General features: G+C 67.4%; 54 protein-coding genes and 1 other RNA gene (2 of these 55 only partly in view). 18 read left to right on the top strand and 37 right to left on the bottom strand.

The features are described 5' to 3' along the window. Together KF709_11920 and KF709_11915 are read left to right on the top strand one after the other, a co-directional pair. Positions 1-179, top strand: the 3' portion of a protein-coding gene (locus KF709_11920; protein ID MBX3175114.1) for a hypothetical protein. 2,089 nt of this gene lie to the left of the window's left edge; only the last 179 of its 2,268 coding nucleotides appear in the window; the start codon falls outside the window, past its left edge; the stop codon is at positions 177-179. 21 nt (positions 180-200) lie between these two features. Continuing rightward, positions 201-1,820: a bifunctional metallophosphatase/5'-nucleotidase gene (locus KF709_11915; protein MBX3175113.1), complete on the top strand. Its 1,620-nt coding sequence runs from the start codon at positions 201-203 to the stop codon at positions 1,818-1,820. Here the strand turns inward: KF709_11915 and KF709_11910 are convergent. The 6 genes from KF709_11910 to KF709_11885 all read right to left on the bottom strand — a co-directional run bounded on the left by KF709_11910 (position 1,812) and on the right by KF709_11885 (position 8,274). Beyond that, positions 1,812-2,888, bottom strand: a complete 1,077-nt coding sequence (locus tag KF709_11910; protein ID MBX3175112.1) for a Fic family protein — start codon at positions 2,886-2,888, stop codon at positions 1,812-1,814. The genes KF709_11915 and KF709_11910 overlap by 9 nt on opposite strands. Before the next feature lie 203 nt (positions 2,889-3,091). Further along, positions 3,092-3,442, bottom strand: a complete 351-nt coding sequence (locus KF709_11905; GenBank protein MBX3175111.1) for a cupin domain-containing protein — start codon at positions 3,440-3,442, stop codon at positions 3,092-3,094. A 30-nt stretch (positions 3,443-3,472) separates the two neighbouring features. Continuing rightward, on the bottom strand, positions 3,473-4,603 hold the full coding sequence (locus KF709_11900; protein ID MBX3175110.1) for a hypothetical protein: 1,131 nt from the start codon (positions 4,601-4,603) through the stop codon (positions 3,473-3,475). Further along, positions 4,600-5,775, bottom strand: a complete 1,176-nt coding sequence (locus tag KF709_11895) for a hypothetical protein (GenBank protein MBX3175109.1) — start codon at positions 5,773-5,775, stop codon at positions 4,600-4,602. Before KF709_11895 ends, KF709_11900 begins: the two co-directional genes overlap by 4 nt. A gap of 64 nt (positions 5,776-5,839) precedes the next feature. After that, positions 5,840-6,217 (bottom strand): biopolymer transporter ExbD, encoded by a 378-nt coding sequence (locus tag KF709_11890; GenBank protein ID MBX3175108.1) that lies wholly within the window; start codon positions 6,215-6,217, stop codon positions 5,840-5,842. A gap of 155 nt (positions 6,218-6,372) precedes the next feature. Further along, a complete protein-coding gene (locus KF709_11885; protein MBX3175107.1) occupies positions 6,373-8,274 on the bottom strand; it encodes a von Willebrand factor type A domain-containing protein in 1,902 nt (633 codons plus the stop codon). A 175-nt stretch (positions 8,275-8,449) separates the two neighbouring features. On the opposite strand from KF709_11885, the gene KF709_11880 reads away from it, so the two are divergent. Then, complete coding sequence (locus tag KF709_11880) at positions 8,450-10,294, top strand: serine/threonine protein kinase (protein ID MBX3175106.1); 1,845 nt, start codon at positions 8,450-8,452, stop codon at positions 10,292-10,294. A gap of 45 nt (positions 10,295-10,339) precedes the next feature. Here KF709_11880 and KF709_11875 read toward each other — a convergent pair whose 3' ends face one another. After that, complete coding sequence (locus KF709_11875; protein ID MBX3175105.1) at positions 10,340-12,178, bottom strand: DUF885 domain-containing protein; 1,839 nt, start codon at positions 12,176-12,178, stop codon at positions 10,340-10,342. Positions 12,179-12,275: 97 nt separating this feature from the next. Next, on the bottom strand, positions 12,276-12,635 hold the full coding sequence (locus KF709_11870) for a DUF1304 domain-containing protein (protein ID MBX3175104.1): 360 nt from the start codon (positions 12,633-12,635) through the stop codon (positions 12,276-12,278). Positions 12,636-12,735: 100 nt separating this feature from the next. Between KF709_11870 and KF709_11865 the strand changes: the two genes are divergently transcribed. Further along, the gene (locus KF709_11865; protein MBX3175103.1) at positions 12,736-15,030 is read left to right on the top strand and encodes a carbohydrate binding family 9 domain-containing protein; all 2,295 of its coding nucleotides are present in this window, start codon (positions 12,736-12,738) and stop codon (positions 15,028-15,030) included. A 302-nt stretch (positions 15,031-15,332) separates the two neighbouring features. On the opposite strand, the gene KF709_11860 is transcribed toward KF709_11865, so the two are convergent. The 4 genes from KF709_11860 to KF709_11845 form a co-directional block, all read right to left on the bottom strand. Then, positions 15,333-16,214 (bottom strand): restriction endonuclease, encoded by an 882-nt coding sequence (locus KF709_11860; GenBank protein ID MBX3175102.1) that lies wholly within the window; start codon positions 16,212-16,214, stop codon positions 15,333-15,335. Between the two features lie 75 nt (positions 16,215-16,289). Further along, positions 16,290-17,135 carry a hypothetical protein gene (locus KF709_11855; GenBank protein MBX3175101.1) on the bottom strand — a complete coding sequence of 282 codons (846 nt, stop codon included), beginning with the start codon at positions 17,133-17,135 and terminating at the stop codon, positions 16,290-16,292. 169 nt (positions 17,136-17,304) lie between these two features. Beyond that, positions 17,305-18,003 (bottom strand): hypothetical protein, encoded by a 699-nt coding sequence (locus KF709_11850; GenBank protein MBX3175100.1) that lies wholly within the window; start codon positions 18,001-18,003, stop codon positions 17,305-17,307. Positions 18,004-18,168: 165 nt separating this feature from the next. Continuing rightward, on the bottom strand, positions 18,169-19,578 hold the full coding sequence (locus KF709_11845; protein MBX3175099.1) for an SIR2 family protein: 1,410 nt from the start codon (positions 19,576-19,578) through the stop codon (positions 18,169-18,171). A 186-nt stretch (positions 19,579-19,764) separates the two neighbouring features. Between KF709_11845 and KF709_11840 the strand changes: the two genes are divergently transcribed. Beyond that, a complete protein-coding gene (locus tag KF709_11840; protein MBX3175098.1) occupies positions 19,765-21,615 on the top strand; it encodes a DUF2779 domain-containing protein in 1,851 nt (616 codons plus the stop codon). A 3-nt stretch (positions 21,616-21,618) separates the two neighbouring features. On the opposite strand, the gene KF709_11835 is transcribed toward KF709_11840, so the two are convergent. Together KF709_11835 and KF709_11830 are read right to left on the bottom strand one after the other, a co-directional pair. Further along, positions 21,619-22,200 (bottom strand): CDP-alcohol phosphatidyltransferase family protein, encoded by a 582-nt coding sequence (locus KF709_11835; GenBank protein ID MBX3175097.1) that lies wholly within the window; start codon positions 22,198-22,200, stop codon positions 21,619-21,621. Between the two features lie 9 nt (positions 22,201-22,209). Next, entirely contained in the window at positions 22,210-23,139 is a 930-nt protein-coding gene (locus KF709_11830) for an alpha/beta hydrolase (protein ID MBX3175096.1), read from the bottom strand. A 52-nt stretch (positions 23,140-23,191) separates the two neighbouring features. Between KF709_11830 and KF709_11825 the strand changes: the two genes are divergently transcribed. The 13 genes from KF709_11825 (at position 23,192) to KF709_11765 (ending at position 36,530) form a co-directional block, all read left to right on the top strand. Beyond that, positions 23,192-23,656 carry a YraN family protein gene (locus KF709_11825; GenBank protein ID MBX3175095.1) on the top strand — a complete coding sequence of 155 codons (465 nt, stop codon included), beginning with the start codon at positions 23,192-23,194 and terminating at the stop codon, positions 23,654-23,656. 44 nt (positions 23,657-23,700) lie between these two features. Continuing rightward, a complete protein-coding gene (locus KF709_11820) occupies positions 23,701-24,144 on the top strand; it encodes a hypothetical protein (protein ID MBX3175094.1) in 444 nt (147 codons plus the stop codon). Between the two features lie 66 nt (positions 24,145-24,210). Beyond that, positions 24,211-25,380, top strand: a complete 1,170-nt coding sequence (locus KF709_11815) for a cysteine desulfurase (GenBank protein MBX3175093.1) — start codon at positions 24,211-24,213, stop codon at positions 25,378-25,380. 96 nt (positions 25,381-25,476) lie between these two features. Next, positions 25,477-27,954, top strand: coding sequence for an ABC transporter permease (locus KF709_11810; protein MBX3175092.1), 2,478 nt, complete (start codon positions 25,477-25,479; stop codon positions 27,952-27,954). Between the two features lie 214 nt (positions 27,955-28,168). Next, positions 28,169-28,699 (top strand): hypothetical protein, encoded by a 531-nt coding sequence (locus tag KF709_11805; protein ID MBX3175091.1) that lies wholly within the window; start codon positions 28,169-28,171, stop codon positions 28,697-28,699. A 31-nt stretch (positions 28,700-28,730) separates the two neighbouring features. Then, a complete protein-coding gene (gene mnmA / locus KF709_11800; GenBank protein ID MBX3175090.1) occupies positions 28,731-29,843 on the top strand; it encodes a tRNA 2-thiouridine(34) synthase MnmA in 1,113 nt (370 codons plus the stop codon). 210 nt (positions 29,844-30,053) lie between these two features. Beyond that, complete coding sequence (locus tag KF709_11795; protein MBX3175089.1) at positions 30,054-30,386, top strand: PadR family transcriptional regulator; 333 nt, start codon at positions 30,054-30,056, stop codon at positions 30,384-30,386. Between the two features lie 3 nt (positions 30,387-30,389). Then, positions 30,390-33,017 (top strand): ABC transporter permease, encoded by a 2,628-nt coding sequence (locus KF709_11790; GenBank protein ID MBX3175088.1) that lies wholly within the window; start codon positions 30,390-30,392, stop codon positions 33,015-33,017. A gap of 194 nt (positions 33,018-33,211) precedes the next feature. Then, on the top strand, positions 33,212-33,646 hold the full coding sequence (locus tag KF709_11785) for a helix-turn-helix transcriptional regulator (GenBank protein MBX3175087.1): 435 nt from the start codon (positions 33,212-33,214) through the stop codon (positions 33,644-33,646). Next, a complete protein-coding gene (locus tag KF709_11780) occupies positions 33,579-34,109 on the top strand; it encodes an SRPBCC domain-containing protein (GenBank protein MBX3175086.1) in 531 nt (176 codons plus the stop codon). The genes KF709_11785 and KF709_11780 overlap by 68 nt, the downstream gene beginning before the upstream one ends. After that, entirely contained in the window at positions 34,102-34,665 is a 564-nt protein-coding gene (locus KF709_11775; protein MBX3175085.1) for a DUF4287 domain-containing protein, read from the top strand. The genes KF709_11780 and KF709_11775 overlap by 8 nt, the downstream gene beginning before the upstream one ends. A 145-nt stretch (positions 34,666-34,810) precedes the next feature. Beyond that, on the top strand, positions 34,811-35,281 hold the full coding sequence (locus KF709_11770) for a hypothetical protein (GenBank protein MBX3175084.1): 471 nt from the start codon (positions 34,811-34,813) through the stop codon (positions 35,279-35,281). Between the two features lie 151 nt (positions 35,282-35,432). Next, a complete protein-coding gene (locus KF709_11765; protein MBX3175083.1) occupies positions 35,433-36,530 on the top strand; it encodes a hypothetical protein in 1,098 nt (365 codons plus the stop codon). Positions 36,531-36,581: 51 nt separating this feature from the next. Here KF709_11765 and feoB read toward each other — a convergent pair whose 3' ends face one another. The 23 genes from feoB to pyk form a co-directional block, all read right to left on the bottom strand. Then, entirely contained in the window at positions 36,582-38,720 is a 2,139-nt protein-coding gene (gene feoB, locus KF709_11760; protein MBX3175082.1) for a ferrous iron transport protein B, read from the bottom strand. Further along, positions 38,717-39,751 (bottom strand): metal-dependent transcriptional regulator, encoded by a 1,035-nt coding sequence (locus tag KF709_11755; GenBank protein MBX3175081.1) that lies wholly within the window; start codon positions 39,749-39,751, stop codon positions 38,717-38,719. The genes feoB and KF709_11755 overlap by 4 nt, the downstream gene beginning before the upstream one ends. 189 nt (positions 39,752-39,940) lie before the next feature. After that, complete coding sequence (gene dnaJ, locus KF709_11750; GenBank protein MBX3175080.1) at positions 39,941-41,068, bottom strand: molecular chaperone DnaJ; 1,128 nt, start codon at positions 41,066-41,068, stop codon at positions 39,941-39,943. Then, entirely contained in the window at positions 41,068-41,694 is a 627-nt protein-coding gene (locus KF709_11745) for a nucleotide exchange factor GrpE (GenBank protein ID MBX3175079.1), read from the bottom strand. Before KF709_11745 ends, dnaJ begins: the two co-directional genes overlap by 1 nt. 175 nt (positions 41,695-41,869) lie before the next feature. Beyond that, on the bottom strand, positions 41,870-42,430 hold the full coding sequence (locus KF709_11740) for a Uma2 family endonuclease (protein MBX3175078.1): 561 nt from the start codon (positions 42,428-42,430) through the stop codon (positions 41,870-41,872). A 195-nt stretch (positions 42,431-42,625) separates the two neighbouring features. Continuing rightward, the gene (locus KF709_11735) at positions 42,626-43,882 is read right to left on the bottom strand and encodes a competence/damage-inducible protein A (protein MBX3175077.1); all 1,257 of its coding nucleotides are present in this window, start codon (positions 43,880-43,882) and stop codon (positions 42,626-42,628) included. Positions 43,883-43,889: 7 nt separating this feature from the next. Beyond that, on the bottom strand, positions 43,890-44,579 hold the full coding sequence (locus KF709_11730; protein MBX3175076.1) for a CDP-alcohol phosphatidyltransferase family protein: 690 nt from the start codon (positions 44,577-44,579) through the stop codon (positions 43,890-43,892). Between the two features lie 24 nt (positions 44,580-44,603). Next, positions 44,604-45,281, bottom strand: coding sequence for a GTPase domain-containing protein (locus KF709_11725; GenBank protein MBX3175075.1), 678 nt, complete (start codon positions 45,279-45,281; stop codon positions 44,604-44,606). A gap of 12 nt (positions 45,282-45,293) precedes the next feature. Next, positions 45,294-45,779 (bottom strand): roadblock/LC7 domain-containing protein, encoded by a 486-nt coding sequence (locus KF709_11720; protein MBX3175074.1) that lies wholly within the window; start codon positions 45,777-45,779, stop codon positions 45,294-45,296. A gap of 11 nt (positions 45,780-45,790) precedes the next feature. Next, positions 45,791-46,063: a hypothetical protein gene (locus tag KF709_11715; GenBank protein ID MBX3175073.1), complete on the bottom strand. Its 273-nt coding sequence runs from the start codon at positions 46,061-46,063 to the stop codon at positions 45,791-45,793. Further along, positions 46,060-46,647, bottom strand: coding sequence for a recombination mediator RecR (recR, locus tag KF709_11710; GenBank protein ID MBX3175072.1), 588 nt, complete (start codon positions 46,645-46,647; stop codon positions 46,060-46,062). The genes KF709_11715 and recR overlap by 4 nt, the downstream gene beginning before the upstream one ends. A gap of 4 nt (positions 46,648-46,651) precedes the next feature. Continuing rightward, the gene (locus KF709_11705; protein ID MBX3175071.1) at positions 46,652-46,978 is read right to left on the bottom strand and encodes a YbaB/EbfC family nucleoid-associated protein; all 327 of its coding nucleotides are present in this window, start codon (positions 46,976-46,978) and stop codon (positions 46,652-46,654) included. A 7-nt stretch (positions 46,979-46,985) separates the two neighbouring features. Then, positions 46,986-48,776, bottom strand: a complete 1,791-nt coding sequence (dnaX, locus tag KF709_11700) for a DNA polymerase III subunit gamma/tau (GenBank protein MBX3175070.1) — start codon at positions 48,774-48,776, stop codon at positions 46,986-46,988. A 288-nt stretch (positions 48,777-49,064) separates the two neighbouring features. Then, positions 49,065-49,160, bottom strand: an RNA gene (gene ffs, locus KF709_11695) — signal recognition particle sRNA small type. A 20-nt stretch (positions 49,161-49,180) separates the two neighbouring features. Then, positions 49,181-49,573 (bottom strand): hypothetical protein, encoded by a 393-nt coding sequence (locus tag KF709_11690; GenBank protein MBX3175069.1) that lies wholly within the window; start codon positions 49,571-49,573, stop codon positions 49,181-49,183. Further along, positions 49,570-50,592, bottom strand: coding sequence for an aminotransferase class I/II-fold pyridoxal phosphate-dependent enzyme (locus KF709_11685; protein ID MBX3175068.1), 1,023 nt, complete (start codon positions 50,590-50,592; stop codon positions 49,570-49,572). The genes KF709_11690 and KF709_11685 overlap by 4 nt, the downstream gene beginning before the upstream one ends. Positions 50,593-50,595: 3 nt before the next feature. After that, a complete protein-coding gene (locus KF709_11680) occupies positions 50,596-51,399 on the bottom strand; it encodes a YihY/virulence factor BrkB family protein (GenBank protein ID MBX3175067.1) in 804 nt (267 codons plus the stop codon). Between the two features lie 59 nt (positions 51,400-51,458). Further along, positions 51,459-51,884, bottom strand: coding sequence for a YtxH domain-containing protein (locus tag KF709_11675; GenBank protein MBX3175066.1), 426 nt, complete (start codon positions 51,882-51,884; stop codon positions 51,459-51,461). Positions 51,885-51,896: 12 nt separating this feature from the next. Further along, positions 51,897-52,775, bottom strand: a complete 879-nt coding sequence (locus KF709_11670; protein ID MBX3175065.1) for a hypothetical protein — start codon at positions 52,773-52,775, stop codon at positions 51,897-51,899. Positions 52,776-52,824: 49 nt separating this feature from the next. Then, positions 52,825-54,243: a class II fructose-bisphosphate aldolase gene (locus KF709_11665; GenBank protein MBX3175064.1), complete on the bottom strand. Its 1,419-nt coding sequence runs from the start codon at positions 54,241-54,243 to the stop codon at positions 52,825-52,827. A gap of 39 nt (positions 54,244-54,282) precedes the next feature. Beyond that, entirely contained in the window at positions 54,283-55,665 is a 1,383-nt protein-coding gene (locus tag KF709_11660; protein ID MBX3175063.1) for a hypothetical protein, read from the bottom strand. Position 55,666: 1 nt separating this feature from the next. Next, positions 55,667-56,443: an MBL fold metallo-hydrolase gene (locus KF709_11655; GenBank protein MBX3175062.1), complete on the bottom strand. Its 777-nt coding sequence runs from the start codon at positions 56,441-56,443 to the stop codon at positions 55,667-55,669. Positions 56,444-56,468: 25 nt separating this feature from the next. Next, a protein-coding gene (gene pyk / locus KF709_11650; protein MBX3175061.1) for a pyruvate kinase crosses the window boundary here: on the bottom strand, positions 56,469-57,671 show its 3' portion. 201 nt of this gene lie beyond the right edge of the window; only the last 1,203 of its 1,404 coding nucleotides appear in the window; its start codon lies off the right edge, out of view; it ends in the stop codon at positions 56,469-56,471.

The raw sequence follows: 57,671 nt of genomic DNA, 5'->3' as shown, positions 1-57,671 counted from the left end.
CGCTGTTTGCCGACGTCGGCTGGGCGGGTGATCGCGACCGTTTCCCTCGACCGGACGCTCGCCTGTGGTCGGCGGGAATCGGCGCGGCGATTCTCGATGGCTTGCTGCGGATGGACCTTTCGAAGGCGCTGACCGGGCGCCGCGGCTGGGGCGTGGACGTCTTCATCGAGCTGCGCTGACGAATCGCGCTACATTAGCGCATGGCCCCTAGCGACCGATCGCAGCTCTCGCGCCGCGAATTCGCGGCCCTGCTGGGCGCAGCACCGTTTGTCCTGCCCCAGACGCTTGGCGCCGACGACGCGCCACGTACAGTCAGCCGCAGGAGCGACCGCTGGCGCGCCCCGCACGGCGCGCGCCAGGTCACGCTGATCTACACCAACGATTTCCACAGCGCCTTCGAGCCCGTGCCCGCCTTCTGGCTGCCGGGCTCCCCACGACTCGGCGGCGCCGCGCATATGGCCACGTTGATCGAGCGCGAGCGAAACGCCGCCGACACCGCCTTCCTGCTCGACTCCGGCGACATGTTCACCGGCACGCTGTCCAAGCTCACTGAGGGTGAGGCGCTGCTCGAGCTGATGCTGCTCCTGCGCTACGACGCGATGGGCGTCGGCAACCACGAGTTCGACTACGGTTGGCAAGCCTTCGAGCGCGGCATCACGCGCGTGCCCTTCCCCATCCTCTGCTGCAACGTGCGGCATCGCGGCTCCGGTGTACGCTTCGCGCGGCCGCACACCATCCTCGAGCGCGATGGCATCCGGCTCGGGGTCATCGGCGTGATGGGCATGCGCGCCGCCACGCAGACGATTATGCCGAGCAAGGTCGCGGAGTTGGAGTTCACGGATCCAGTGGCCGAAGCGAAGGCTTCCGTGCGTGCGCTACGTGGTTCCGTGGACGCCATCGTGGTGCTCGGGCATCAGGGCCTGCCGGGTCCAATGCAGTCGGACGCCGAGAACGATCCGGCGGTGCAGCGATCGTTGGATGAAGACATCGCCTTCTGTGGCGCGGTGCCGGGCATCGACGTGTACATTGCCGCGCACTCGCACCACGGGCTCGAGGCGCCGATCGTGCATCCCGACACCGGCACGGTGATCACGCAGACCTACGGCTACGGCACGCGCGTCGGGCGTGTGCGATTGGCAATCGATGGCGGCCGTGTCGTGGGCCACGACGTTGCGCTGCTGCGCGTGGACAGCGATGACATCCCGGCGCATCCCAGCGTGACGGCGCGAGTGGCGCGGTATCGAGAGAAGATCGCGCCGGAGATCGGGCCGCCGTTGGGCCGTGCGGCGCGTCGCTTCACGCGGCGTTATCACCACGAGTCAACGCTTGGCGCCTTCTGCGCGGACGTGATGCGGGCGCAGGCGCGCAGCGAGGTGGGCATCACGAATGCTGGTGGGCTGCGCGCGGACATCCCCGAGGGTGTGATCGACAAGGGGCACGTGTTGGATGCGTTCCCGTTCCTGAACGACTCCGTGACCGTGGATCTTCCGGGCGGCGCGTTGTGGGAGGTGCTGGAGCACGGCTGCTCGCTGCACGCGGGGATGTGTCAGGTCAGCGGGGTGTCACTGCGCTATGACCCTAAGCGGCCGGTTGGCGCGCGTGTGCTCTCGGTCTCGGTCGGCGGCGCGCCGTTGGAGCGGGAGCGGCGCTATACGGTGACGACCAACTCATTCCTGGCCGAGGGCGGCGATGGGTATCGCGGGTTCCTTGACGGGCGCGTTGTGCGGCGCGACGTGGTGCTGTCGGAGCTCATCACGGAGCACGTGAAGCGCACAGGGAGCGTGGACCTGCCGGCGATGGGGCGGATCGTCTCATCCTGATGCACTGCCGCCGCTCTCGGTGAGGATCGCGAGAAGGCTCACGTTGACATAGTAGGTCGCACGGCCGCGTTTGATCTTGCGGACGATGCCGGCTCCCGCGAGCAGATCGAGATACTTGGCCGCCGTGACCCGCGAGACGCCGAGTTCGCGCACCAGGAAGGTCGACTTCGTGTACGGGTTCGCGAAGAGGTTGTTGATCAGATCCTGCGAATAGAGCTTGGGGAACTCGGCGCGCACGCGATGCTTCACGGCGAGCATCGCATCGCGAATCTTCGAGACCTGGGCCATGCCTTCGCGGGCACTCTCCCGCACTGCGTCGAGCACGTAGAGAATCCAGGATTCCCAAGCGCCGCGCGCACGCACTTCCTGTAGCAGCTCGTAGTAGCGCGGCTTGCTCCGCACGATCGGACCGCTCAGGAACAGCACTGGTAGGTCGAGCAGCCCTTCCTTGAGTAGGAAGAGCACGTTGAGGATCCGACCCGTCCGACCATTGCCATCGTAGAAAGGGTGGATGCTCTCGAAGCAGTGATGGAGGACGGCCATCCGAATGAGCGGGTCTGGTCCGGCATCGGGCGGGGCGTTGAGCTCCGCCTCAAGATCTTCCATCAGCTGCCGAATCAGCCGAGCGTCCTGCGGAGGCGTGTACACGACCCTGCCGTCGGAGTCTTTGAGCGTCGTGCCTGGCGCCTTTCGGAATCCCGGTTTGCTCGATTCCAGCGCGGCCTGAATCTCCAGGACATCGTTGTTCGTGATCAGGCCGCGCTTGGCGACGCGGTCCCAGCCGACGTTCAACGCTTCGCGATAGCGCAGCACCTCTTTCGCCGTCGGGTTCTCCGGACCATCGGGGCCGGACAGGTGCCGGAATAATTCGTCGTGCGTCGTGACGATGTTCTCGATTGCGGAGGAGTCCTTTGCCTCCTGCAACGCCAGCGTGTTGATCAGGATCTGCTGGTTCGGAATGGTGGCAACGCCGCCCTTGAACTCAGCGAGCGCCCGCGCGGCTTCCGTGACGCGTCGAAGGACCTGCGGGGAGTCGAAAATCTCTCGAGGAACGTCCGAGAAGCGCATCTGCGAGGGTTCTGGTGTTCTGGACCGGCGCAGGAATATATGTATAGATATCGTTGATTTCTATACATATTATTGCCATTCGTATAGAATCTTTGCGCAGTCTGAACTCAAGGGAGCGCTGCCGGGCCCGCGCCAAAAGGTTCGATGTTTAGCTAAAGCACTACGCAGCAATCGTTTAGGATTCCAGCGGCTGGCTTGGGCGGCTAGATCATCACACGTGGTGCAGCGGTCGCCGGATCCCCCGTATTCGGCGTCCCCGAGCGCTCAATTAACAGCACGTGAGCCTCCTCCTCCGCCATCGGGCAGTGCTCCACGCCCTGCGGCACCACGTACATCTCGCCTGGGCCCAGCGTCACGTTGCCGTCGCGCAACTGGATGGTGACGCGCCCGCTGAGCACGAGAAAGAAGTCGTCCGTGTCGTCGTGCTTGTGCCAGACGAACTCGCCCTTGAGCTTCACCACGCGGATGTCGTGTCCGTTGAACTCGGCGATGGTGCGCGGCTGCCAGTGGTCGGTGAAGGAGGCCAGCTTCTGGGGAATGTTGATTGCCGTCACGTCTCCGCCAGTTCGAGGGATTTGAGCCCGCTATTGCCGATACAACTCGAGATAGACCAGGTGGTCGCCCGGGTCAGTGCGCGCGACGTAGATGACACCGTCGCCGAAGCCGACCACCGTGCGATCGCGCCCGAGCGTGGCGACCGCGACAAGTCGACCGTCCGTCGAGAACACATCGTAGCGCCTTGTCGCGCTGTTGTGCGCGTAGCTCCGCCCGATCCAAAGCTCACCAGCGGGCGAGGCAAGCAGCGACGCCGCGACAAAGGCTGGCATCGCCTCGGGAAACTCTGCGTCGCCGGTCGGCGGACGTCGCATTGATGGCCCGCCGCCTGCGACTCCCGCGGCCGCCATTCTCGCGCCTTCCTCGCGCGCGCGATAGGCGTTCCGTTCAGCCGGGGTGATGGCCACTGGCGGGAACGAGAGGTCAGCAGACTCGACGGTGCGCGACCCCACGGCATCACGCAACACAATGCGGTGAGGCTGCTGCTGCACGATGGCCACCCGTGCATCCGCCAGTACCACCCAAGCATCGACCGCCGGGAACGGCGTGATGGAGCGCGCCAGGCTGGCGACCTCGCCGTTGCGTTGGACACGCACACGGCCCCCGGACCACACGCGGCCGAGCAGGTCGACACGATCCGAAGCGGGATCCCATCGCACGACTGCCACTGAGTCGGCAAATCGCCCCGTCTCGGCGTTGAAGCTGCTGCCTTCGAAGTACACACGCCCCTCGCTGTCCGAACCGACCGCGCGTCCTACGCCGCCCGGCACCGTAACACTTGGCAGCGGCGCTGATGGCTCGAAGCGGCCGTCTGGCTCGAGGCGCAGCAACCGACGCAGCACTGCATCGTAAATGAGCGTGCGGCCGTCAGGGGCGGCCATCGGGCGAGTCGGGAAACGATACTCAGCGGGACCGCCGCCCTCGCGCCCGATCTGCCGATACGTGTTGTTGGACAGATCTACGAGCAGCACTCGACGCTCCATCTGATCCACGACGATTGCGCGATTGCCGGGAAGCGCACGAATCCCCGCGATCTGCGTGAACGGCTCGCTGAGCGAGAGCGCTGGTTCGCCCGTGAGATCAATGCGCCACTGCGCGAGCGCCTCCGAGGCGAGGACAGTGCTCACAACTGCGATGAGCAGGGCGCGAGTCATCATCATCGCGACCCGAAGCGCACCACCGTGTGCGCACCCGTCTCCGCATCGATGCTGATGCCCACGATCTCCCGAAGCCCGAGCACCGGCGCCGGCTGTACGGCAAGATTGCGCGACAGCTCCACCACGCGCACGAACCGCCCGTCCGCCTCGAACACGTCGAACACCGTGCGCCGATCACCGCGAGAGACCCAACGCCGCACCCACACACGCCCATCCTCGGCGGCGTAGGCCGCGATGTACGCCGGGTAGTGCTCGGGCAGCTGTTTGGCGCGCACCTCGGGCGGCACGCCGACCACCTGACTCCAGGGCACCGTGATGGAGTCGAGGCGCGCGCTAAGGGCAGCGAGACTGTCGCGTCGCTCGGCGGCCGGGATGCGCTCGGGCGCAACGCTGCGGCGGAACTCCCTGAGCACGCGGCCAGAGGCGTCCGTCTCGGTGAGCAGGTACGATGTGCCGTCGCCAATCAGCAGCGTACCACGCGGCGTGACGTCCCAGGTGGGCCACGGTGCGAAGGGAACGCGGTTCAGGCCGCTCAGCATTCGCCCGCCACGCGCGTCAAGGCGCACGTAGGCAGTGTGCACCGATGCGGTGGGGAACGACGAAACTCGCAGCGAGTCGCGTAGTTCGCCCGCAGTTGTGTACTGGTAGTACCACCCGGACGGCCCGTCCTTTGTCATGACCGCGAACTGCGGATAGAACAGGTGTCCAGCCCGATCGAACCGCGTTGTCCTCTGCGATGTCCAGTCGGACATCAGGGGGCCGCGGAAGCGTGTCTCATAGCGCGCGAGTCGTTTGGTCTCTGGATCGACGCTGAAGAGGCTCACGTGCTCGAGGTCGCGCACGTACAGCTTGCCGTCGGGGCCAATGGCGATGCCGGTCGGCGCCTCGAACTCGCCCGGCCCCTTGCCCTTGCGCCCAATGGCGCGCAGCGAACGCCCGTCCGGCCCGAAGACCCAGATGCGCGCATCCGAGAAATCCGACACGTAGACGTTCCCCGCGCTGTCGAGCGCAACGCCGGAGAGCTTGCCGAGCGAGTCGGCGGTCGGATGCAGGCCCTCGGCGACCTCCCAGCGAAGCGGGAGGCGGAGGGTGTCGGACGCCTGTCCCCGTGCAGTAGCGATTGCGACGAGCGTGGCAAGAAGTGCGGCGGCGAGCGGAACTCGATGCTGCGGCATCAGGCGTCTCCGGGAATCAGCCAGGGGCGAACCGCTTGAATGTACCTCGCGTTCGACACCTGCCCTACGGTCTGGGTTTCTCCGACACGAGCCCCACGACCTTGACCCCGTTCTCGCGGGCCACATCGAGCGCATCGCGCACGATCGCGTACGGCAGCTCCTTGTGCGCCTTCACAAAGAGAACCCGGTCCAGGCGCGTGTCCGGATAAAGCGCGCGGATCGCCGGGCCGAGGGCAGTTGCCACGACCGGCTTCCGATCGAGGAAGAACGCCCCACTGAAGTCGATCGCCAGCGTGTGGTCCGATTCCTTCGTCGGCCGGTTGAGCAGGTTCTCGGCAACCGGCAGCTCCGCGATGACCCCGGACTCCAGCGCCGGCGTGACGATCATGAAGATGATCAACAGCACCAGCATCACGTCCACCAGCGGGGTGACATTTGGCACGGCAACGACAGGAGACCGGGTATTCGGCTGCACGGGTCGCTCCAGGATGAAGGGTGCGTGCAACGTGCCACGCCGACCTGAAGCGCCCGTGAGCCTTCCATTACAGATCGATGACGGCCGAATGAGGTCTCGCCATCGCCGCATCCGTACTCCGTCTACCTCCGCGGCAGCCGGCCATACGCCGACACCAACTCGACGAAGTCCTCGCGGTACCCTCGCGAGTCCCGCCCCACCGCGCCATTGGCCAGTTCCAACGCCATCTCCGGAGTCGCGCTGCCTTTGTGCTCCGACTGACGCAGCACCATCCCGAACGCCGCCACCGCCTGCGCAAACCGGAAGTCCTCATCTGCCTCGGCCACCCGATTCGGCACCGCGTGCTCCATCGGCACGCTCACGGAGTCCGTCGGCTGCTTGTAGCGCACCTTCACATACATTAGCTCGCCCGTGCTGCGAGGCTCCGGCCGCGCCACAAGCACATACCGCAGCGAGTCCGGCAGCTTCACCTGTGCCGCATCCCGCGACCCGACCGGAATGATCTCGTACAGCGCCGTGACGGAGTGCCCTGCCCCCATATCGCCCGCATCCTTCTTGTCGTCCTTGAAGTCCTCGTCGTTGAGCAGGCGATTCTCGTAGCCAAGCAGACGGTAGCCCGCGACCAAGGCCGGATTGAACTCGACCTGCAGCTTCACGTCCTTCGCAACGGTCACCAGCGTGCCGCCAAGCTCGTGCACCAGCACCTTCCGCGCCTCGAGCCGCGAGTCGATGTAGGCGTAGTTCCCGTTGCCGATGCGCGCGAGCATCTCCATCCGGTCGTCCTGGATGTTTCCTGCACCGAAGCCGAGTACGGTCAGCGCCGTGCCTTCCTCGCGGCGCTGCGTGATCATCCGCTCCAGCTCCGCATTGTCGGTCACGCCGACGTTGAAGTCGCCATCAGTGGCGAGAATCACACGGTTGTTGCCGTCGGGGATGAAGTTCTTCCGCGCCACCTTGTACGCGAGCTGCAACCCCTCCGCACCCGCGGTGGAGCCGCCGGGGTGCAGTCTGTCGATGGCGGCAAGGATCCTCATCTTCTCGGCGCCAGACGTCGCGGGCAGCACCAGGCCCGACGCACCGGCGTACACGACGATGGCGACGCGGTCCTGCTCACGCAGTTGCTCGACCAACATTGCCAATGCCTGCTGCAACAGCGGCAGCTTGTCGGCGCTCGACATCGAGCCCGAGACGTCGATCAGGAAGACCAGGTTGTTCGCCGGGGCCTCCGTGAGGTCGATGGCGCGCGTCTGCAGTCCCACGCGCACCAACAGATGGTCGGGCGCCCACGGCGCGGCGGCGACGTCCGTGCGGATGGCGATGGGATGCTCACCGCGCGGCTCCGCGTAGGCGTAGGGGAAGTAGTTGATCAACTCCTCGATGCGCACGGCGTCCACGGGCGGCCGCTGGTGATCGGCCTTGATGATGCGGCGCACGTTGCTGTACGAGGCCCGGTCGACATCCACGCCGAAGGTCGAGCGCGGGGCCACGCGCGGCGAGCGGAAGCTGTTCTCGGTGATCCGCGCGTAGGACTCGCCGCCAAGATCGCGCGAGTGCTCATAGAGCGGGGCGCCCGTGGAGAAGCCCTGAGGTCCATTGTAGAGGCTGGCCGCCGCGGCTCCCTTCCCGTTGGTGACGACAACCTGGCTCAGGCGATTCACGTCCTGCCGGAGCTGGAAATCGATGACGATGGTGTCGCTGTCGAGCTTGACCGACCGCACCTGGGGCGCATACCCGAAGATCCGCGCGCGCAGGATCAGCGTCTTGCCGCGATGGCGCGCTGGCACGGTCATCGTGTAGACGCCACTCTCGTTGACCCCGACCTGCAGGGCGATTGCTTCGATGCCAACTCCCGCACCGAATAGGGCGCGGCCGCGTACATCGACCACCCGACCAGTGATGACGACATCATTCGCCGAGGTCGCGTGTCCCATCGGCGGCGCGCCGAGGAGGAGCCCCGCCACGATCGCGAGACTCGCAGTCGTGCGTCGTGTGAAGGGTGAGAGCGCGAGCGAGGACGTAAGCATGGCGGGGACTCCTCGGTTGATGTGTACGCTGCGGTGTGAACGGCGGCCGTTTTCCCCCTGTACCTCGCGCGCCATCGCCGTTGTCACCACACTTCGTCCTGCTTGAGTGCCTGCGCTATCCTATTCTTGATGAGCGCGCCTGAAGCTTTTCCCCGGCCCCATCCGTAGAGACACCGTGCCCGCTTCACTGACGACCTCGCCTTCGCCATCGCCCGAGTTCCTCGCGCTGCAGGACGCCGTGGCCGGCCGGTTCTCGCTCGTGCGTGAGCTGGGCCGTGGCGGGATGGGCATCGTCTTCCTCGCGCGCGACATCGCACTCGATCGCCTGGTCGCCATCAAGCTGCTGCCGCCGCAGGTCGCGGCATCTGACGACTCGCGCGAACGCTTCCTGCGAGAGGCACGCACCGCCGCCGGCCTCTCACACCCGAACATCGTACCGATCCACGGCGTCGAGTCCAACGGCGCGCTGACCTGGTTCGTGATGACCTACGTCGAGGGCGAGACGCTCGGCGAACGCCTGCGCCGCGACGGGCCGTTGACGGCCGCTGAGTCCATGCGGGTAGTGCAGGAGATCGCCTGGGCGCTGGCCCACGCCCACGCGCGAGGCGTGGTGCACCGCGACATCAAGCCCGACAACGTGCTCCTCGAGGAGTCGACCGGGCGGGCGCTCGTCACGGACTTCGGCATTGCGCTCGCGCTTGGCACGGCCACGCCCGCCGAGGGCGTGCTGCGGGGCACGCCGCAGTACATCAGTCCAGAGGTCGCACAGGGTGAGACGGCGACTGCGCACAGCGATCTCTACTCACTCGGCGTGACCGCGTGGATGGCTGCGGCTGGTCGCCTTCCCTTCGAATCGACATCTCCGGCAGCGCTGCTGCTGGCGCACGTGCAGACTCCTGCCCCACCACTCGCCGCAACCGTCGCGGGGATTCCGGCGCGCTTTGCCGCCGCCATCGATCGCTGCCTTGCCAAGCGACCGGCGGAGCGCTGGGAGTCGGCGGAACGGCTCGTCGCCGAGCTCGACGCCGCGCGGTCGCGCACTGCGCTGGTGCCGGCGCCGCAGCGGTCCTTCCTTCGCGACTGGGAACGACTCGGCGGCGAGATCGCGACTGCTGGCGCTGCCGCCACGGTCGCCGCAAGCAACGCCCTCGGCCTCACGATCGCGGATCTCATTGCAGGGTCGCCGGATCGCCACAGCATCCTCGCCTGGATCTTCGTGTTGATCGCGGTGCTGCCCGCGGGACTCGCAAAGGCGCGGATGTGGCAGCTGCTGCGACACGCGAGGGCGCTGCGCAGCCGCGGCGTGGACCAGCGACGGATCGTCGCCGCACTCGCGCAGGAGACCGCCACCCGCGAGGAGGAACGCGCCGCAACCGCGCAGGCCACGGCAATGAACCGGCGGCAGGAACGCTGGCTGCTCGCGGGGACCGTCGTCGGAAGCGTTGCCAGCTTTGCGATGGCGCTCGCCAACGAGCCGGCGATTCTCAACATCTTCGGCATCGCGGGAGCCGTCGTGCTGCCGACGCTGGCGGTCCTCACGGGGCTGCGTCTCATCGCGCCCGATGGCCGCGAGCGCTGGTGGGACCGACTGCTGCAGGGTCGGCTCGGCCGCTGGATGTTTAAGTCACGACGTGGCGACCGCGCGCCGATGGAGGGCGCTGCGCTCGAGGGACCCGAACCCACCGCCATCGCCCTCGGCTCCGCCGCGCGCGCACTGTACGAGGCCCTGCCGCAAGAAGCAATCGCGATGCTCGGCCCCGGCGTGCCCTCGCTGATCGACGCATTGGAGCGGAAGGCGCGACTGGCCGCGGAGGCCGTAGAGCGCGGCGCGCCCGCGGACCCCACCGCGGTCACGGCGCTCGAGAGCCTGCGCCTCGACCTGCTTCGCCTCTCGGTCGGCGCCATCCCGGCGGAGCGACTGACGGCCGAGCTCGAGCGCGTCCGAAACGTCGGCGACGAGATCGACCGTCGGCTGCGCGCGGAAGGTGAAGTGGACGCGTTGCTCGCGCGCGAGGACTGATTCGCTCAGCGGGCGTGGCTAAGGCGCTCGCGCGCCCGCCCGCGTTCAGCCCCGCCGTACGTACTCGTCCACGTTCTTGGCGAGCACATCGAGCGGCACATTGCCGCCCAGCACCAACGCATCGTTGAACTTCTTGAGATCAAACCGCGAGCCAAGCGCCTCCTGCGCCCGCTCCCGCTGCCGCACGATCTCACTGTGCCCAACCTTGTACCCACACGCCTGCCCCGGCCACGAGCAATACCGATCCACCTCGCTCGCAACCTCCAGCGGGTTCGACCCATTCACCTCGACGAAGTATCTGACACCTTGCTCGCGAGTCCACTGCTTGGCGTGCAGCCCCGTATCCACCACCAAGCGGCAGGCGCGGAAAGCGAGTGACTGCAGGTACCCGAGCCGCCCGACCTTGTCGCTGTCGTAGGCACCAAGCTCGTCAGCAAGCTGCTCGGCGTACAGCGCCCAGCCCTCGGAGTACGCGTTGAACGCCAGCGTCTGCCGCAGCGTGGGCATCGCGTGCGTGTACTCCCCCTGCCAGATGTGGCCGGGAATCGCCTCGTGGAAGCTGAGGTCGGCGAGGCTGTACTTGCTGTGCAGGTCGGTGGTGCGGAGGTTGATCCAGAAGCGGCCGGGAATCGAACCGTCGATGGCCCCCGCGCCGCCGTAGGCCGCCGGCGCGCCCGGCTCCTCCTCGGGCGGCAGGCGCTTCACCTCCATATGCGGATCCACCAGCGTGTTGAAGGCGCGCGGCATTTGCGCCTTGATCCAGGCCAGGCGCTCATCAATGAAGGCGAGGATCTCGCGCCGGCCCGCGTCGCCCTCGGCGAACTTGTACTTGGGGTCCTTGGCCAGCGCATTCATCCGCTCGCCGACGGAACCCTGCGTGTAGCCGACCTCCTTGAGGATGGCGTCCATCTGCCCGTGCAGGCGCTCGACCTCGCTGAGGCCGTGGGCGTGCACCTCGTCGGGCGTCATCGTCGTGGTGGTCGAGGCCTTGAGGGCCCATCTATAGAACGCATCACCCTGCGGGCGATGCGATATCCCAGCGTCGTTGGTCGCGATGCGGCGGCCGGCCTCGAGCTCTTCGATCTGCCTCTGCAGTGCGGGAGTGATCTTCTGCTGCGCGATGGCGCGCGCGCGCTCGGCCCAGTTGCCGGAGATCTTTGCATTCATCGTGCGCCGTTCGATGGACTCCACGAGCGTGCCGCCCGACTGCGCGTTCCATCGCGACTGGCGCATCTGGCCGAGTGCCTTGTCGATGAGGAAGGCCGGGGGGACGAGTCCCATCGCGCGGGCGGCCTCGACGCGTTCGCGTTCGCCATCGAGTTGGGTGGCGAACGATTCGAGGCGGGCGAGATACGCCTCGGCGTCCTCGGCCTTCTCGATGCGGTGCTCGGCGTCGAGGAAGCGAGGGATGTCGAGGTACGTGCCGACGTTCTGGATCACCACGTATGGCGTGTTGCGCCAGCCGCCGACGGTGATGTCGCCGTATGGGAGGGCAAAGCCTTCGAGGCTCGTGTTGTAGGCGCTCTTGACGACCTCGACGGTGGTGCGGAGGGCGTAGGGGAGCTTGGTGCTGTCGATCTCGTTCAGCTTCGCCAGGTCGGCGCGGAGCTGGGCCGCGATGGCGGCTTGACCGGTTGGTGAACGATCAGCCAACTGGTTCCGGAGGCCTGCGCGAGGACCGACGTCGAGGCCAAGTGAGGTCGCCTGCTCGGGGGCGAAGCGCAGAAACGACTCGGCGAAGTCGGCAAGCAGGGCCTGCGTGCGCGCGGCCTCTTCGGCGTCGGCGCTGTCAGCGGAGCCGCCGCAACTGGAGAGGAGTGGGATCGTGCTAGCCGCGGCGAGCGTGGCGAGAAGGTCGCGGCGGGTCAGCGTGTGCTCAGGCATCGGATCGGTGCTCCGGGGAGACAAAGACAACGTGGCTTCCGTAGTATGCGCGCGGTTGAGGGCGCGAGCGAGTGCGGTTTGGCGTGCTCTACCCCAGCTACGCGAGCCAGAGCAACACGAGCCCGAGCGCCGCCGGGACTGCCTGCACGAACAGAATGCGCTTGTTGGCCGTTGCCGCGCCGTAGAGTCCGGCCACTAGCACACATATCAGGAAGAACAGCACGATCCCCTGCCCCTGTTCGCGCAGCGACAGTCCCCACAGCAGGCCGGCGGCGAGGAAGCCGTTGTAGAGGCCTTGGTTGGCGGCCAGGACCTTGGACTGTTCGGCGAACTCCGGCGTGAGTCCGAACGTGCGTCGGCCGCGGGGCGTGGTCCAGAGAAACATCTCGAGCACGAGTATATAGATGTGCAGCAGGGCCACGAGGAGCACGACGGCGTCACGGAGATGGGCGAGCATTGGTTGGGCTCCCGGCGGAGAAGTGGATTGGAGATGCCTCCCAAGATGGCTAGCTTCCTGAATGATGCGCCAATCGCTGCCGCGAGGAGTCTGCCTGCTGATGCTCCTTTCGGGAGCGGTCGCCGCCCAAGGGCCATCGAACGCCCCTAGCCCTGTCTATAACGGTCGCGCGCGCGAGACCAACGTCACCATCCCACGGACGCAGGCCGCGTTCGTCATCGATGGACAGCTCAGCGAGAGCGCCTGGCAAGGCGCAGCGACGCTCACCGGATTCTCGCAGTACAGCCCGGTCGACCGCTTGCCGGCCGCCGACTCCACTGTGGTGCTCGTCGCCTACGACGACCACGCCATCTACTTCGGCATCCGCGCCTTCGAGTCGCACGGCGGCGTCGTGGCCACGCTCGCCGACCGCGACCGGATCTTCAGCAACGACCACGTCGAGATCTTTCTCGACACCTTCGACGACCGTCGCCGCGCCCTGTTGTTCGGCGTGAACGCCTTCGGCATCCAAAGCGACGGCACCTTTGTCGAAGGGACGGGCGCGGACCGCACGCCCGATTTCCTCTTTGAGTCCAAGGGCCGCCTGACGGAGTTCGGATACGAAGTCGAAGTGCGCATCCCGTTCAAGAGCCTCCGCTACGAGTCCAAGTCCACGCATCAGTGGGGCATCCAGGTGATACGCCGCGTGATGCATTCGGGCGTGGAGGACACGTGGACCGCCACCGAGCGGGGTGCGACATCGTTCCTGGAGCAGAGCGGCCGGCTCGTGGGGCTCACGGACCTGCGGCGTGGACTCGTGATGGACGTGAACCCCACCGTCATTGCCAGTTCGCCCGGCGGTCCCCGCAGCGACACAGACCCGACCTGGCGCTACCAGCAGCCGAAGCCGGACTTCGGCGGCCTCGTGCGCTGGGGCGTGACCCCGAACGTGTCGCTCACCGCGACCGCGAACCCCGACTTCTCGCAGGTCGAGTCCGACGTCGGCCAGACCATCTTCGATCCGCGCTCAGGCATCGCCTTCCCCGAGCGGCGCCCGTTCTTCCTCGAGGCCAACGAGAACTTCCAGGTCCCCAACGGGCTCATCTTCACTCGTCGGATCATCGACCCCGTCGGCGCGGCCAAGCTCAGCGGCAAGGTCGGCGGCAACAACATCGGATTCCTCTCAGCGGTCGATGAGGGCGGCACCGCCGAGGACCCGCTGTTCAATATCCTGCGCTTGCGACGCGATGTTGGTCCCGGGTCCACACTCGGGATGGTCTACACGGACCGCGTGCAGGGCAGCGACTACAATCGGGTCGCTGCCGTCGACACCCGGCTCCTCCTCGGCGACCGGTATGTGTTGAGCGGCCAGCTCGGAACCAGCTTCACCCGCCGCGGTGACGTCCAGGCCGACGGCCGTCCGCTATTCGATGTGCGCCTCGTGAAGACCGGGCGCGAGCGCGGCTTCACCGCGTTCTTCACGGGATTCCATCCGGAGTTCGAGACCGCCAGCGGATTCATCCCACGCACCGGCATCCTCCGCCTTGTCTTTCAGCCCCGGCGCACGTGGTTCCCCGAGAACAGCGTCTTCCAGTCCATCTCCTTCCAGCCCATCTCCGACAACACCTGGGAATGGGACCGGTTCACGCGCGGCACCGAGCCGAACGACATCAAGATGAACACCGTCACCTCCGCGGTGCTGCGCGGCGGATGGAACGGCCACATCTATACGTGGACGGAGACCTTCAAGTACCCGGCGTTCCTCTACACCAACTACTTCGTCGAGCGCCGCGACGCGCTCGGCGCGGTGACCGACACCGTGCCCTTCGTCGGCACCGACCGGCTCACGAACCTCGGGGTGAACACGCGCCTTGGCACGCCGCAATGGAAGCGCTTCTCGGCGTCGGTGGATCTGACCGCCGGGCAGGACGACAACTTCGATGAGTGGTCGTCGGCGTGGATCCTGTACACGACCATCGACCTTCAGTGGCAGCCGACGGAGCAGATCCGCGTGAACGGGCGGTTCCTTGAGCAGCGGGTGATGCGGAAGAGCGATGGGTCGCTGGTGCGGCTGCGGTCGATTCCGCGGTTGCGGGTGGAGTATCAGGTCTCGCGCGCCGTGTTTCTGCGATTCGTGGGGCAGTATGATGGGCTCACCGTCGATGAGCTGCGCGATGATTCGCGGTCTGGGGATCCCATCCTCATCCGGACCGCGACTGGGTTTCGTCGGGCGACGGCAATCGATCGCGGTGGGTTGCGGGCGGATTGGCTGTTTTCGTATCAGCCGAATCCGGGGACGGTGTTGTTTGCCGGGTATGGGGCGAATGTCGGCAGTGATGAGTTCCGGCCGACGAATCTGACGCGGACGAGTGATGGGTTTTTTGTGAAGTTGAGTTATCTGTTTCGGACGCGGTAGCGGCGGCGCATAGTGCCTGCATCACCCTCGACTAGACGGAGAGTGCTCACGGCCGCGATGGCGGCGAGGTGCTCGCGGCGGGACAGCGAGTACTCAGGAATCGCACGGGCGCTCCGAGGAGGAGGCGAACATGTCCCAAGTTTGCCTGTGTGAGGCCTGCTGGCAAGCGCGGCCGTCACCTACGATTCCGTTAGAAGTGCCGCCTCAACGTTTGCTACCACTGCGGCCGAGTTACAGTGATGCGGGCGGGCGGACGTCAGCGCCAAGCGTCGTTAAGTGGCATCGGGAGTGCTATCCGTCTGTCATGGGAAAAGGTCGCGGATGCGAGCGAAAGGGTGACCACTCTCTGCAGCACGTCGCGCCTTTAGTGCTAGCGCCTCTCCTACAGGAATCTGGCGTTCGAGCACCTCGTATAAATCGAACCCATCCATACAGATTACGCGCTTGCCGCGCCCAAACGCCTCGAGTCCATCGTCTGTAAAGCCAGAGTTGCTGAGGAACAGGCCTCTGCTCCAAGCGGCCTTCTCTTCGACCTTTGCATTAAACGAACGAAGGTCAGCAGCGCCGGTGCGCTCTCCGGTCCACTTTGCCTCCAGCAGATAAGTCTCATTGGTAAGCTCAAAGCTGCCATCAATCTGTTCGCCGACAAGGCGAAATGAAGCGCGGGCGCCGAGTCCGCTCGCGTCGAAGAGCTCCTTGAGGAACTTCTCAAAGGCAAAGCCGCGCGGCTGTGGGTCGAGCGCGCTCAATGCCACTAGGTCGGACCTAAACGCGGAATACTGCGCCGCAGTGAGTGACGCGAACACTGAGGCTGTTCGAGCAGGCTGCGACGCGACAGGGGACCGCCCCTGAAGGCGCGCGACAATCTTCGCGAACTCTGGGGTCAACGCTGGCCGAGGCTCCTCGAGGCCGCGCCGGGCCAGATGTGCGCTGCGGTACTCCCACAAGGCCTCAAGCACTTTCACGCATGTCTTTGAGTCCGCGGTGCGAAGCAAGCGACGAAGTCGCTTCGCCTTGCTCGTGCCATCCGTGCAAAACCGCGCATGATCGATGTCGATGCCTAGGTCGTCACGGAAGAAGTACGTGAAACTGCGATCTGTGAAGTCCAGGACGTAGCCGCCCCCCATGTCGAAAAGCTCATCGATGAGGCGCATATCCTGCTCGCGCAGCTTGTTTTCGGGCATGTAGGCAACGATAGCATCGAGAGAACCCTTCGTCGAGATACTTCCCGTAGCCGATAGGCGTCGTCACGGGGCGTGTCAGTCCTCGCCCGCTAGCTCTCGAAGCCGAGGAAACAGTTTCGCCGCAAGGGCCTGCAAGCCCTCTCCATTATTGAGGTATTTGACATACCTCAGGTGACGTAGGTCAAACGGGATGTCCCCGTCGTTCTGCGTGATGAGGATGACATCGCGACCGAGAGTATGCGCAATGCCAATCTCGTAGAACACGTTAGGATTGCGGTCCGTACAATCAGCAATGACAACTCTCGACTGATCGATTAGGCTAACCACGTCCTGGATGACGGCGGGATCGTCCCAGATGTCGTCGGCACGTCGGCACCTCAATCCCGCGTTCTCCGATACCTCTTTGAGCGTAGCCGCAACCGCATCGAATCGGCTGTCGAATGGCATCATTGCAGACACCAGGGATGGCTCGATGTGCTCCGGCTCATTCAATCGGAAGACGCGAGCCCGCGGCCGTCTTGGCGCGGCTGCGCGGTTGAGGACGCGAAAGAGGTCGATGTCCTTTACCGCCCAATGAGTACGCTCGAACTCGAATGGAGTGATATCCAGGTCGCGCGCCAGCGTCTCCAGCATACCATTCGTCAATGGAGGAGCGTCGGGATCATTCGCGTACTCGAGCTCAATTTCCCGTCCTGAGTAGCGAGCGCGAATCAAAGTGACCAGTCGAGCCGGCTTGTGCGGGTTCCCGTTCGTCTCGTCCAGCATCAACGTCGGCAACTGGCACAGCGCCGCAAAGTCGACCTGATTGTCGGATTTGAACCGCGTTATCACGTGAGGAGCCGTGTACTCAAACAGGCGATCTGCCGAGCTCGCGTCTCGTGTGGGCGCCCATCCTCGTGCACTCACCAGCAGATTGAACATGCGGGATCTCCACAGACGATTACGGCGAGCCAGTCCATATAACACTTGCTACAGCTGTGGCCATTCGAATACGAGGCGGCGGCGCCGCCGTAGACAACCTGCCGTAGGTCACAGGCGGCGGCCCCGCCGCCGACGCACAGCCGCTTGCCACAGGGGTCGTTAGCCAGCGCTACGCCGGAAGGTACTGCTCAACTGCATCGCGATGGCTTGCGATTCGGCTGCGCTCGTATCCAATCGCAGTAGCATGACCTTCCGCCCACGACAGGTAGTCAAGAACCGCCTTTCTCAGCTGCTTCGCCAGCGCGAGCTTCTGTGGCTCAAACCAGCTCCACCAGATCTCGTTAAATGGCGCCTTTCCTGAGGGGGCAAAAGCGCGCGCCGAATCATCGACGAAGCAGCCAAAGGGCGCAGCCAAGCGTTCGCCCAGGTGAGCCTGGATCATCGGGATTCCCATCAGGAGCGTACGCGCGTAGTCCGGCTCCTTGTGGATCTCCTCGCACGCCTGCTTGGTAATGTCCGACCCGGATATCACAGGGCCGTAGGCCAGGCCTGCGCGGACGAGGAAACGATGCTTGTTCTCGGTTTCCGAAATAAGAAGGTCCGCAAGGTCGGTCATGATCTCGCGGATGAACGCCTTGGTCTTGTCTTGGTCTTCACTCGTGAAGTACAAACCGTCCATAACCGGGAACAGTGCGACTCCAGCCGCGCGGTGCCGCAACGCGATGGCGTGGAACTTCAGGATGAAGTTCGCGGAGATCGGCAAGCTACGAGACATGATGGATTGCACACCCATTACGTCGATCCAGGCTACGTAGGCGTTGCGGGTCGCAGGAAGCTTTGCGGCGTCAACCTTGGGGAACTTCGGCATCTCACCTCGCGGGTCAGCTTGGTCCGTCTGGCGAACGATTGCTTCAGCATTGGCTGTTCGAACAAGAGCGGACGGGCGGCCAAGCCCGACCGCCCTCAAACTATGGCGTGGCCGCCCGGCCGCTACCACGCACGGCCATCTGCTGCAAGCGTCGTTACGGCGTGCTCACGATCGCAGTCGCGCCAGTAGCATCGGGATCTCATCGTAGGAGCGCACCCAAATGGCCGAGATTCCGAGGCTGGAAAGCGATGCTTCTTCCAGTCCTTTGAACACGCGCGCGAGCTCCTGCGCTCTAGGTCCCAGCTTCGTGGCGGAGCTGCTCGCCCAGTGATCGCGCATTATGGTGTAATGGCGCACACTGGCATCCTTTGTTGCGGTGATCTCCAGAAGTCGCCTGTGATTCGGATCGGTCATGCTAACGCCCACGAAGAGACAGACGGACTGCCGCAGGAGCGACAACTGGGTGAGATTGGTCCAGATGAATGGATCTGCAAACTGCGCGTGATACGCGTCTTCACTCAGTACGAGGGCGCTCTTCTGGAGGGGAGATAGCTGGCCCTTCCGAGGGAGGAAGCCGTGCACGTGGTAGACGGGCAGCTCAGTCCTGAGCGGTTTGTCGCCCTCTCCTAGTACAACGCGATAGGCGATTGAACGCGCTTGGAGTTCGGACTCCAAGAGATCATCGAAGTTGTAGTTCACAACAGCTTGTACGCCGAGACGCCCTCGCTGCGGCATACGTAGCGCTCCCAAAGCAGAGATCAATCGAGAACCGCGCGCCTCTCCATTACCCTCATAGAGAGCACCGCGCACCGTATCCGCGAAGCCACCGCCCAAGCTGTTACGGAGCAATCGTGCAACGATGAGCGGAGACGCAGGGACCTCACGCTCGAAGAAGCGCTGAACCTCCTCATGCTCTTCGGACGAAAGGGGCGTGGCGGAGTGGTTGTTGAACACTTTGGTTGCGAGGCGGCGCACCAAGTCTGGCCAGTCGGGGTACCCAGCAGAACGGGAGACTCCGGCGCCGACGAAGAGCGATAATCGGTCCTCCGTGAACGCAGTGCGCAGCGCGGTTAGGTACTGATCGTTCTGGCTTTCATCAGAGGATCGTGCCGCGAAAGACTCGAACGCCCGCTGTAGATTGACCCGGGCGAAAGGCAAAGCGGCGCCCGGATGTTGCGACGCAAGGCGTTCCAGGTCGTGGCGCCCGAGGACGCGAACACGGACTCCGGGAAGTTTCTCCACGATATTCTGAGCTATTCGCTCGGGTGGCCCCTTGGTGTCGCGGAGGACGATGATGAATGACGGGTCATCCTGAATCATCGTACGTGCACGATCTACCATCTCGAGCAGGCGGTCGCTGTACCGGAGTCTGACCTCGACGAAGCAGGGGCCCGGGAGGTCGAACAGTCCTTGGGGCGCGAAGGCGTCCGCGAAGGCGATTGCTCGCGGGAGTTCGCTTCCGAGCAGAAGGGCGCGTCTTTGCGCACGCGCCGCCTCAGTGAGAAGCGCAAGCGCGTAGCGTTCGAACTCCACTCCCGCGAAGTCCGGCGATCTCGGGCGGTCGACGGGATCCATGTCCGATGATTGTGTGTCAGCGCAGACGGCGGCTCATCACCCTAACGAGGAGTGTACTGCAGTAGCATTGGCCGCGAAGAAGCGTATTGTGCTCCGAGCAGAATACGCCGTGACCCCCGGCTTATCTTGCGAACCTGCTGTCTCAACTCGTAGGACGCAACCAGCCTAGGGCAGCCCGAGGATCGCATGACCCCACCGCCCCCCCACACCCTCTCCAAATCCGACTTCAAACTCGCCCGCAGTTGCCCCACCAAGCTCTACTACCGCGAGCTGAAGTACCCGGACACCCGCGAAACCAACGACTACCTCCAGCTCCTCGCTGAAGGCGGCTACATGGTCGAGCTGCTCGCCAAGCAGCTCTTCCCGGGCGGCATCACCCTCGACTACACCAAGGGCGCCCTAGGCTCCGCCGAGGAAACCCAGCAGCTCCTGGACCAGGCCAGCGAGCCTAGGGCAGAGATCACCCTCTTCGAGGCCACCCTGCTCCACGGCGCCCGGATGGCCCGCGTCGACGTCCTCCGCCGCGGCCCCACCGGCTTCGACCTCTACGAGGTCAAGTCCTCCTCCATCGACACCGAGGACGCCCTCAAGCGCATCGAGAAGACCGGCTCCGCCTTCCGCTCCCTCCGCAAGCCCTTCGACATCGCCAACGACTGGCGCGAGTACCTCGAGGACGTCACCTACCAGGTCAGCATCCTGCGCGACCTCTACCCGGACGTCCCCGTCCGCGCGCACCTGATCCTGATGAACAAGCAGGCCCTCGCCGCCCACGACGAGATGCCCTCCTGGTTCCGCATCCTCCGCCGCGACGACGGCCGCCTGCACACCGCGGAGTTCATCGGCGATCCTGCGCTCGTCGCCGAGTCGAACCTGACAGTCTCCTTCGATGTCTCCGCCGAGGTCGCCGAGCTGGAGCCGGAGGTCCGCGAGGCCGCCGAGGCGTTCGTCGCCTCGATCACGCCTGAGCTCCGCAAGATCCCGCCCGAGATCGGCGCCAAGTGCCGCGCCTGCGAGTTCCGCGTCGACGACGACGAACCCAAGAACGGCTTCCGCGAATGCTGGGGCGCACGAGCCGACGCCAGCCCGCACATCCTCGGCCTCTACCAGGGCCGCGACCTGCTCGTCACGATGATCGAGCGCGGCGTGGACCGCGTCACCGACATCCCCGACGACGTGCTCGCCCAGCGCTCCGGCGCCTACGCCGAGCGGCAGGTCATCCAGGTGGAGCACTCGCGCTCGGGCAAGGAGTTCGTGGACGACTCCCTGCGCCACGACATCGCCGGCGCGCGCTACCCCCTGCACTTCATTGACTTCGAGGCCGCCCGTATCGCCGTCCCACACCACAAGGGGATGACGCCCTACGGCCAGCTGGCCTTCCAGTGGAGCTGCCACACGCAGCGCGCGCCCGGCGCGCCGCTCGTGCATCGCGAGTACCTCAACACCGACCCGCGCTGGCCCAACGAGAGCTTCGCCCGCACGCTGCGCGAGGCCGTGGGTGATGACGGCACGCTGCTCGTCTGGTCCGCCTTCGAGCGCTCGGTGCTCCGTACCGTCGCCGAGGAACTCTCCGCACTCGGCAGCGGTGACCCCGAACTCGCCGGCTGGCTGCGGCTTGCCGCACTCGACGCCGCGCCCGACGGCGGCCGCCAGCTCGACATGCTCAAGCTCTGCCGCAAGAAGTACTTCCACCCGGCCATGGAAGGCAGCAACTCCATCAAGGCGGTGCTCGACGCGCTCTGGAAGCACGTGCCGGATGTGCGCTCGCGGTTCCTGGAGCTCACGGGGGTCGAGGGCGACCCGGAGCTTGGGCCCTATGCGGCGCTGCCGCCGATCGAGATCAACGGCGCCGCGCAGCGGGTGGCCGAGGGCACGGGGGCCATCAATGCGTACTTCGCGATGGTCTACGGCGTGGAGCGGGATGATCCGGTGGCCAAGGAGCAGTGGTCACGGCTGCTGCTGGAGTACTGCAAGCTCGATACGCTGGCGATGGTGCTTGTGTGGGAGCACTGGGGGCGGGTCACGGGCGCCGGGCGATAGGCGTCAGCGTCGGAGCGAGAGAATCGTCCGCGTATCCGGCGGCACATCGCCAAAGATCCACACCATCAGGATCTGCTCCACGAACGCCACGCCGTACAGCAAGATCGTCCCCCGCAGCCACCACGTGGCGTCAATGAAGAACGACAGAAACACCACGACCACCACCACTGCGCCAGCGACTCGGCTCAGATGCGTGTGTGGCAGCACCACGCGCCCCGCGCGCAGCTTCCCGACCAGCAGCAGCGTGGGATACAACGCAACCACCGCGATGATGTACGGCAGGTTAGGCCGCACATAGTCGGGAAACAGCCGCCAGGCGAAGTACGCGGTGCTCAGGTAGTAGGCCAGGTCCGCGATGGCATCGAGCCGTGACCCAAACTCGCTGGTCATGTTCCACGCCCGCGCCAGCACACCATCGAGCCAATCCGTGAGGCCCAAGAACGCGTAGAGCGCGATGAACCATCCCACGGGTTGCACATCTACCAACACGAACAGCACCGGCACGCCGAGCAGCCGCGTGAGCGACAGCGCGTTCGGCAAATGGAATGCGCCAGGCTGCACCACAATCCCTATGGTGCGTTTCACGACCGGCGCCTAGTGCGCCGCGAAAAACGCCAGCATCGCCGGATGCACAACCCCGCCCTGCTCCATCGCCGGCAGATGACCCGCCGAGTCCACCGGCAGGAACACGATGCCCGGGATTCGCGGAATCAACTGATCCGCCGCGGCAATCGGCGTGGTGTTGTCCTGCTTGCCCCAAATGAGCATCGCCGGCACGCCCGTGCGGCCCACTGCATCGTACAGCGAATCAATATTGCTGGCGCCCGTGTTGAGCACCGAGCGCCGCAGCGCGCGCCCGAAGCCCTTGTACTGCATCTGCGGCTCATAGCGCGACACCCACTCCGGGAATCGCTCGGGATGCAGGAAGTCCGACGGCTGACCCTGCGCGGCATTCGGAGCGCGCGTCACCTGCCACACCCAATGCCCGACCACCGGCCACGCGAGCCAACCCGGCGGCGAGGCGCGCTCTGTGGCGGGATCCATCAACGTCAACGTCCGCACCCGCGCACGATGCTGCGTCGTGAAGTACGCGCTCACCGGCCCGCCAAACGAGAGCCCCACCACATCCACCGGCTCGCGGATGCCCAGCGAGTCCAGCAACTCCTTCAACTGGTTTGCGTGGAAGGTCCCGTCATACGAAGCATCCGGACGGTCCGACAGTCCGCGCCCGAACAGATCGTAGCGCAGCACGCGATACCCCGCGTCGCGCAACGCGACCGCCGTCGAGTCCCAGATGTACATCGGCACGGAGAAGCCGTGCACCAGCACCACGGTGCGCGCCGTGTCCGGCCCGCCGAGGTCGTAGTGCGTCACGCCATCACTCAACTGGATGTACTCGCCCTGCGCGTCGGAGCGCGTGACGGTCGTGATGTCGCGGGTCTCGGGAGTCCGCCAGGCAAGCACGCCCCAGAGCGTGGCGACGATGACCCCCAGCACGATGAACAGCAGTCGAAGTTGTTTCATAGCTGCCTCAATGCTACTCGCGTTGGGCGCGGCGCGCTTGCATCGTCCCCGGATGCAAGCCGAGCTCAGGCCCATTCCGCCCTACGTCCTCCTCATCGTCGCGCTCGCCGCGCTGGCCTTCGCCGCCTGGCTGGCCCTCGCGGTCCGGCGATGGTGGAAGGCGCAGATCCTCGCCGAGCGGATGGACCGGGCCGCCAGCGGCGAACGGCGCGCCGAGCGTTGGTTGGAGGCCCAGGGCTACCGGGTGCTGCAGCGCCAGCTCAGCAAGCGATCCTTAATGCACATCGACGGCCGCGTGGCCGAGTACGACGTCCGCGCCGACTTGCTAGTCCAGATGGGTGACGAGCGCGTGATTGTCGAGGTGAAGACGGGCGAGGCGGCGGACCCACGGCTGCCTGCCACTCGACGGCAACTGCGCGAGTATGCGGCGGTGTTCGGCGTCGAGCGGGTGTTCCTGTTTGACGCCTCCCGCGACCGCCTCCACCGCGTCGAGTTCCCGGAGACTCTGGCGGAGTAGCCCGGTTCTTCCAATGATTGAGCGTGCCGCGATCGAGCCCCGTGGTGCTGGCTGCGCTCCTCACCTCCCTTGCCTGCTCCGCGGGCGATGGAGCGCTGCACGATTTTCTCTCGCCCGGCGCAGACAGTCGCAACCGGCCGGTTCCCGCGACCGGTGCCACCTTCGTGGCCTTCCGGATCGCCGGCCGGGCACTGCCCTTCGCCTTCCCAGGCACCCCGTCAATCTACGGCGTGCTCACGGCCGACTCCCTGTTCCTGCGGCCTGACGGCACTCTCACCAGTTCGCACATGGTGATCGCTGTCGCCATGGGCACCGCCTCCCCTTCACCCGGCACCTGGGAGGGCAGCTACACCATCTCCGGGGACACCATCCACATCACCCACTGGGATGGCAGCGTCACGCACGGCCGCTTCTACAAGGTGGGGGAGACCTGGCGGCTCAATTGGCCCAAATGGATATCCTACGAGGAGCGCTGGGAGCGGAGGTAGCCGCCAATCGATCGCGCGAGCCGGGAAAATGTCGTGAGCCAAAACGGCTTTACGTATATTGAAGTGATGCCTCCAAAGTCCCCGATCTACCTCGACCACGCCGCGACGACGCCGGTCCGCCAGGAAGTCTTCGAAGCGATGACGCCGTTCTTCGGCCCGCGCTTCGGCAACCCCTCCTCCAGCCACCGCTGGGGCCGCGAGGCCCGCACCGCGCTCGACGAAGCCCGCGAGCGCGTGGCCGCCTGCCTCGGCGCCGCCCCGGACGAAGTCTGCTTCACCTCCGGCGGAACCGAGGCCGACAACCTCGCCGTGCTCGGCGGCTGGCGCCTGCTCAAGGCCAAGGGCCGCAAGGCCGTCGTGTCCTCGCCCGTCGAGCACAAGGCGGTGCTGCAGGCCGTGCACCAGGCGGCCAAGGAAGGCGCCGAGGAACGCTTCATCGAGATGCGCGCCAACGGCGTGGTGGATCTTGAGGACGCCGCCCGCAAGATCACCGGCGGCGACACGGCGCTGGTCTCCGTGATGTGGGTGAACAACGAGACGGGTGTCATCCAGCCGATCGCTGAGCTGGCTGCGCTCACCAAGGGTTCGGGCGCCGTCTTCCATACGGACGCGGTGCAGGCCTACGGCAAGGTGATTGTCGACGCGCGTGAGATCCCGTTCGACTTCGCCTCGGTCAGCGGCCACAAGCTCGGCGCGCCCAAGGGTATCGGCGCCTTCTTCATCAGGCGTGGCGCGGCCATCGAGCCGCTGTTCTTTGGCGGGTCGCAGGATCGCGGACGTCGCCCCGGCACGGAGAACGTGGCCGCCGCCGTCGGCCTCGCCCGTGCGATGGAGCTCGCCCGCGACGAGCGCGAGGCGCATTGGCAGAGCTGTGAGTCGATGCGCGATGAGCTCGAGCGCGAACTGCTGGCCAAGATCCCCGATGCCGTCGTGCACGGCCGCGGCGCGCCGCGCGCCCCGCACGTGCTGCACATCTCCGTGCCCGGCACGGACGCCGAGTCGCTGTTGATGGCGCTCGACCTCCAGGGTGTCGCCGCCTCGAGCGGCTCGGCCTGCCAGAGTGGGAGCGTCACGCCGTCGCACGTGTTGAGCGCGATGGGTGTGCGCGCCGACATCGCATCTGCGGCGATCCGCCTCAGCTTCGGCAGCCTGAACAAGGACGAGGACGTGGCGCGGGTGGCCGAGCTGTTCCCGGCCCTAATCGCCAAGGCGCGCGGACTGAGCGGCGTGGCGTAGTTCGCCCCGGCCGGGCGGCCCGTACCGCCCGGCCAACCCTCTGGCTGCTGCTGGTGTCGTACCTTCGGTCCCGACACCCACTTCAGCCGCCGACTTATGCTCCCGTTCCGCACCGCCATTCGCTCCCTGCGCTCGACGCCGCTCGTGACGGTCGTCGCGCTGCTCTCGCTGGCCCTGGGCATTGGGGCGAATACCGCGATCTTCTCGATCGTTGATGCGCTGGTGCTGCGCGCGCTGCCCGTGGAACACGCGGCGCGGCTGACCGTCGTCGGAGCGCCAACGCGAAGCGGCGGCGTCCGGCAGTACTGGACCAATCCGATCTGGGAGCAGATCCGCGAGCGGCAGGACCTCTGGGACGGCGCCTTTGCCGCTGGCAACGTGCGCTTCGACGCCAGCACCGGCGGTGAGACGGACCCCGTGGCGGGCTCCTTCGTGAGCGGCCGCTACTTCGAGGTGCTCGGCGTGCGCCCCGCGCTGGGCCGACTCCTCACCGTGGACGACGACGTCCGCGGCGGCGGCGCCGACGGTCCGGTGGCGGTCATCAGCCACGCGATGTGGCAGACGCGGTTCGGCGGCGCCGCCGATGTTGTCGGACGCACGCTCCCGCTCTCGGGCGTGAACTATGTGATCGTCGGTGTCGCGGCGCGCAGCTTCCTCGGCCACACGGTCGGCAGTTCCTACGATGTGTGGGTGCCGCTGGGCACCGAGCCGGTGCTGCGTGGGTCGGCGAGCGCGCTCGACCGCCGCTCGACCTGGTGGATGCAGGTCTTCATCCGGGCGCGGCCCGACCAGTCAACCGAGGCCGTGAGCGCGTTGTTGGGCAGCATCACGCCGCAGGTGCGCGAGGCCACCATCCCGGAGAACTGGCGGCCGCAGGACCAAGTGACCTACCTGGCTGAGCCGCTGTCGGTGCAAGCCGCCGCCGGTGGCATCTCAAGCCTGCGCAACCGCTACGAGCGTCCGCTGATGGCGCTGGCCGTCGTCGTCGGACTCACGCTGCTGATTGCCTGCGGCAACATCGCCAACCTGATGCTCGCACGCGCCTCCGCACGTCGCCACGAGTTCGCCGTGCGCACGGCGCTGGGCGCACCACGCTGGCGCGTCGCGCGCGATCTGTTGGCGGAGAATCTCATCCTCTCGGCGGTCGGTGCCGCGCTGGGCCTGTTGCTCGCGCTCTGGGCCAGTCGGTTGATCGTGCAGCAACTCTCGACCTCCGCCTCGCAGGTCGCGCTGGATATTGGACTCGACTGGCGCATGCTGGGCTTCACCGCGGGCATCGCCGTGCTGACGACGTTGCTCTTCGGCGTGGGTCCGGCTGTGCTGGCGGCCAACGCCCCGCCAATGGACGCCCTCAAGGAACAGGGCCGCGGTTCGACCTCGGGCCGCCAGAAGGTGGTGGCCAACTCGCTGGTGGTGGCGCAGGTCTCGTTGTCGCTGCTGCTGATCATCGGCGCCGGGCTCTTCGTGCGCTCCTTCGTCGCCCTCGCCGACGTGGAGCTTGGCTTCGAGCCGCAGCGCGCCCTGGTGGCCAACATCGGCACGACACGCGCCGGCGTCGCCAGCGAGCAGCGGCACCAGCTCTATGACGAGGTGCTGCGTCGTGTGCAGTCCATTCCAGGCGTCACGCAGGCCGGGCTCTCCGTGATCACGCCCGTGAGCGGCAGCACCTGGAACGATGGATTCGTATTCGCGCACCTGCCCAACCTCCCCGAGGAGGAGCGCATCGTCGACCTCAACTTCGTGACGCCGGGCTGGTTCGCCACCTACGGCACGCGCTTGCTGCGCGGCCGGGATTTCGACGCGCGCGACCGGGTGGGCACGCCGTTGGCCGTCGTGGTGAACGAGTCCTTCGTCAAGAAGTACTTCGAGGGGATGGATCCCCTCGGCCAGGTCGTGCGCAGCGAGGAGTACCCGAGCCGGCCCACGCTGTCGTTCGAGATTGTCGGCGTGGTCGAGGACGCCGTGTATCGCAGCCCACGCGAGCCGATCGGCCCCGTGATGTACCGTGCCTTCGCACAGGAAGATGATCCGGGAAGCAGCGTGCTGCTCACCGTTCGTGCCGCCACCGACGATGGCATCGCCCTGCGGCAGGCGCTGACCGCAGCCATCACCGGCGTGAACCCGAATGTCAGCCTGTCGTATCGTCCGCTCGAGGAGTATGTGGATGCCGCGCTGGCGCAGGAGCGACTGGTCGCGATGCTCTCGGGCTTCTTCGGCGGACTGGCCCTGCTGCTCGCCGCCATCGGCCTTTACGGCATCACCGCGTACTCGGTGGTGCGGCGCCGCGCGGAAATCGGCATTCGCCTGGCGCTGGGTGCGAACCCCGCGCGACTGGTGCGACAGCTGCTCTCGCGCACGGGCGCGCTGGTCGTCTCGGGGATGATCATCGGTGGCGCGGCGAGTTGGTGGCTCTCGCGCTTCATCTCCACGCTCTTGTTCGGGCTGGAGCCCAACGACCCGACGACACTGGCGGGTGCGCTGATGATCCTCGCGACCGTGAGTGCGGTGGCCGCGTGGATCCCGGCGCGGCGGGCGGCGCTGGTGAATCCGCTCGAGGCGCTGCGCGAGGGCTAGCCGCAGCGTAGCGATGGCTCGCGTCGCAGGGCACGGCGGCGCGAGCTTGCGAGAAGCTGCCCCGCGCCCCATTCTCGCTGCGGAAGCTCGCGGCGCATCCGGCGGCGCGCGGCCCAATCGCCACAATCCGGACGGACCTATGCGCGCTTCGCGCCCACGTCTCCGCCGAGTGCAGTGTTTGCTTGCGCTCTCAATGCTCGCTACACCGTCGCTCGTGACGGCACAATCGGGCGACGGCCCGTTGCGCGATGGCTTCTTCTTCTCCGTCGGCAGCGGCGCGGCCTCCGTCTCCGCCTCCTGCGATGGCTGCACCAACGACTTCTTCGAGAACCGCATCACTGGGTTCTCGGGCAACCTGCAGCTCGGCGGCTCGGTCAGCGACCGTCTCGTGATTGCCGGTGAGTTCAGCGGCTGGCTCGGCAACGAGCCGCCCATCTATCGGCGCACGGCGGCGCTGAGCCTCGTCCTCATCGGCTATCCCAGCGCCACCTCGCGCTTCTTCTTCAAGAGCGGCGTCGGCGCCATCCGCGCCATCGCCGAGGATGACGCGGTCATCGTGCAGACCGACGCCTTTCTGTTCCAGAGCGGCATCGGCTACGACTTCCCGGTGCGGGAGAACTCGCTCACAGCCTACGCCAACTATCACTGGACCTTTGGCGGAACGACCTGGGTGAACAGCTTCAACAGCCCGATCGTGGTGCTGCCGAACGCGATCCAGTTCGGGCTGGCGTTCACCGTGTACTAGGGGCCGCCGGGCGCCTTCTATATTTCTCTGGATGCCCGCCAGCAGCCCCGCCACCAAGCCCCGTGTACTCGCCGCGATGAGCGGCGGCGTCGACTCGTCAGTCGCCGCTGCCCTGCTCGTGCGCGAGGGCTACGACGTGGTGGGCGTGACGATGAAGCTGTTCAAGGACGGCGGCGACCTGCCCGACCGCCCCTGCTGCTCGCTCGACTCCGTGAACGACGCGCGCCGCGTCTGCGAGTCGCTGGGTATCCCACACTACGTGCTGAACCTGCAGGACGCCTTTGGGCAGGATGTCGTCGCCGACTTCGTCGCGGAGTATGCGGCGGGCCGTACGCCCATTCCCTGCGTGCGCTGCAACACCTTCACCAAGTTCCGCGACCTGCTGGCCAAGGCCGACGCCATCGACGCGCCGTTCATCGCCACCGGACACTACGCGCGCGTGGCCGACGGCCGCCTGCTGCGCGGCGTGGATGACAACAAGGACCAGACGTATTTCCTCTGGGGCATCGAGCGCGAGGTGCTCTCGCGGATGATCCTCCCCGTCGGCGCGATGACGAAGCCGGAGACGCGAGCCGTGGCCCGCGAGTTGGGACTGCTCACGGCCGAGAAGCCGGAGAGTCACGAGATCTGCTTCGTGCCCGATGGCGACTACGTGAAGGTGTTGGAGCGGGAGCTGCCTGTTGACGCGCCCGCGCTGAGCACCGGGCCGATTGTCACGGTAGATGGCACGGTCGTCGGGCAGCACGATGGGTTCGCGCGCTACACGATTGGCCAGCGGCGGCGGCTGCCGGGTGGCGCGAGCGAGCCGATGTTCGTGGTGGCGCTGCGACCAGCCGACCGCGCGGTGGTGATCGGGCCGCGCGAGCACCTGCTCGGCCGCGGAGTGATTGGCGAGCAGGCGAACTGGTTGCAGGATGGCCCGCCCGAGGTTGGCGCTTCTGTCGGTGTCCGCATCCGGCATCGGGCCGCGCTGGTGCCGGGCACCGTGCTCCGCGCGGACTCGACCGGGTTCGAGGTGGCGCTCGAGGAGCCCGTGTACGCCATCTCCCCCGGCCAGAGCGTCGTGCTCTACGACGGGGATGCGGTGATCGGCGGCGGGATCATCGCGGCCGGGAAGCGGCTGCTGCCGATCCAGGCGGCCTGAGCGTCAGTCGGATACGGGAAGTTGTGAGTCATGAGTGGTAAGTGGTGAGGGAGGAGCACTCCTCCTCACGACTCACGACTTACAACTGCAGTTCAACCCGCATCCCCCGCTCAGCCCCATCTGCGCAAGCAATCCCGAGCATTTGACAAGTCCTTCCGCATCCCGCATCCTTCCCCTCACTAACTCAGGGAAAGCCACTCAGGGGACCCGATGCCCAAGCCCGCACTGACCGTCGTTCCAGGAACACTCGACCTCCTCATCCTCAAAGCCGTCTCCTGGCAGAAGGAACACGGCTACGGCATCGGCAAGCGCATCGAAGAGCGCACCGCCGGCGACCTCAGGATCGAGGACGGCGCGCTCTACCAGGCCCTGCATCGCCTCGTCCGCGCCGGCGCGCTCTCCGCCGAGTGGGGCGTGTCAGACAACGGCCGCCGCGCCCGCTACTACAAGCTCACCAGCGTTGGCCGCTCGCGGCTCGCCGCCGAGGTCGCATCCTGGCGTCGCTATGCGGCCGCCGTCTCCCTGATGCTCGAGACCCCCTGAGCGATGTCGGACTTCCAACTCCCCTTCCCGTCCGACGACGAGCTGCGCAAGGAGATCCGCGAGGAACTCGACGCGCACCAAGCCTTCGCGCAGGAAGACCTCGAACGCGCCGGCGTGCCGCAGGATGAAGTCGCGGAGCGGGTGGCCGCGCGGATGGGCGATCGCGAGGCACTCGAGACCGACCTGCTCGGGTACGCCCAGGCCGACCGCCGCAAACGCCGCGCACTCGGCGCCCTGCACGACTTCGTGATGGACCTGCGCTTCGCCGGCCGGCGGATGCGGCGGCATCCGGTGCTCGCCACGGCCGCCGTTGCCGCGCTGGCACTCGGAATCGGCACCTTCGTGGCTTTCGGTGGCGCGGTGGATCGCATCCTGCTGCGGCCGCTGCCGCTCGAGGCGCCGGACCGTCTGGTCACGCTCTGGCGCGGCGATCCGCGGAACGCCGAGCTGCGCAACGGCCTCGCAGTGGGCACGGCGCTCGATCTCGCCGAGGGCAGTCGCAGCTTCGCAGCCATCGCCGCGGCGCAGCCCTACAGCCTCGAGATCGAACGCGACGGCGAGCTGCTCAACATCGGCACCTGGCGCGTGACCCGGTCGTACTTCGACGCGCTGCGCACACAGCCGCATCGCGGGCGACTGCTCGAGGCCCGCGACTTCGTCGCCGGCAGCGATCCCAGCATCGTGGTGTCGTTCGACTTCTTCCAGCGGCACCTCGGTGGCCGACCCGAGTCCATCGGCGGCAGCCAGCGCTTCAATGGCACACCGATGACCATCGTCGGGGTGCTGCCGCAGGACTTTCCGTTGCTCGACGGCCGCGACTTCTTCGTGCCCATCATCCCCGTGGGCAACGCCCGGGAAAACCGTGTCGCGGACTTCTGGTCCGCGTTCGGGCGGCTCAAGGAGGGCGTCGCATACGAGACCGGCGTCGCCGAGCTCACGACACTGGCACAACGCAGCGACGCGCTCGCGCCACCGAGTGCCGGCACACGGACACTCATCGTTGAACGCCTCGACGCGTCCGTGCTTGGCGGCGTGCGGCCCGCGCTCCTGCTGCTGGGTGTCGGCGCACTCTTGCTGCTGACGCTGGCCGTGGCCAACGCGTCGGGGCTCCTACTCTCCGACACGATGGGCCGCGCGCGCGAACTCGCGGTGCGCGCCGCCGTCGGCGCCGGCCTCACGCGCATCACGCGGCAGCTGCTCGCCGAGTCGGCGCTGCTGGGCGCCGCGGCTGGCGCGCTGGGACTCGCACTTGGCGCCGTCGGCCTGCAGCTGCTGCGCGGCTGGGTGCCATCCTCCGTGCCACGCCTTGCCGAGCTCGGCGTGGACGCGCGTTCAGTCTGGCTTGGCATCGGCGTCACCGTCGCGGTGACACTGGTACTGGGAATCACACCAATTCGTTTCGCGGCCCGCGACCTGCACGACGCATTACGCGGCGGCTCCGACGCCTCCTCGCGCGGCGGGCGGCGGCTGCGCACCGTGCTCACCGCTGCGCAGATCGCCATCTCGGTGACGCTGCTCTGCTCGGGCGGCCTGCTGCTGCGCTCCTGGTCGCAGTTGATGGCCACCGAGCAGGGCTACGATGCGAGCGGCGTGGTCGGCGTGGAGCAACACTTCTGGCATCTGCGCCGCAGCGACGCCGAGCGTGAGGCCGCCGGCCGGGCGATGGAGTCGCGCCTGAAGCAGACGCCCGGCATCGCGGCGGCTGGCGTGGCCTCGTCGCTGCCCTTGGCGGCTGAGATCGGCTCCACCGAAGCCTTCGTGCAGCGCCCCGGATTCGACGACGGACAGCAGCTGTACGCCGTCGTCGCGAGCCCGGGATTCTTCGATGCGCTGCGCGTGCCGGCGCTGCAGGGCCGCGTGTTCAATGAGTTCGACGGCTTGAGCGGCGAACCGGTCGCCGTGATCTCGGCGGCGGCGGCCCGCCGCTACTTCGGCGACTTGGACCCAGTCGGCCAGACGCTGTTGATCGGCAACAGCCCGGCCAATGCGGCAGCGCGACGAGTTGTCGGCGTGGTGCCCGACCTGCGCTATACCTCGATGGAGACAGCGGGCAGACCGGCCGTGTATGTGCCACACGCGCAGTCGCCGACGGCCAGCGTGTTCGTGATCGCGCGCGGCGCCACGCGCGGCGGCGCGGCGCTCGCCGCAGTCTCCGAGGCGATGGAGCAGGAACTCGGCCCCGTACCAAGCAACGAGTCCGTCACGCTGGAATCACTGCAGCGCGCCGCCTCACTGCCGCGCCGCTTCTCACTGATGTTGTTGGCCACCTTCGCCGTGGTCGCCGTCGTGCTCACGATGCTCGGCCTCTTCGGCCAGCTGATGCAGGTCGTCGGCGCCCGCCAGCACGAGATCGGTGTCCGCCTTGCACTCGGCGCGCTGCCCGCGCGCGTTCGACGGATGCTCTTGGCCGAAGGCCTGCGCCTCGCCGCCGTCGGCGCAGCGATCGGCATTGTCGCCTTCCTCGCCGCCTCGCGGGTGCTGAGCCGTTTCGCGTTCGGCGTCGCCCCGCGCGACCCGCTCACCGTCGCTGCGGTCGCCGCAGCCATCCTATTGGTGGCGGTGCTGGCCTCGTGGATCCCTGCATCCCGGGCCACGCGGGTGAGTCCAATGCGGGCACTGCGGGCGGGTTAGGCGGACGCCGCTGGATCTAGCCTGACAACTGCAGTTGTGAGTTATGAGTTGTGAGTAGTGAGTGAGGATGCGGGCTGCGCAGTGACCCGCATCCGCCTTTTACTCACAACTCACGACTCACAACTCACGACCGCCGTTCCCCCGCATCCCTCAGCCCCCTTGCGCATCCCGCATATGTCAATATTTTCTTACATATGCGAGACCAGCCCGCCTCCACCCTCGACGACATGGCCGAAGTCTTCGACGCCCTGGGCAACTCCACGCGTCGACAGATCCTCGACCTGCTGCGCCTGACCCCAGGCATCAGCGTCGGCGAGCTCGCGGGCCATTTCGACACCACCCGCGTCGCCGTGATGCACCATCTGCGCATCCTCGAGGACAGCGGCCTGGTCATCTCGCTCAAGGAAGGCCGCGTCCGCCAGCTCTTCCACAACCCCGTCCCCATCCAGCTCATCTACGACCGCTGGACCACCGAGTACGGCGGCTTCTGGGGCAGCAAGATGGCGGACGTGAAGTACGCAATCGAACACCCACAACCTGCAGAGACCCAAGGGGGATCGGATGGCGGAGACCGTCAAGCTCGTGTCGCGCGTCGTGATTCGCGGAAAGATCGACGACGTCTGGCGTGAGATCACCAAGACCGACACGCCACAACTCGCGTTCTTCGGCGCGCAGATGCGCTACCGCGCGCTGAGCGCGGGCTCGCCGGTGCAGATGCGCACGCCGGACGCGAAGTTCACGTCCGTGGTCGGCGAGATCCTCGAGGTCACGCCCCCGCACCGCTTCTCGCACACGATGAAGTTCACCGCGCACGACGACCCCTACTGCAAGGTGACCTACGAACTGAAGGAGGTCGCCGGTGGCGTGGAGTTCACGCTGATCTCCGAGGACGTGCCCGTCGGCACCAAGACCGCCAAGGACATGACCCGCGGCGGCGACTTCATCGTGAACACGCTCAAGCAGATCGTCGAGACGGGCAAGCCGGCCCTCGGCACGCGGATCCTCTACGCGATGTTCGGGCTGCTGGCATTCACCACGCCGGCCAAGTGCCGCAGCGAACACTGGCCCCTGGAGGGCAAGACCAATGGCTGATGAAGCGAAGGCAATGGCGACGATGGTCGCCAACATCGAGAAGCAGACCGGCAAGACGCTCAAGCAGCTCGGCGACGCGCTGGCCAAGTCGGGCCTCAGCAAGCACGGCGAGCTGCGCAGCTTCCTGATGGAGAAGTTCAAGCTCGGCCACGGCCAGGCCAACACCGTCGTACATCTCACGAAGGGGGCGCAGGGCGCCGCCGCGGCGCCTGCCGGCGACGACCCGCTCGACGCCATCTACGTGGGCAAGAAGGCCGACCTGCGGCCAATCCACGAGGCCGTGCTAAAGCTGCTCAAGCCGCTGGGCGAGATCGAGGTCTCGCCCAAGAAGGACTACATCAGCTATCGCCGGAAGAAGCAGTTCCTGATGGTCGGACCCAAGACCAACACGCAGGTCGAGATCGGGCTGTTCTCCAAGACGCTCAAGGCGCACGCGAGATTGAAGGCGATGCCGGCGGGCGGGATGTGCCCGTTCACGACGCGGCTCAGCGATGTCGGCGAGGTGGATGCCACGTTGGCGGGGTGGATCAAGCAGTCCTACGGCGACGCGGGCTGAGCGCGGCCAGCGCACTTCGCCAGCGGCCGTCGCAGCGCGGCTCAACGTGGGTGGGGCACCAGTGTCGTGATTCCCGGGCAGTCCGCGCAGTGGAGGACAGGTGGCGAGTGGCTCGCCGCCTTCCTCCCCAGCCCGGACCCACGCGATGCTCGCGCACCTGCGGACCTTTCTCATCCTGCTGCTCCTCGCCCTAGGCGCGCTCGGCTGCCGCGCTGAGCAGACGCTGCTGCCGCCGCCGGCGGAAGAGCCGGCGTTGGATCCGCTGCCCACGGCGCAGCTCGATGGCTCCTGGCGCGCCATCTACTGGCTCGTCACCTATCCCAACGGCGATGTCGTCGACGTCTGGGAACTCGGCGGCCGACTCGAGCTGCAGATTGAAGCCGCCATCGTCAGTGGCACGCTCTTCGTGCCCGGCGAGGTGACCAACGGCATCGACGCCAGAGTGGATATGCAGGGCCTCGCCCTCGCCGCCGGCGACAGTGCCACCTTCGCACAGGTGAACGACACATTCGTGGGCCGCGCCAAGTGGCGCATCGGCGACGATTTCCTGACGCTGGTGGACCATCCGATGCCCGGCGGGGCGCGATTCACGGTCGTGTTGGTCCGCGGCTGGTAGCCGGGTCATCGCGGCGCTGCACCCACTCCGGCGGCGCCGTCCGTCCGCTGGAGCCTGACGGACTTCCCCCCACGTCACATCAGGAAGCCGCCCGATAGTCCCGGCGCGGTCCCGCAGCGGAATTGCGTGCAGGCCCCAACGGAGCACGCATATGACCAGTTGGAACGAGCTGCTGCGCTTCACCCGCGCCCATCAAGGCGAGCTTACCCTCAGCGTCTACATCGCCTCCGCGCCCGCGGATCCCGGCGAGCGGCAGTCGTGGCTGGTGATGCTGCGCAACGAGCTGAATGCCATCAGCGACGGGATGGAGGACAGCCCCGCCGAGGAGCGTGAGGCCTTTGGACGCTGCGTGGCCAAGCTGTTCGAGCAGCTCCCGGCGCAGGGCACGATGCCCCGCGACCACTCCTGGGCCTTCTTCGCTGCCGCCGGTGGCGACGACCTCGCCCTCTCGCTGCCGCGTGGCGTCGAGACCAGCGTGCATTGGGGCCTGGGGGCCCGCGTGGTGCCCTTTCTCCGCGTCGCCGAGCCTGAGGAAGCGCTCGTCGTCCAGGTGGACCGGCAGGGCGCGCGGCTCTCGCGCTTCGCGTACGGCGAGTTCGGCGAGCCGGTACTGCTCGAGGCCGAGGAGGTCGACGAGGTCGGCCCACATATGAGCGCGCCCTCGCGCACCGGCTTCCACGGCGGCACGCGCGGAACACCCGGCGCGGACGAGGCCCAGCGCCAGCGTCGCGAGGCCACCGACCGTCTGCACAGCAGTGTCGTTCGTCGCGTCGCTGCGATGGCGGAGCTCAGGATGCCGATCCTCATCGGCGGAGCGCCCGACGCCGCGGTACACGTACTTGAGGCCCTGCCCGCCGCAACACGCGAGCGCGCCATCCTCGCGCCCGACCTGCGGATGGGTGCGCCGCGCGACTACCTCGATGAGATCCGCGCCGCGCTCCACGCCCTGCACGCCAGGCAGCAGGAAGAGCGCGTCACGGCGCTGCGCGACCTGGCACTCGCCGGCGGCAAGGCGGCGATTGGCTACCCCGTGGCCGAGCGCGCCGCGCAGATGGGCGCCATCGCCGAGCTGATCTTCAGCACTGAAGCCTGGCGCCAACACCCGCTGGAGATCGAATCGCTGGTGCGGCGCGCGCTGGTCGATGGCGCCGAGGTCGAGGTGCTGGAGCCAACCGTCGCCGCGGCGATGGACGGCACGGCCGACGGAATCATCACCGGCCTGCGATTCCCCCTTGAGGCGCTGCCATAGGCACCAACGGCAGCGCGGCGGCTCACCGGTCCTGCGGCGCCCCCACCCGCATCACCCGCCCCCGGCGAGCCGCCACACCTGCGCCACGACGAAGCAGACGCCGAAGCCCATCGCCAAGGGCAGTAGCGTGGCGATGCTCGTCCACTTCACGCTGCCCGTCTCCTTCCAGATCGTGTAGATGGTGGTCGAGCAGGGATTGTGCAGCAGGCTGAACAGCATCAGGCACACCGCCGTAAGCGTCGTCCAGCCGTGCGCGCGCAGCAGCTCGCCCACCCCGGCGGCCTCGAGCTCGAACATCACGCCGGCACCGGCGCCGAGTTCGGGCGCGCCGCCCGTGAGCACGGTCAGCATCAACACAGTGGGAATCACAATCTCGTTCGCCGGAATCGCCACGATGTAGGCGAGCAGGATCACACCGTTCATCCCGAGCAGGAATCCCAGCGGCTCCATCGCCGTCACCACGTGCTCGGCGATGCTCGCGCCGCCGAGGTGCACGTTCGACACCAACCAGATGGCCGCACCGGCCGGTGCCGCAAAGACGATCGCGCGCCAGAGCACGATCAAGGTGCGGTCAATCAGCGATGTGTACAGCGTCTGCCACAGACGCGGCGGCCGATACGGCGGCAGCTCCAGCGAGAAACTCGTCGCCTCGCCGCGCAGCACCGTGCGCGTGAGCAGCCACGACGCAAAGAACATCGCGGCCACGCCGATCAGCGTCACCGCCACCACACTCGAGGCCGAGACGATGCCGGCCAGCGCCGCCGGCGCCAGCGCACCAACGAACACCGAGGCCAGCAGGATCTGCGTGGGCCAACGCCCATTGCAGAGCGAGAAGTTGTTCGTGATGATCGCCACGAGGCGTTCGCGCGGGCTGTCAATCACGCGCGTGGCTACCACGCCGGCCGCGTTGCAGCCGAAGCCCATGCACATCGTGAGCGCCTGCTTGCCGTGCGCGCCCACGCGGCGGAACAGCGCGTCGAGGTTGAAGGCCACGCGCGGCAGGTAGCCGAAGTCCTCCAACAGCGTGAACAGCGGGAAGAAGATGGCCATCGGCGGCAGCATCACCGCGATCACCCAAGCCGTGGCGAGGTACACGCCATCCACCAACAGCCCGCGCAGCCAGTCGGGTGACCCCACGGCGTTGAACAGTCCGGTAAGCCAGGTGTGCCCGTTGTCCACCAGCAGGGTGCCGAGCATCGCCGAAGGCACATTCGCGCCGGCGATGGTCATCCAGAACACCACGCCGAGGATAAGGATCATCAGCGGAAAGCCGACCACGCGGCTGGTTAGCAGACGATCAAGCTTGCGATCAAAATCGAACTGCACGCGCTTCAGGCCAGCCATCTCCGAGGCCGCGGCAATCTGCTCGGCGGCGCGGTAGATGCCTTCGGTGATGCGATCCTGATAATCGTTGGGCAATCGCCAGCGCACGGCGTTGGCATTGCGCAGCACGTCGGGATCCGACTCCACGCCCTCGTCGGCGTTCAACAGGCGCAGCGCGATCCATCGCGCATTCGTGGACTCAGGATGCGCCCGCTGCACCTCGGCTTCGACCTCGGCAATCAGCGCCTCGATGTCTGCATCGAATCGCTGCACGCGATACGGAGTGGTTGGCGTCTCACCGGCGGCCATCGCCCGCACGGCCTCTCGCAGTTCTTCGATGCCCTGCCCCGAACGCGCCGACGCGGCGATCACCGGCACACCGAGCTGCCGCGACAGCGCCGCCGGGTCCAGTGCGATGCCGTGGCGCCTCGCTTCATCCATCAGGTTCAGACAGACAACCACGCGCGGCGTGATAGCCAACACCTGCAGCGCGAGATTGAGGTTGCGCTCAAGGCGCGTGGCGTCGATGACCAGCACCGTGACGTCGGGATTGCCGAACAAAAGCATCTCGCGCGCCACCTGCTCGTCGTCGCTCGCGGCCTGCAGCGAGTAGGTGCCTGGAAGGTCGACGATCTTGAAACGCGTCCCGCCGGCCGCGAAGTAGCCCTCGGCGCGCGTGACGGTCTTGCCCGGCCAGTTGCCGGTGTGCTGCCGCAGGCCGGTGAGCGCGTTGAATACCGTGCTCTTGCCCGTGTTGGGATTGCCCGCCAGCGCCACGAGATGGTCGTGGCGCTCCGAGCGCGACGCCAACTGGACGAGTTGCGTGTCGGTGGTGAGCGGTCGCCCGCGGAAAGTGGTCGGGCTCACGCGACTTGCTCCGACGCGCGGTCGATCAGGATCCACTCCGCCTGCTGCCGGCGCAGGCCGATCAGCGCGCCGCGGATGTCATAGGCCATCGGGTCGCCGCCCGCGCTCTGCATCACGGCCTTGATGTCCGTGCCCGGCACCACGCCGAGGTCCAGCAGGCGACGGCGCTGCGCGCCGTGGCAGGCGGGGCTGATGCCCGCCACGCGCCCCGTCTCGCCGGGCACGAGTTCGGCCAAGGTGTGCGGCCGAGCGGTGCTGGTCGGTGCCACCGGACGCACGCTCACTGCGGACTCGAGTGTGCGCGGCAGCGTGATGTGCTTGCCGTCGAGCTCCAGGTGCAGCCTGTGGTCATCGCGATCGCGGACGACCAACGTCTTGCCGAGCGCGACGCCGAGTGTTGCCAGGGTCGCGTAGTCCTCGACAGGCTCGTCCTCGAGGTGCGCGACGATGCCGGCGCCGCCGCTGCCCAACTCACTGAGCGGGATGCGGCCGTCGGACGGCATCTCGCCTGTAGCAGTTGGGATGGGGTCGCCGTGTGGGTCGTAGCGCGGCTGGCCGAGCTGCGCCGCGAGTCGCTCCACTTCCTCGGCGCTGAGCTCGTGCTCCGCTTCCTCGGCCACCTCGTGCCAGTCGGCGGCCTCGACGCCGGTGCGGTCGGCCAGCCATTGCTCCACCAGCCGGTGCGTACGAACCAAGCGAAGCGCGTCGGCGCGGCCGCGGTCGGTGAGCGCAAAGCCCGCGCCTTGAATGCGCACCAGCCCGAGCTGCACCAGATGCGCGAGCAGTCGCCGCGCCGTGCCATCGCTGATGGCGAGGGCGCCAGCCACGGCCTCGGCGCGCACCGCAGCATCGTCGCCGCGATGGAAGAGGTACTTCACGGCGTCCTCGAGCCGGACCCGCTCCGACATCCGCCAGGTGCGGCGCAGCTTGGCCAGCACGCCGCGCCGCGGCCAAGCCAGCGCGAGCGCGCCGACGAGGCCGAGCGCGAAGACCAGCAGCGCGACGGCGGGGTTGAGCGAATAGACGTCCATGGGGATCCGGCGGCGCAGCAGCTGCTGGCGCCGCGGGCTATGAGGAGCGAATACTAAAGTTAGTACGTCCTAATTCTACACCGGAACGAAAGTCCCGCAAGGGCTTAGGACGGAGCTGCGGAGGATAAGCGCTGGAGAGGGGGCCCGCCGCGCGGAGTCCGCGAGCGGCGCGGCCCGGGCGGTATCGCCCTAGTGGGCCAGCCCAGCGGCGGCCGCGAACTTCTTGAAGAGCTCCTGCTGCTCCTTCGTCAGCGACTCGGGCACCACGACCTGCACCTCCACCAGCAGGTCCCCGCGCTGCGAGTCCTTCTCCTTCGCCACGCCCTGGCCGCGCACGCGGAAACGCTTCCCGCTCGGCGTCCCCGCCGGCAGCGTCAGCGTGACCTTCTTCCCGTCCAAGGTCTGCACGCTGATCTTCGAGCCCAGCGTGGCCTGTGCGATGTTCACCGACGCACGCACGATGAGATCCATTCCATCGCGCTCAAAGTCGGGGTCCTCGCGCACCTGGAAGGTGATGAGGATGTCGCCGTTCGGCCCGCCGCGAACGCCGCGGCCGCCCTGCCCCTTGAGCCGGATCTTGGAGCCGCTCTCGGTGCCCGCCGGCACGGTGATCAGCAGCTTCTTCTGCGAGCGTGTGGTGCCGGCGCCGTTGCAGGCCGCGCACTTCTCCGTCGGCACGGTGCCCTTGCCCAGGCACATCGGGCAGGGCCGGTTCACGGCGAATCCGCCCTGGCCGAATGAGATCTCGCCGCGCCCGCCGCACTCCGGGCAGGCCTGCAGCTTGGCGCCCTTCGCCGCGCCGTTGCCGCCGCAGGTGCCACACTCCTCGTTCACCTCGAGGGTGATGGACACCTTGCCGCCGAGCACGGCGTCCTTGAACGGCACCTCGAGCGTGGTCTCCACGCTCTGGCCCTTCTCGGGAGCGGCAGACCGCTGCTGCCGGCCGCCGAAGATCGAGCCGAAGAGATCGCCCAGGCCGCCGAGCCCACCGATGTCGAAGTCTTCGGTGCGAGTTCCAGCGCCACCGGTGAATCCGCCGGCGCCACCGGGGCGCGCACCGCCGCGCGACGACCCGCGCGATGCGAACGGATCGAAGGCGCCGAGCCGACGCATCTCGTCGTACTGCTTCCGCTTCTCCGCGTCGCCGAGGACGTTGTAGGCCTCGGAGATCTCCTTGAAGCGGTCCGACGCCTTGGCATCGCCCTTGTTCGTGTCCGGGTGATACTGCTTGGCCAGGCGACGGTACTGCTTCTTGATCTCGTCGGCGGTCGCCGAAGCGGACACGCCGAGAACGGCGTAGAAGTCCTTCTGCGCCATTACCCGTTCCACTGCCGCACGACGACTCGCGCCGGCCGCAGCAGGGTGCCGTTGAGTACGTAGCCCACCTGGAAGACCTGCGCGACCACGTCGTCCTCGTCCTGGGAGGCGGCCGGCGTGGTGGTGATGGCTTCGTGGACGTTCGGGTCGAAGGTCTCGTCGACGGGGTTCACCACCTCGAGCCCGTGGCCGGCCAGCGACTTGAGCAGCTTCTTCTCCACCATCGCGATGCCCTCGAGCACGGCGGCGGTCGAGGTGCCCTCGGGCGTCATATGCGCCACGCGCGCGAGGTCGTCGAGCGTCTCGAGCAGGCCCTTCATCACGGCACCCATCCCGCGGTGCTCGGCGTCCTGGCGGTCGCGCACGGCGCGCTTGCGGAAGTTCTCGAACTCGGCGTAGAGCCGGAGGAACTTGTCCTTCTGCTCGGCGACCTCGCGCTGGGCCTGGGCCAGCGCCTCGTCGCGGGGGTCGGCGGAATCGGTGCCTGCCTCGGCGGCGGCGTTGTCGGAGTCGGCGGACGCGCCCTGCGTGGCGTCGACGGCGGCCTGCTCTTCAGCGTCGGCGCGCGCCTCGGCGGCGGCAGCGTCGGCGAGATCGTCCATTCCTGGGGTGCGTGGGTCGGTCATAGGGGGAATTTCGTCGGTTGCCGGTGACTGGGGCAACCTTCGTGCCGCGCCCAAGTTGCCGTTTCGTCAGGCTCTGTAGGCCTTACGGCAGGGGGCGGGTCGGCGTTTCGGCCGGGACGGCCGAGAGGGCGGCGCTGAAAGGCGCCACCGAGCGCTCATCCCGCGAGCTACCTCGCTAGCCGCAGATACTGCGGAACAGCGGCTCGAGGGCGATGTGCAGCGGCTCCGGGGCGCCTGCAGGGCCCCACACCAGTTCCTCGCTCAGCACCTCCGGCGTCCGGTCACCCGAGCGCCAGCGCTCGATGACGCGGGCGTCGAGGTCAACGATCCAGTACTCACCGACCTTGATGCGCTGGTAGAACTTGCGCTTCACCACACGATCGTAGCGCGCAGTCGACGGCGAAAGCACCTCGATGGCGAGCAAGAGGGCGCCCACTTCGTGCCAGTCCTTCCACGACGTCTCGCCCTCGCGTGGCAACGCAACGAAGAGATCGGGCTGCACCAAGTTGTTGCGTTCGAGCTCGATGTCTGCGGGAGACCACAGGAGTTCACCGAGGTTGTGCTCGCGGATGTACTCGTGAATCCGCAGAAAGACCTCTCGAAGTGCCCGCTGATGCAGCCCCCGCGGCGACGGCGTCACGAGCAGCTCGCCGTCGATGCACTCGTAGCGCTTGCCGTCGTCGGGCAACTCGCGAACCTCTGCCGCAGTCCAGTAGTGCTGTGCGAGGGCAGGCATGGCCATAGGGTACGCTCGGCGCGTTGGAAATTACAAGAGGGCACGACACAGAATCGCGTCGTGCCCTCGCAGCTATGCTCTCACTGCATTGCATCGCGGTGCAAATCGTGGCGCGCGAGGTTTCGCACTCGCAGACAAGCACGCCGTTCAACAGGTCGCGCAGCGCGCCGCGGTGCGCGCAGCGCAGCACGAGCCTCAGTCGCTGAGCGCCTTCCTCACAAGGTTGAGCGCCGCCTGCGTCGCCCGTTGCCTGATCTCGTGGCGATCACCCACGCCACTCGTGCGCACGCTGCGCAACTCGCCACGCACGTCGACGGCGACGCAGAACGTGCCGACCGGCTTCTCCGGCGTCCCACCACCCGGCCCCGCCACGCCGGTGATGCTCACGCCGACATCCACGCCGAAGCGTTGCCGCACACCACTCGCCATCTCACGCGCCGTCTCCTCGCTCACCGCACCGTGCGCCACCAACGTGGCCTCCTGCACGTTGAGCTCGCGCATCTTCACTTCATTCGCGTACGCGATAGTCCCACCCTGCACTACATCGCTGGACCCTGGCACCGCAGTGAGGCGCATCCCAAGCATCCCGCCCGTGCAGGACTCCGCAACGGCGATCTGCATCTTCCGCGCACGCAGCATCTCAAGCAGCAGCGCCGAGAGATCCTGTTCGTCCGTACCATAGATCCAACGCCCGACCTTCTCACGCAGCGCAGCCTCCGCCACATCAAGCATCTCGGCAGCACGCGACACGGGCTCGTCCCACACTGTAAGCCGCAGGTCCACACCCTCCCAGCCGGGCAGATACGCCAGCCGCACACCAAGCGGATCCTGCGCCAACTCACCCAGCACATCGGCAAGCGCCGACTCGGCGATTCCTGTTGTGCGCAGCGTGCGCGATTGCACTGCGAGTCCCGAACCCGCATCGCCCATTCGTGCGACCAGCATCGGCAGCAGCTGCTCGCGCGTCATCCCGCGGAACTCGCGCGGCACGCCAGGCAGCATCGCCACCCAACGGCCATCACCATCCTCGAGCCAGATGCCCGGCGCCGAGCCGTGGTCGTTGCGGATGATCGTCGCGCCCTCGGGGATCATCGCCTGTGCGTGATTCGCCGCCGGCAACTCGCCCGGCCAGCCGCGTGCCTTCCAGCGCGCCTTGAGCGACTCGACGATCGCTTCATCGCGCACCATCCCACGCCCGAACAACTCTGCGATGCTCGGCTTGGTGAGGTCGTCGGCGGTGGGGCCGAGTCCGCCGCTGGTGATCACGCCCCCGGTACGGGCCAGCGCCTCACGCACCGCATCGGCGATCTCATCGGCGCCATCGCCAACCGTCACGCGCCGCACGATGCGAATCCCGTGGCCCGCGAGTTCGCGCGAGAGCCAGGCCGCGTTGGTGTCGATGGTGTAGCCGAGCAACAGCTCGTTGCCGATCGTGACGAGCTCGACGTTCACCGCGCGCTCAGGCGGAGGGCTTCGTGAAGAAGACTTTGCGGTACGAGAGCAGGTAGTCGCCGAGCGAAATCAGCGTCAGCGCCAGCGAGGCGTACATCGTGATGAGGCCGATGCCGCCGAGCAGCTTGGCCCAGAACATCGGCGTCGCCGCGTCCCACCAACCCTGCTGCGTGATGAGCAGCGAGTACCAGAACCAGCAGAAGGACGCGCCCATCCAGGTGAACTGGAAGCCGGCCTTCCACTTGCCGAGCTTCTGCGCGGCGATGACCGCCCCACGCTTCTGCGCGAAGCCGCGGAACCAGGTCATGAATGCCTCGCGCGCGAGGATCGGCACGAGCACCCACCACGGGAAGTAGATCGCGCCCATCCCCCAAGTCACGAAGGGATACAGTGACTCCTCGCGCACCGTCGGCAGCAGCGCCAGCAGCGGGTCGCCCACTGGACCCTGCAGCAGAAACATCGGCACGAAGGTCGCCAGCAGCAGCAGCTTGTCGGCGAGCGGGTCGAGCATCTTGCCGAGGTCCGTGATCATCCCGTAGCGACGCGCGATCTTGCCGTCGAAGTGGTCGCTGATGGCCGTGATCAGGTAGAGCACGAAGGCCACGATGCGCAGCGGCACGGAGGGCACGAAGGCCATCGCCGCCAACAGCGGCGAGGCGACGATGCGCGCGGCCGAGATGAGGTTGGGGACGTTCACCGGGCGGGGGGCGCGACGCCGCGTCTACGCCAACGTCTTCAGGACCAGCTTCGACACGGCCCGCAGCGTATCGAACACGCCGTCGCCGGTCACTGCGACAGCCTCGAAGAAGTGGGCGCGCTCCACCCACAGGCCGTCCTCATTCTGTTCGATGACGTTCTCGCCCGGACGGAACTGGTCCGGCGTGACCTTCTGGCGCGCGGCGTCCGCCACTTCCCAGCCGGGATTCAGCGAGGCCTGCAGCTCCGCGAGCGGCGCGGCGTTCGGCAGGTCGCGTTTGTTGTACTGGATCACGAAGGGCATCTTCGTGAGGTCATAGCCATACTCGGCCATGTTGTCGTACAGGTTCTGCATCGCCTCGAGGTTGGCTTCCATACGCTCGACCTGCGAGTCGGCGACGAACACGATGCCGTCGACGCCCTTGAGGATGAGCTTGCGCGAGGCGTTGTAGTAGACCTGGCCCGGCACCGTGTAGAGATGGAAGCGCGTCTTGAAACCGCGGATGGTGCCGAGGTCCACGGGCAGGAAGTCGAAGAACAGCGTGCGCTCGGTCTCCGTGGCCAGCGAGATGAGCTTGCCGCGCGTGTCCGGCTTCACCTTGCCGTAGACGTGCTCGAGGTTGGTCGTCTTGCCGCCTAGACCGGGACCGTAGTACACGATCTTACAGTTGATCTCGCGGGAGGCGTAGTTGATCATCGACATCGCTGATTCTCCTTAACCGAACAGCTGGTCGATTTCGTCATCGGCGCCGGCCAGCAGCCCCGGCTGCTTGGCCCCCGAGCGGCTACGCGCAAACACTTCCTGGAAGAGCTTCGTCAATTCGACCACCGTGTCCTTGATCTTCAGGCGCACGAGCCCGAGGGTCGTGCGATTGTCGAACAGCGCGACGAGGATCACCCGCCGTGCGATGTCCGCGAGATACATCGATTCCTTCTCGCCCTGGTGGAACAGCGAGTTGAAGTCCGTCTCGCCGATCAACTGGGCCAACTGGTCGTTGGCCGAGAAGTCGGCCGCCGTCAGCGTGGCGAAGGCCGTGGGGTCGAAGTTCGGCTGCTCGCCGACCGTGGCCACCAGCTGGCCAGAACGGTCCACCAGCAGTGCACACCGCGCATTGGTCTCCCCGAGGAACTTCTGCATCGCCTTGGTGATGGCGTTGAAGTCCTCCTCGGTGAATGACCAGCTTGCCGACCCGACTGCCATTGGTGCCGTCCTTAGGATGCGAGGGCGTTCTCGAACCGCGTGAGCAGCTGCCGCGCGCGGCGCCGCAACACGGGATTTTGCTCCCAACCCACGTACTCGCGCAACATCATCACCGATTCGGCCGAGGGCTGGCCCGAGAGCCAGCCCAGCGCCGCCAGCCGCCGCATCGGCCGCCGGTCATACAGCGCCCGCTGGTGCTCGGCCTGTTCGGAGTTCCACCAGCCGAACCCCATCACCGTGCCGGCCAGCAGGCCCAGCACGAATCCCGCCGTCTTCAGGTTCACATCACTCTCCGGGCGGCCAGCGCCTGCACGATCGTCACGCCGTCCGCGTACTCGAGGTCGCCCCCAACGGGCAGGCCCCGCGCCAGCCGGCTCACCGTGACCCCGGCCTCCCGCAACTGCTCCTGAAGATACAGCGCCGTCGCCTCACCTTCGAGCTTCGGGTTGGTGGCTACGATCACCTCCCGCACCCCCAGGGTTGTGACGCGGCGCACCAAAGCGTCCACCGTCAGGTCCTCGGGGCCGATCCCGTCCAGCGGCGCCAGTCGGCCACCCAGCACGTGGTACAGCCCCCGATACTCCCCGGTCCGCTCGATGGGCGGGATGTCCGACGCCTCCTCGACCACGCAGATCAGGCCGCGGTCCCGGCGGGTGTCGGCACAGAGCGCACATGGCGAGTCCTCGGTGAGGTTGCCGCACTCGTCGCAGGGCCGCACCCGCTCCACCAAGGCAATCAACGCCGCCGCGAGCCGCCGGCCCTGCTCGCCCGGCTGCCGCAGCAAATGGTAGGTCAGCCGCATCGCCGACTTCCGCCCAATTGTCGGCAGCCGCGACAGTTCCGTAACGAGGTCGTCGATTGCCGACACAGGCCTAGAACGGAAGCTTAAACGGGAGCCCGCCGAGCCCGAGCCCGCCGGCGGCCTTCTTCATTTCCTCTTCGGCCAGCTCCTTGGCCTTCCGCTGGGTCTCCTGCAGGGCCACGGCCAGCAGGTCCTCCAGCATCTCGACGTCGGCCGGGTTCACCACGGCCGGGTCGATGCTGACCTTCTTCACCGTGCCCTTGCCGTCGGCCTCGATGCGGACCATGCCGCCGCCGGCCGTGCCCGTCACGGTCTGGCGCGCGAGTTCCTCCTGCACGGCCTGGAGCTTTCCGGTCATCTGCTGCGCCTGCTGCAGCATCTTCAGGAAGTCGGTCATCGCGTGATCAATCCATCAGCTCGAGGTCCAGTGCATCCACGGCGGCATCGAGCAGCTTGCTCTGCTTGCGCAGCATCGCGATGCGGTCGGCCTTCACCGCGTGCTCGTTGAGCCGGCGCGGTGCGGCATCGCCATCGGCGGCCTTCACCTTGAGCTTGGTCACGTTGGCAAAGCGCTTGCGCAGCGCGGCGAGGATGGCCGACTCCTGCTCGCCGATCAACTCGGCCTGTGCGGACGCGTCGACGGTCAGCGTCACCGTCCCGCTGGCGGTGACGGCCGTGGGCGTGGCGTGCCCGAGGGCGGCGCCGAGCAGCGCGCGGCCGTCGGCGACGATGGCGTCGACGATGCCTTCCCAGTGCTCGACGAGCTTGTTGATCTCGAGGGCGACAGGGCCGCCCTTGGCGGGGGCGGCGTCGGCGATGCTGGGGGCGGGGGCGGCGGGGCGGGCGGGCGCGGCGCTGCGAGGGGCAGGCGGCGGGGCCGCGACTCTTGCCGGCGCTGCCTCAACCGCGTGCGCAGGGGCCGCACGCTGAGGCGCGCTGTCGCGCGCGACGCTCGGCGGAGCCATCCGGCGGCTGGGCTCGCCGCCGCCTCCGGCGAATCCGCCGGAGGCCCAGCTGCCACTGCGCGCCGTGCTGCCAGCGTCCCCTGCCGACCCGGACCCGGCGCCCATCCCCCGCAGCACTTCCTCCAGCGCCACGGTGCGATCCAACAACGCGCAACGCACCAACAGCGTCTCGAACAACAGCTGCTGCTGCCCGCTGCGCTTGAGATGCGGCTCGATCTCCACGATCAACGTGAGCATCCGCAGGAGGTCGCCCGACGAGAGCTTGTCCGCGCGCTTGGGTAGCTCCTCGCGCAGTCGCTCCGAGACATCGGGCAGCGAGCCCCCAAGCACCACGGCCAGCTGTGCGCGCAGCAGTTCGGCGAACTCACTCAACAGCACGGTGAAGTCCACGCCGTGGTCGGCCAGCCGCGCCACGGATCCGAACACGTCGGCGGCACGGCGCTCGATGATCAAGTCCAGCAGCGCGAGATGCTCGTCCTCGGGCACGAGGCCCAAGGCGTCACGCACACGCTGCGCGCTGATCGCCCCCTCGCCCAGCGAGAGCACCTGGTCCGTGAGCGAGAGCGCGTCGCGCATGGAGCCGTCGGCAGCGCGGGCGAGCATCATCAGGGCATCGGCGTCGGCGTCGATCTTCTCAGTGCTGAGCACGGCACTCAGTCGCTCGCGCACGTCGGCGGGCCCGATACGCTTCAAGTCAAAGCGCTGCACGCGCGAAAGCACGGGCGCCGCCGACTGCTGGATCTTCTGCGGCTCGGTGGTGGCGAACACGAACACGACGCGCGGCGGCGGCTCCTCGAGGATCTTGAGCAGCGCATTCCACGCTTCGCGCGTGAGCATGTGCGCCTCGTCGATGATATAGACCTTGTAGCGGTCGTCACCGGAGGGCGCGTACATCGCGCGCTCGCGCAGCTCGCGGGCATCGTCCACGCCACGATTTGAGGCCGCGTCGATCTCCACCACGTCCAGCGAGGCCCCGCCCTTCCACACACGGTCGCAGGAGGGGCACTCGCCACAGGGCTCGCGGTCCTCGCGACGGTTCTCGCAGTTGAGCGCCATCGCCAGCACGCGCGCCAGCGTGGTCTTGCCGGTGCCGCGCGGCCCGCAGAACAGGTACGCGTGCGCCACGCGGTCCGTGAGGATGGCGTTCCGCAGCGTGTTGGCCACGTGCGATTGCACGGCGACCTCGGCGAACCGGCGCGGGCGGTATTTGCGGGCGAGGGCTAGGCTCATTATCAGCCGTGAATTTAGCCGTTGGATGCGGGAACGGCGAACTGCTTTGCCACAGAGGCACAGAGACGCAGAGGGCATCCCCGCACTCCGACCCCTCTGTGTCTAGGCCAACGGCAACTTCAAAGGGGGTGCGGCGGACAGATCTGTCCGCCGCACCCCCCAAAGTGCCAACTGAAAGAAGACACAGAGTTCAGATTCGCCCCACGTGCCGCTCTGTGTCTCCGTGCCTCTGTGGCAAAAAACTCGCGCGCCGATCCGTCCTTGCGAGACGAATCAAGCGCGCGAGAGTGTTCCAGGCCTGACGGAGCGGCGATGGACTCCACGTACCGTTGCTGCCTTTCGGCCCTGGCGGGGTTGGCGGGCCGAAGCCCCCCGGGACCTGGAACGAAAGGGAATTTAGCCGGTCAGCGCCCTGCGGACAACGCCGCCACCGCGGCCGCCGCGTACCACATCCAGCCCACGTGGCGGCCCCGGGCGATCCCCAGGGACAGCAGCGCCAAGGCCAGCATCGTCACGGCCACGGGGCCGACCAGCGCCGAGCCCACCGCGTCCGACGCCGGCAGGAAGGCCGCCGTCGTCAGCAGGACGGCAAAGCCCGCCAGGGCCACGCTCAACGAATGCCAGGCCAGCCGCAACGTCGCCCGCAGCGTCGGATCGTCCGTCGCGCGACGGGCCGGTTCGTCGCGATCCTCGGTGCGCCGGAACAGCCGCTTCAGGATCACCTTCTCGCCAATCAGTGAGTGCGCCATCGCCGCACCCAGCAGCAGGAATCCAGACACAAGCAACCAGGGACTCATCGCAGCACCTCCTGGAGTCGCGCGAGAGCCGTCGCCAGGGCCGCATCGTCCACATCCAGATGCAGCACCGCCCGGATCCGGGTCGCGCTCCAAGGGGTGACGAGCACCCCCGCCTCACGGGCACGGGTCACCACATCAAAGGCCGTGTGCCGCGATGGCAGGTCCACCATCACGATGTTCGTGTCCGGCGTCACCACCGATAGATCCTTGATCTCCGCCAGGCCCGACGCCAACGCCTTCGCGCGACGATGATCCTCGGCCAACTTCGGCAGGTGGTGCTCCAGGCCGTGAAGCGCCGCCGCCGCGAGGATGCCCGACTGCCGCATCCCGCCGCCAAGGCGCTTGCGCACCTCCCAGGCCTTGGCCATCGCGCGCTCGCTGCCGACCAGCGTCGCGCCCACCGGCGCGCCCAGTCCCTTGCTGAAGGAGCACATCACCGTCTCGGCGCAGGCGGCGAAGTCCTTGAGCGGCGTGCCGGTGGCGATGTGCGCGTTCCATAGGCGCGCGCCATCGAGATGCAACGGCAGCCCCTGCTCCGCCGCCACATCGCGAATGCGCTGCAGGTCCTTGAGCGGCGTCACCATCCCGCCGGCGCCGTTGTGCGTGTTCTCCGCGCAGACCAGCGAGGCGCGCGGTGCGTGCGGCGAGGCCGGACGGAACATCGCCTTGAGCGCCTCGGCCTCGAGCACCGGCGCGCCGCGCACCACGCGCACCTGCAGGCCCGCCAACGCGGCCGTGCCGGCGATCTCCCAATTCACGATGTGCGAGTCGTCGTGGCAGTAGACCTCGGTGCCCGACTCGCCGAGCAGCCACAGCGCGGCCTGGTTGGCCATCGTGCCCGTGGGGAAGAACAGGCCGCGCGGCTTGCCGAGCAGCGCGGCCACCGTCTCCTCGAGGCGGCGCACCATGGGATCGCCGTCGAGCACGTCGTCGCCGACTTCCGCCTCGGCCATCGCGCGACGCATCGCGCTCGTCGGTCGGGTGACGGTGTCGCTGCGCAGGTCGATGGCGGTGGGCACTGGCTAGTCCGGTGGCGGAGAGATGAAGTGGCTTCGGGTCGCGCTCGCGACCTCGGCGCCGACAAGGAAGATCAACGCCGCATAGTACGTCCAGAAGACGACGGTGACCAATGCGCCGAGCGTGCCCGTGTAGATCGAGGCCGGCGGAAACATCCGTACCACGGCCCCGAAGACGAAGCGCGCGACCTCGAACAGCGCGCCGGCCGTGACGCCGCCGGCGAAGGCGGCCAGCCACTCGGTGCGTTGCTTCGGCAACCAACGATACAGCGACACGAAGATGGCGATGACGCTACCCACCGCGATGCTGCGGCCGATGACGACCTCCAGCTGCGACAGGGCATCGTCGCGCAGCCCGAACTCGAGCAATGCCGCGCCGATGCGGCCGCTGCCGGTTGTCAGCCAGGCGCTGGTGAAGACCCAGACGCCCATCATCAGCACGGTCATCAGCGAGAGATGCAGGTCCCAGAGCAGCCCGCCGACATAGCTGCGATCCTTGCCGTGCTCGAACACGAGGCGCATCACGCTGCGCAGCGCGGCGAAGAGTCGCGCCGAGAACCAGAGGAAGAGCACCGCGCCCGAGACGCCGACGGCGGTGCGGGTGCGCACGACGTCGTCCAGCACCGGATCGAGGATCGAGCCGCCGACGTCGAACTGCGGCGGCAGCAGGCGATCCAGCACGGACTGCACGCGGGCGGTGGCGTCGGGTCCGGACTCGCCGAGCACGAAGCCAATGATGCTGGCGACGAGGAGGATAAACGGCACGCCGGCGAGGAGCAGATTGAATGCCACCCCGCCGGCGAGGAACATCACGTTGTCATCGTTCGCGCCGCGAATCGTGTCGGCGATGACCCGTCGGATGCGGGTGATCAGACGCCGTCTTCTCCCTCATCCTCGAAGGCCTCGCGATGCTTTGCGAGCCGCGCCTCGAGTGCCTCGCGGGCGTCGCGCGCCGCGCTGCGGCCGCTCTTCTTGATGTCGCGGGCCATCGCGCGGCCGCTGCGCTTCACGTCGTCCATCATCTCGCGGCCGCTGGTCTTCACGTCCTCGACCATGTCCTTGCCCACGCGCACCATCTCGGAGGCCGCCTCGCGGCCCGAGTCGGCGAGGTCGCGTGCCTGTCGCCGCACGCGGCGCGCGGTACGCCGGAGCTCGCGCCGGGTGTCCTCGCCCGACTGCGGCGCGAACAGCAGGGCCAAGCCGGCCCCCACCGCCATCCCCAGCAGGAAGCTGCCGAAACCAGAGTCGCGGCGTCGCGTCACGACCACCGCCGGGTCATCGGTCCTGCCCCGCATGTCCCACCTCCATCAGAGTTCGATGAGCACGAGGAAGCGCGACGGCCGCCAGAACAGCTCAGGCGACGCGATCCGCAGGCTCCCCTTGAACTTGCCATCCGTGGGCGCCACGTCCAGCCCCGACACGTCATTGGGCGAGACGATGCGATAGCTCTTGTTGGGATCCGGCAGCGCCACCTCGGTCAACGCGCGCCGGTCGGCGGCCGTGAAGTCCTCGGCGTCCAGTGTGCGCGCCAGCACCGACGTGCGGCCGATGCCGAGCATCCCACCGCGCTGCTCGATGATGCCGCGCCGCAGCAGGTCGGACTTCGTACCGGCCACCCAGTACACGGTGTTGTTCTCGGCGAGGAGGGCGTCCTTGTCCTGCTGCAGCGTCTGGGCCTCGCTGGCGAGCTGGGCGTTCGCGTCGCGAAGCTGCCGGTTCTCGGCCGTCAACGACGTGACCTGGTCGACCAAGGCGACGATCTCGGCCTTCTGGTTGTCGAGCAAGGTCTGGAACGCCGTGACCGTTGAGTCGAACTTCCGCGTAAGGTCGGCGTTGCCGGCCGTGAGCGCGTTGATGCGGCGGCGGCTGGCGGCCATCCGCTCCTCGGCCTGCTTCACGCGGGCCGTCAGTTCCGTCATGCGCTGGAGGAGCTGCATGCGCGCCTCCGCCGGCGAGAGAGTCTCCATCTCGTTGTCGCGTGCGGCCACCGGCTGGCCGCTGCGCACCTTGTCGAGCTCCTCGTTGGCGTCGCTGATGAACTGCGACGTGGCGACGACCTCAGACAGCAACGAATCCTTCTCGGCGCTGATGGCGGCGGACTGCGCCAACTGGCGCTCATACTCGGACTTGGAGACGCAGGCGGTCGCGAGGAGCGCGACCGCGGCGAGCGTAGCAATACGGGTCATCGGATCTCTCCGGTGGGGGAACCGGCGGGCGGCAGGAGGAAACGAAGAATCACTCGCCCGCGTCGGGATCGTCCGGTGCGGCCTCAACGGCGGCTGCAGTGCCAGGCGCGGACCGAACGACCGCCGGCCCCTGCACATACTTCCGCACGGCAGCTGCTGTTCCGGCCACGGCCAACTTCTCGAAGAAGAAGGTGAACTTGGCCTCGTAGGCCGCGGCGAGCTTGGCCTGCACATCGGCCGGCAGGTTCCACAGCTGCTGCTTGAAGGGGCCGAGCGCCTTCTTGCGCGTCTTGTAGAAGAACTGCTCGTCCGTGTCGCCGGCCTTCCGCTCCTCGGCGGCGTTCGCCGTGAGCCAGGCGTAGATCTCCGTGCGCAGCGCGTCGGGCAGCTGATCGTAGAGCATGTTCTGGAAGCCGGTGGCCAAGTGAATCTCCGCCGTTTCCGTCTTCGGGAAATGGAAGAACGCGTCGTCCGGCAGCGTCGAGGCGCCGTGCTGCACGGCGCCACTGAGCCCGTACTTGGCCCGCGCCACGCGCGAGAGGTCTTCCAGCGTCTTGAAGTCCAGCGCCACGTCGGCAATGGAGCCGTCGGCCAGCACCACACCACCGTGCGAGGTTCCTGACTGCACGGAGATCTTGCTCAGGCCGACCATCCCCTTGGCCTTGGCCTCGAGCGTGCGGTTGTAGCCGTCCATAAACGCCTCGAGCTCGGCGACGGTGGAGTTCTCCGTGCCGACCTCGCCGATCTCGCCACCCAGCGAGATGGTCACGCCCTTGGGCTCCAGCGAACGCACGTAGCGCGTGAGGTCCACGGCCACCTCGTAGTTGAGCCGCTGCTGCGCGTCGAGCGTGTCGTGCGAGAGGTCCACCAGCGTGGACGTGTCGATGTCGATGTTGTAGAAGCCGGCCGTGATGGCCTCGAGGGCCAACTGCTTCACCGCGGCTACCTCGGCCTTGGGGTCGGCCTTGTACTTCTTGGCATTCACCTGGAAGTGGTCGCCCTGGATGAACACCGGCCCGCGGCGTCCTTCACGCAGGGCCGCGGCGATCATCACCGCGACGTACTCGGCGGGCCGCTGGTTGGTGTAGGCGATCTCCGAGCGCGCGATCTCGAGGATGATTGCGCCAGCATCGAGCTTCTTGGCGGCGCGGAAGATGGCGCGCGCCGTGTCGTACGAGGCGCCACGCACGTTGATGGCCGGCACCGTGCCCGGCGGGACGTCGCCGCGGCCACGCGCCATGTAATAGTCGTGGATGCTCGCGGAGTACGTGCCGACCGCGCGACCCAGCTCCCAGATGCTCCAGCGCGCCCAGTCCTGCTCGGCGCTGTCACCAAAGACGGCGAGGCGCACGAGGGCATCCATCATCGGCGAGGCCAGCGCGGCCTCGTCCTTGAGTGTGAGGCGATTGTCGGCAATCGTCGCCGCTGCGCCGAGGGCGGCGGTCACGGAGGCGGGGAGCGTGCTCATATCACGATCGGGGTCAGGGAATGAATGATCGGCGCGAGGTCAGAGGACCCACGCGGGGTCCGAGGCCGGGAGCGAGTCCCACACCTCGCGCATCTGCTGCCACTTGGGGTGGCCGAACTGGTAGTACGTTAGCTGCTTGCCGAGCTCCACGCCCGGCTGGTCCAGCGGATCCACGCCGTAGAGTTGGCCGGCGTAGATGGTGGCGAGCTCGAAGAACATAAAGAGCCCGCCGAGGTGCCAGGCGTCGGCCTGCGAGACGCGCAACGTCATTGTCGGGCGGCCCGCGCGGGCGAGGGCGCCAGCGGTGGCCTTTGCCTCGGTGCGCAGCAACTCGCCGAAGCCGCGGCCGCGCAGGTAGGCGAGGTCGTCCGGAACGTCCGCGCCGTCAGGAATCGTCAGCTCGCCAGGATGCGATTCGACATCCACGAAGGTGACGGTCTTGTCCGCCGGGCCTTCCATAAAGAGCTGGACCTGCGCGTGCTGGTCTGTCGCACCCACGGCCGCGATCGGCGTCGGTCCGACGTGCGAGCCATCGGCGCGACGCTTGCCCAGTGACTCCGCCCAGAGCTGCACGAACCAGGGGGCGAGGTCGCGGAAGGCATCGCTGTAGGGCATCAACACGTGGTTGCCCTGCCCCGCCTCCTGCTGCGCGCGCCACTGCAGCGCCGCAAACGCCAGCGCGGGATCCTCGCGGAACGAGGCCGCCGTGCATCGGTCGCGCATCGCCGTGGCACCGGCGACCAGACCCGCGACGTCCATCCCCAGCAGCGCGGCCGGCAGCGTGCCCACCGGACTCAGCACCGAGAAGCGGCCGCCCACGTTGGCGGGCACCTCGAAGGCCGGGATGCCCTCGGCATCGGCGACGCGGCGCAGCGCGCCCTTCACGGGATCGGTCACAAAGGCGAGATGCTCTCGCGGCGGGAGGCCGGCGGCGCGCAGGCGGTCCCGCACGAACAGGTACTGCGACATCGTCTCGGCGGTGCTGCCTGACTTCGAGACGACGAGCACACGCGTGTGCGCGAGGTCCACCAGGTCGAGCAGCCCGCCGACGCTGCGCGGATCGACGTTGTCGAGCACGTGCAACCGCGCGCGGCCGTCGCGCTGGGCCGGAGTGCGTGCGTTCCAGTCCCGCGGCAGCAGCGCCGTGCGCAGGCAGACCGTGCCGAGCGCCGAACCGCCGATGCCGAGCACGATGACGTCGTCGAGCTCGCGGCTGGCGGTGGACGCCCAATCCAGCACGCGCTCCCGCTCGGCCGCCTGTGCCTCGAGTTCGCGGAAGCCGAGCAGGCCCTCGCGCTCCATCGCCCGGAATCCGTCGGCGGCGGCGCGCAGGCGCGGGGCGAGTGCTTCGAGCGCCGCCACGTCGGGTCCCGACGCCACGGCCTGGCGCAGCATCCCGCTCACATCGAGGCGGATGGTCATCTCAGCAGATCTCCACGGTCAGGCCGTCGTACGCGGGAGCAATGCCCTCGGGCAGCGCGGCCGCCAGGGCGGCGTGCGTCGTCTCGTGCGTGAGGTGCGTGAGGTACACGCGCTTGGCCCCGACGCGCGCCGCTGTGTCCACCGCCTCGCTGATCGAGAGGTGCGTCGGGTGCGCGGTGCGGAACAGCGCGTTGAGCACCAGCACCTCGCAGCCGCGCAGGATGGCCAGCGCGTCGTCCGGCAGCGATTTCGCGTCCGTCACGTAGGCCAGCGGCCCGATGCGATAGCCAAACACACGCAGGCGACCGTGCGGCAGCGCAACCGGCGTCACCTCGAGATGCCCGATGCGCGTCGGCACGCCCGGCTCCAACGGATACGCAAAGCCCTCAGGCTTGCTCGTTCCCGGGAGCGGCTTCATTGCCGCGTCGAAGATGTACGGGAAGCGTTGCGCCAAGGTGGCCAGCGTCTCCGCGGGCCCATACATCGGCAGCGCGCCGTCGCGACGCACGGAGATGGCGCGGATATCGTCGATGCCGTGCGTGTGGTCGGCGTGCTCGTGCGTGAACAGCACGGCATCAACACGATCCACGCCGGCGGCGATCAACTGCAGGCGCAGTTCGGGCGGCGTGTCGAGCAGCAATCGCAGGCCTGCATCCTCGACCACGGCGCCCACGCGCGTGCGCCGGTCCCGCGGATCGTCCGAGCGACAGGTCGCGCAGTGGCAGCCGATCTGCGGCACGCCAAAACTGGTCCCGGTGCCCAGGAAGGTCAGCTTCACGCCGTCACCACGCTGCGGGCGGCCATCACACCGTCTCGACCTTTAGCTGGTTCGTCGTGCCCGGCACGTCGAAGGGCACGCCGGCCGTGACCACGATGCGCTCACCCGTCGTGGCGAGGCCGTTCTTCACGAGCAGCCCGCGCGCCAGCTCGGCCATCTGGTCGTAGGTGTCGCAGTGCGGCACGAGGAAGGGGACGACACCCCAGACCATCGCGAGCTGCTGGTAGGTGCGGTCGTTGTCCGTGAGCACGACGATGCGCACATTCGGCCGCCGCGCCGCCACCACGCGCGCCGAGAAGCCGCTCTTGGTGAACACCACGAGGTTGCGCGCGCCGAGCAGGCGCACCGCCGTCACGCTGGCGGAGGCGATGGTCTCCTCGACTGTCGCCTTGCCGGCCTCGAGCCGGTCGATGCCCTGCCCGCGCTGCACCGGCGCGCGTTCAGCGGCCGAGGCAATGCGCCGCATCGCCTGCACCGCGAGCACGGGGTTGAGCCCCGCCGCGGTCTCCGCCGAGAGCATCACCGCATCCGTGCCGTCGAGGATCGCGTTGGCCACGTCGCTGGCCTCGGCACGCGTCGGGCGCGGGTGCTGCACCATCGACTCCAGCATCTGCGTGGCCGTGATGACCGGCCGGCCAAAGCGCGCCGCCAGCAGGATGATGCGCTTCTGCGCGAGCGGCACTTCCTCGAAGGGCAACTCGACGCCGAGGTCGCCGCGCGCGACCATCACCGCATCGGCCTCACGCAGGATGGCCTCGATGCGCGTCAGCGCGGAGTCCTTCTCGATCTTCGCGACTACGAGCATGCCCTTGGGCAGCATCGCCTTGAGCTCGGCGATGTCTTCGGGCCGGCGCACGAAGCTCAGGGCGAGATAGTCCAGCTCGTGCTCGATGGCGAAGGGGATGTCCTCGCGGTCCTTCTCCGTGAGCGAGGGCGCCGACACGTCGATGCCCGGCAGGTTCATGCCCTTGTTGCTCTTGAGCAGGCCGCCGTAGCGCACCTGCACCGCCACACGGGGCGCGTCCACGCCCGTCACGCGCAGCGCGATCAGGCCGTCGTCCACGAGGATGGTGCCGCCGGACTGCACGTCCTTGGCGATGTCGTCGTAGGTGACGGGAATCTCGCCCTCGCGGGCCACGTCCTCCGGCGCCAGCACCAACGTCTCGCCCTCGGTAAGCTGCCGCGCCTCGGCCAGCGTGCCGATGCGAATGCGTGGACCCTGCAGGTC

This window comes from Gemmatimonadaceae bacterium (assembly GCA_019637445.1).
Lineage (GTDB): Bacteria > Gemmatimonadota > Gemmatimonadetes > Gemmatimonadales > Gemmatimonadaceae > Pseudogemmatithrix.
Note: the sequence above shows the minus strand (reverse complement) of the source record. Positions and strands in the feature narration are given on the sequence as shown.

Coding starts and splice junctions, on each gene's coding strand:
- KF709_11915 (MBX3175113.1), top strand. CDS start 201: ATGGCCCCTAGCGACCGATCGCAGCTCTCGCGCCGCGAATTCGCGGCC.
- KF709_11910 (MBX3175112.1), bottom strand. CDS start 2,888: ATGCGCTTCTCGGACGTTCCTCGAGAGATTTTCGACTCCCCGCAGGTC.
- KF709_11900 (MBX3175110.1), bottom strand. CDS start 4,603: ATGATGATGACTCGCGCCCTGCTCATCGCAGTTGTGAGCACTGTCCTC.
- KF709_11895 (MBX3175109.1), bottom strand. CDS start 5,775: ATGCCGCAGCATCGAGTTCCGCTCGCCGCCGCACTTCTTGCCACGCTC.
- KF709_11885 (MBX3175107.1), bottom strand. CDS start 8,274: ATGCTTACGTCCTCGCTCGCGCTCTCACCCTTCACACGACGCACGACT.
- KF709_11875 (MBX3175105.1), bottom strand. CDS start 12,178: ATGCCTGAGCACACGCTGACCCGCCGCGACCTTCTCGCCACGCTCGCC.
- KF709_11870 (MBX3175104.1), bottom strand. CDS start 12,635: ATGCTCGCCCATCTCCGTGACGCCGTCGTGCTCCTCGTGGCCCTGCTG.
- KF709_11865 (MBX3175103.1), top strand. CDS start 12,736: ATGCTCCTTTCGGGAGCGGTCGCCGCCCAAGGGCCATCGAACGCCCCT.
- KF709_11860 (MBX3175102.1), bottom strand. CDS start 16,214: ATGCCCGAAAACAAGCTGCGCGAGCAGGATATGCGCCTCATCGATGAG.
- KF709_11855 (MBX3175101.1), bottom strand. CDS start 17,135: ATGTTCAATCTGCTGGTGAGTGCACGAGGATGGGCGCCCACACGAGAC.
- KF709_11850 (MBX3175100.1), bottom strand. CDS start 18,003: ATGCCGAAGTTCCCCAAGGTTGACGCCGCAAAGCTTCCTGCGACCCGC.
- KF709_11845 (MBX3175099.1), bottom strand. CDS start 19,578: ATGGATCCCGTCGACCGCCCGAGATCGCCGGACTTCGCGGGAGTGGAG.
- KF709_11840 (MBX3175098.1), top strand. CDS start 19,765: ATGACCCCACCGCCCCCCCACACCCTCTCCAAATCCGACTTCAAACTC.
- KF709_11830 (MBX3175096.1), bottom strand. CDS start 23,139: ATGAAACAACTTCGACTGCTGTTCATCGTGCTGGGGGTCATCGTCGCC.
- KF709_11825 (MBX3175095.1), top strand. CDS start 23,192: ATGCAAGCCGAGCTCAGGCCCATTCCGCCCTACGTCCTCCTCATCGTC.
- KF709_11815 (MBX3175093.1), top strand. CDS start 24,211: ATGCCTCCAAAGTCCCCGATCTACCTCGACCACGCCGCGACGACGCCG.
- KF709_11810 (MBX3175092.1), top strand. CDS start 25,477: ATGCTCCCGTTCCGCACCGCCATTCGCTCCCTGCGCTCGACGCCGCTC.
- mnmA (MBX3175090.1), top strand. CDS start 28,731: ATGCCCGCCAGCAGCCCCGCCACCAAGCCCCGTGTACTCGCCGCGATG.
- KF709_11795 (MBX3175089.1), top strand. CDS start 30,054: ATGCCCAAGCCCGCACTGACCGTCGTTCCAGGAACACTCGACCTCCTC.
- KF709_11790 (MBX3175088.1), top strand. CDS start 30,390: ATGTCGGACTTCCAACTCCCCTTCCCGTCCGACGACGAGCTGCGCAAG.
- KF709_11785 (MBX3175087.1), top strand. CDS start 33,212: ATGCGAGACCAGCCCGCCTCCACCCTCGACGACATGGCCGAAGTCTTC.
- KF709_11780 (MBX3175086.1), top strand. CDS start 33,579: ATGGCGGAGACCGTCAAGCTCGTGTCGCGCGTCGTGATTCGCGGAAAG.
- KF709_11775 (MBX3175085.1), top strand. CDS start 34,102: ATGGCTGATGAAGCGAAGGCAATGGCGACGATGGTCGCCAACATCGAG.
- KF709_11770 (MBX3175084.1), top strand. CDS start 34,811: ATGCTCGCGCACCTGCGGACCTTTCTCATCCTGCTGCTCCTCGCCCTA.
- KF709_11765 (MBX3175083.1), top strand. CDS start 35,433: ATGACCAGTTGGAACGAGCTGCTGCGCTTCACCCGCGCCCATCAAGGC.
- KF709_11755 (MBX3175081.1), bottom strand. CDS start 39,751: ATGGACGTCTATTCGCTCAACCCCGCCGTCGCGCTGCTGGTCTTCGCG.
- dnaJ (MBX3175080.1), bottom strand. CDS start 41,068: ATGGCGCAGAAGGACTTCTACGCCGTTCTCGGCGTGTCCGCTTCGGCG.
- KF709_11745 (MBX3175079.1), bottom strand. CDS start 41,694: ATGACCGACCCACGCACCCCAGGAATGGACGATCTCGCCGACGCTGCC.
- KF709_11740 (MBX3175078.1), bottom strand. CDS start 42,430: ATGCCTGCCCTCGCACAGCACTACTGGACTGCGGCAGAGGTTCGCGAG.
- KF709_11725 (MBX3175075.1), bottom strand. CDS start 45,281: ATGTCGATGATCAACTACGCCTCCCGCGAGATCAACTGTAAGATCGTG.
- KF709_11720 (MBX3175074.1), bottom strand. CDS start 45,779: ATGGCAGTCGGGTCGGCAAGCTGGTCATTCACCGAGGAGGACTTCAAC.
- KF709_11705 (MBX3175071.1), bottom strand. CDS start 46,978: ATGACCGACTTCCTGAAGATGCTGCAGCAGGCGCAGCAGATGACCGGA.
- dnaX (MBX3175070.1), bottom strand. CDS start 48,776: ATGAGCCTAGCCCTCGCCCGCAAATACCGCCCGCGCCGGTTCGCCGAG.
- KF709_11690 (MBX3175069.1), bottom strand. CDS start 49,573: ATGAGTCCCTGGTTGCTTGTGTCTGGATTCCTGCTGCTGGGTGCGGCG.
- KF709_11680 (MBX3175067.1), bottom strand. CDS start 51,399: ATGTTCCTCGCCGGCGGGGTGGCATTCAATCTGCTCCTCGCCGGCGTG.
- KF709_11675 (MBX3175066.1), bottom strand. CDS start 51,884: ATGCGGGGCAGGACCGATGACCCGGCGGTGGTCGTGACGCGACGCCGC.
- KF709_11670 (MBX3175065.1), bottom strand. CDS start 52,775: ATGACCCGTATTGCTACGCTCGCCGCGGTCGCGCTCCTCGCGACCGCC.
- KF709_11665 (MBX3175064.1), bottom strand. CDS start 54,243: ATGAGCACGCTCCCCGCCTCCGTGACCGCCGCCCTCGGCGCAGCGGCG.
- KF709_11660 (MBX3175063.1), bottom strand. CDS start 55,665: ATGACCATCCGCCTCGATGTGAGCGGGATGCTGCGCCAGGCCGTGGCG.